The 55,783-nt window shown below is 67.3% G+C and carries 52 protein-coding genes, 1 tRNA gene and 1 pseudogene (2 of these 54 cut by a window edge); 17 read left to right on the forward strand and 37 right to left on the reverse strand.

Annotated features, from left to right (window positions below):
• Nucleotides 1-1,481 carry the 3' portion of a GGDEF domain-containing phosphodiesterase gene (locus CDO44_RS17795; RefSeq protein ID WP_087781619.1) on the forward strand. Its footprint begins 268 nt before the window's first position, so only the last 1,481 of its 1,749 coding nucleotides appear in the window; its start codon lies beyond the left edge, outside the window; the stop codon is at nt 1,479-1,481.
• Here the strand turns inward: CDO44_RS17795 and CDO44_RS17800 are convergent.
• The 4 genes from CDO44_RS17800 to CDO44_RS17815 all read right to left on the reverse strand — a co-directional run bounded on the left by CDO44_RS17800 (nt 1,478) and on the right by CDO44_RS17815 (nt 5,644).
• Nucleotides 1,478-2,347 (reverse strand): proteasome-type protease, encoded by an 870-nt coding sequence (locus CDO44_RS17800; protein ID WP_087781620.1) that lies wholly within the window; start codon nt 2,345-2,347, stop codon nt 1,478-1,480. The two genes, CDO44_RS17795 and CDO44_RS17800, sit on opposite strands and share 4 nt — an antisense overlap.
• Before the next feature lie 83 nt (nt 2,348-2,430).
• The gene (locus tag CDO44_RS17805; RefSeq protein ID WP_087781621.1) at nt 2,431-3,228 is read right to left on the reverse strand and encodes a transglutaminase family protein; all 798 of its coding nucleotides are present in this window, start codon (nt 3,226-3,228) and stop codon (nt 2,431-2,433) included.
• An 11-nt stretch (nt 3,229-3,239) separates the two neighbouring features.
• The gene (locus CDO44_RS17810) at nt 3,240-4,199 is read right to left on the reverse strand and encodes an alpha-E domain-containing protein (RefSeq protein ID WP_087781622.1); all 960 of its coding nucleotides are present in this window, start codon (nt 4,197-4,199) and stop codon (nt 3,240-3,242) included.
• A complete protein-coding gene (locus CDO44_RS17815; protein WP_087781623.1) occupies nt 4,193-5,644 on the reverse strand; it encodes a circularly permuted type 2 ATP-grasp protein in 1,452 nt (483 codons plus the stop codon). The genes CDO44_RS17810 and CDO44_RS17815 overlap by 7 nt, the downstream gene beginning before the upstream one ends.
• 333 nt (nt 5,645-5,977) lie before the next feature.
• On the opposite strand from CDO44_RS17815, the gene gtdA reads away from it, so the two are divergent.
• Genes gtdA through maiA form a run of 3 tightly spaced genes read left to right on the forward strand, consistent with a single transcriptional unit; the run spans nt 5,978 to nt 8,430 of the window.
• Entirely contained in the window at nt 5,978-7,030 is a 1,053-nt protein-coding gene (gene gtdA, locus CDO44_RS17820) for a gentisate 1,2-dioxygenase (protein ID WP_087781624.1), read from the forward strand.
• 34 nt (nt 7,031-7,064) lie between these two features.
• Nucleotides 7,065-7,763 carry a fumarylacetoacetate hydrolase family protein gene (locus CDO44_RS17825; RefSeq protein WP_087781625.1) on the forward strand — a complete coding sequence of 233 codons (699 nt, stop codon included), beginning with the start codon at nt 7,065-7,067 and terminating at the stop codon, nt 7,761-7,763.
• A 16-nt stretch (nt 7,764-7,779) separates the two neighbouring features.
• Nucleotides 7,780-8,430 carry a maleylacetoacetate isomerase gene (maiA, locus tag CDO44_RS17830; protein ID WP_087781626.1) on the forward strand — a complete coding sequence of 217 codons (651 nt, stop codon included), beginning with the start codon at nt 7,780-7,782 and terminating at the stop codon, nt 8,428-8,430.
• 9 nt (nt 8,431-8,439) lie between these two features.
• On the opposite strand, the gene CDO44_RS17835 is transcribed toward maiA, so the two are convergent.
• A complete protein-coding gene (locus tag CDO44_RS17835) occupies nt 8,440-9,768 on the reverse strand; it encodes an aspartate aminotransferase family protein (protein ID WP_087781627.1) in 1,329 nt (442 codons plus the stop codon).
• Nucleotides 9,769-9,934: 166 nt separating this feature from the next.
• On the opposite strand from CDO44_RS17835, the gene CDO44_RS17840 reads away from it, so the two are divergent.
• Together CDO44_RS17840 and CDO44_RS17845 are read left to right on the forward strand one after the other, a co-directional pair.
• Entirely contained in the window at nt 9,935-10,615 is a 681-nt protein-coding gene (locus CDO44_RS17840; RefSeq protein ID WP_087781628.1) for a Fe2+-dependent dioxygenase, read from the forward strand.
• Nucleotides 10,616-10,629: 14 nt separating this feature from the next.
• Entirely contained in the window at nt 10,630-11,751 is a 1,122-nt protein-coding gene (locus CDO44_RS17845; protein WP_087781682.1) for an alpha-hydroxy acid oxidase, read from the forward strand.
• A 39-nt stretch (nt 11,752-11,790) separates the two neighbouring features.
• Here the strand turns inward: CDO44_RS17845 and CDO44_RS17850 are convergent, their stop codons facing one another.
• The 10 genes from CDO44_RS17850 to CDO44_RS17895 form a co-directional block, all read right to left on the reverse strand.
• Nucleotides 11,791-12,771 carry a tripartite tricarboxylate transporter substrate binding protein gene (locus CDO44_RS17850; RefSeq protein ID WP_087781629.1) on the reverse strand — a complete coding sequence of 327 codons (981 nt, stop codon included), beginning with the start codon at nt 12,769-12,771 and terminating at the stop codon, nt 11,791-11,793.
• Nucleotides 12,772-13,111: 340 nt separating this feature from the next.
• Nucleotides 13,112-14,314, reverse strand: coding sequence for a formaldehyde dehydrogenase, glutathione-independent (fdhA, locus tag CDO44_RS17855; RefSeq protein ID WP_087781630.1), 1,203 nt, complete (start codon nt 14,312-14,314; stop codon nt 13,112-13,114).
• Between the two features lie 68 nt (nt 14,315-14,382).
• Nucleotides 14,383-15,114: an alpha/beta fold hydrolase gene (locus CDO44_RS17860; protein WP_087781631.1), complete on the reverse strand. Its 732-nt coding sequence runs from the start codon at nt 15,112-15,114 to the stop codon at nt 14,383-14,385.
• A complete protein-coding gene (locus tag CDO44_RS17865; protein ID WP_087781632.1) occupies nt 15,111-15,824 on the reverse strand; it encodes an ABC transporter ATP-binding protein in 714 nt (237 codons plus the stop codon). Before CDO44_RS17865 ends, CDO44_RS17860 begins: the two co-directional genes overlap by 4 nt.
• Nucleotides 15,817-16,572 (reverse strand): ABC transporter ATP-binding protein, encoded by a 756-nt coding sequence (locus CDO44_RS17870; RefSeq protein WP_087781633.1) that lies wholly within the window; start codon nt 16,570-16,572, stop codon nt 15,817-15,819. The genes CDO44_RS17865 and CDO44_RS17870 overlap by 8 nt, the downstream gene beginning before the upstream one ends.
• Nucleotides 16,569-17,552 (reverse strand): branched-chain amino acid ABC transporter permease, encoded by a 984-nt coding sequence (locus CDO44_RS17875; protein WP_087781634.1) that lies wholly within the window; start codon nt 17,550-17,552, stop codon nt 16,569-16,571. The genes CDO44_RS17870 and CDO44_RS17875 overlap by 4 nt, the downstream gene beginning before the upstream one ends.
• A 2-nt stretch (nt 17,553-17,554) precedes the next feature.
• Nucleotides 17,555-18,424, reverse strand: a complete 870-nt coding sequence (locus CDO44_RS17880; protein ID WP_087781635.1) for a branched-chain amino acid ABC transporter permease — start codon at nt 18,422-18,424, stop codon at nt 17,555-17,557.
• A gap of 66 nt (nt 18,425-18,490) precedes the next feature.
• The gene (locus tag CDO44_RS17885) at nt 18,491-19,672 is read right to left on the reverse strand and encodes an ABC transporter substrate-binding protein (protein ID WP_087781636.1); all 1,182 of its coding nucleotides are present in this window, start codon (nt 19,670-19,672) and stop codon (nt 18,491-18,493) included.
• A gap of 180 nt (nt 19,673-19,852) precedes the next feature.
• Nucleotides 19,853-20,212 (reverse strand): protocatechuate 3,4-dioxygenase, encoded by a 360-nt coding sequence (locus CDO44_RS17890; protein WP_087781637.1) that lies wholly within the window; start codon nt 20,210-20,212, stop codon nt 19,853-19,855.
• A 10-nt stretch (nt 20,213-20,222) separates the two neighbouring features.
• Nucleotides 20,223-21,107 carry a gallate dioxygenase gene (locus CDO44_RS17895; protein WP_087781638.1) on the reverse strand — a complete coding sequence of 295 codons (885 nt, stop codon included), beginning with the start codon at nt 21,105-21,107 and terminating at the stop codon, nt 20,223-20,225.
• 197 nt (nt 21,108-21,304) lie between these two features.
• Between CDO44_RS17895 and CDO44_RS17900 the strand changes: the two genes are divergently transcribed.
• Nucleotides 21,305-22,027: a GntR family transcriptional regulator gene (locus CDO44_RS17900; RefSeq protein WP_087781639.1), complete on the forward strand. Its 723-nt coding sequence runs from the start codon at nt 21,305-21,307 to the stop codon at nt 22,025-22,027.
• Between the two features lie 17 nt (nt 22,028-22,044).
• Here CDO44_RS17900 and CDO44_RS17905 read toward each other — a convergent pair whose 3' ends face one another.
• The 12 genes from CDO44_RS17905 to CDO44_RS17965 all read right to left on the reverse strand — a co-directional run bounded on the left by CDO44_RS17905 (nt 22,045) and on the right by CDO44_RS17965 (nt 34,293).
• On the reverse strand, nt 22,045-23,025 hold the full coding sequence (locus CDO44_RS17905; RefSeq protein ID WP_158213328.1) for a LysR family transcriptional regulator: 981 nt from the start codon (nt 23,023-23,025) through the stop codon (nt 22,045-22,047).
• 52 nt (nt 23,026-23,077) lie between these two features.
• Complete coding sequence (locus CDO44_RS17910) at nt 23,078-24,250, reverse strand: acyl-CoA dehydrogenase family protein (protein WP_087781641.1); 1,173 nt, start codon at nt 24,248-24,250, stop codon at nt 23,078-23,080.
• Nucleotides 24,251-24,361: 111 nt separating this feature from the next.
• Complete coding sequence (locus tag CDO44_RS17915; protein ID WP_087781642.1) at nt 24,362-25,336, reverse strand: tripartite tricarboxylate transporter substrate binding protein; 975 nt, start codon at nt 25,334-25,336, stop codon at nt 24,362-24,364.
• Between the two features lie 23 nt (nt 25,337-25,359).
• Nucleotides 25,360-26,913, reverse strand: a complete 1,554-nt coding sequence (locus tag CDO44_RS17920) for a class I adenylate-forming enzyme family protein (protein WP_158213329.1) — start codon at nt 26,911-26,913, stop codon at nt 25,360-25,362.
• A complete protein-coding gene (locus tag CDO44_RS17925) occupies nt 26,910-27,377 on the reverse strand; it encodes a MaoC/PaaZ C-terminal domain-containing protein (protein WP_087781644.1) in 468 nt (155 codons plus the stop codon). Before CDO44_RS17925 ends, CDO44_RS17920 begins: the two co-directional genes overlap by 4 nt.
• Nucleotides 27,374-28,528: a mandelate racemase/muconate lactonizing enzyme family protein gene (locus CDO44_RS17930; protein ID WP_144389545.1), complete on the reverse strand. Its 1,155-nt coding sequence runs from the start codon at nt 28,526-28,528 to the stop codon at nt 27,374-27,376. The genes CDO44_RS17925 and CDO44_RS17930 overlap by 4 nt, the downstream gene beginning before the upstream one ends.
• On the reverse strand, nt 28,486-29,460 hold the full coding sequence (locus CDO44_RS17935) for a tripartite tricarboxylate transporter substrate binding protein (RefSeq protein WP_087781646.1): 975 nt from the start codon (nt 29,458-29,460) through the stop codon (nt 28,486-28,488). Before CDO44_RS17935 ends, CDO44_RS17930 begins: the two co-directional genes overlap by 43 nt.
• Nucleotides 29,461-29,490: 30 nt before the next feature.
• Complete coding sequence (locus CDO44_RS17940) at nt 29,491-30,657, reverse strand: CaiB/BaiF CoA-transferase family protein (RefSeq protein WP_087781647.1); 1,167 nt, start codon at nt 30,655-30,657, stop codon at nt 29,491-29,493.
• Nucleotides 30,654-31,352 (reverse strand): dienelactone hydrolase family protein, encoded by a 699-nt coding sequence (locus tag CDO44_RS17945; RefSeq protein ID WP_087781648.1) that lies wholly within the window; start codon nt 31,350-31,352, stop codon nt 30,654-30,656. Before CDO44_RS17945 ends, CDO44_RS17940 begins: the two co-directional genes overlap by 4 nt.
• 17 nt (nt 31,353-31,369) lie before the next feature.
• Entirely contained in the window at nt 31,370-32,518 is a 1,149-nt protein-coding gene (locus tag CDO44_RS27485; protein ID WP_158213330.1) for an acyl-CoA dehydrogenase family protein, read from the reverse strand.
• A complete protein-coding gene (locus CDO44_RS17960) occupies nt 32,518-33,492 on the reverse strand; it encodes a tripartite tricarboxylate transporter substrate binding protein (protein ID WP_087781649.1) in 975 nt (324 codons plus the stop codon). Before CDO44_RS17960 ends, CDO44_RS27485 begins: the two co-directional genes overlap by 1 nt.
• A gap of 9 nt (nt 33,493-33,501) precedes the next feature.
• Nucleotides 33,502-34,293, reverse strand: a complete 792-nt coding sequence (locus tag CDO44_RS17965) for a citryl-CoA lyase (protein ID WP_087781650.1) — start codon at nt 34,291-34,293, stop codon at nt 33,502-33,504.
• 208 nt (nt 34,294-34,501) lie between these two features.
• On the opposite strand from CDO44_RS17965, the gene CDO44_RS17970 reads away from it, so the two are divergent.
• Nucleotides 34,502-35,269, forward strand: coding sequence for an SDR family oxidoreductase (locus CDO44_RS17970; RefSeq protein ID WP_087781651.1), 768 nt, complete (start codon nt 34,502-34,504; stop codon nt 35,267-35,269).
• 973 nt (nt 35,270-36,242) lie between these two features.
• Here CDO44_RS17970 and CDO44_RS17975 read toward each other — a convergent pair.
• A tRNA-Lys gene (locus CDO44_RS17975) sits at nt 36,243-36,318 on the reverse strand.
• 118 nt (nt 36,319-36,436) lie between these two features.
• On the opposite strand from CDO44_RS17975, the gene CDO44_RS17980 reads away from it, so the two are divergent.
• The 3 genes from CDO44_RS17980 (at nt 36,437) to CDO44_RS17990 (ending at nt 39,577) form a co-directional block, all read left to right on the forward strand.
• On the forward strand, nt 36,437-38,734 hold the full coding sequence (locus CDO44_RS17980) for a mechanosensitive ion channel family protein (protein WP_087781652.1): 2,298 nt from the start codon (nt 36,437-36,439) through the stop codon (nt 38,732-38,734).
• Nucleotides 38,735-38,818: 84 nt separating this feature from the next.
• Entirely contained in the window at nt 38,819-39,046 is a 228-nt protein-coding gene (locus CDO44_RS17985) for a hypothetical protein (RefSeq protein ID WP_087781653.1), read from the forward strand.
• 81 nt (nt 39,047-39,127) lie between these two features.
• Complete coding sequence (locus CDO44_RS17990; RefSeq protein WP_087781654.1) at nt 39,128-39,577, forward strand: PA2169 family four-helix-bundle protein; 450 nt, start codon at nt 39,128-39,130, stop codon at nt 39,575-39,577.
• Between the two features lie 28 nt (nt 39,578-39,605).
• Here the strand turns inward: CDO44_RS17990 and CDO44_RS17995 are convergent, their stop codons facing one another.
• Nucleotides 39,606-41,597: an ATP-binding protein gene (locus tag CDO44_RS17995; protein ID WP_087781655.1), complete on the reverse strand. Its 1,992-nt coding sequence runs from the start codon at nt 41,595-41,597 to the stop codon at nt 39,606-39,608.
• Nucleotides 41,598-41,644: 47 nt separating this feature from the next.
• A complete protein-coding gene (locus CDO44_RS18000) occupies nt 41,645-41,845 on the reverse strand; it encodes a DUF1328 domain-containing protein (protein WP_087781656.1) in 201 nt (66 codons plus the stop codon).
• 279 nt (nt 41,846-42,124) lie between these two features.
• Here CDO44_RS18000 and CDO44_RS18005 point away from each other — a divergent pair, with 279 nt between their 5' ends.
• On the forward strand, nt 42,125-43,576 hold the full coding sequence (locus CDO44_RS18005; protein WP_087781657.1) for a M20/M25/M40 family metallo-hydrolase: 1,452 nt from the start codon (nt 42,125-42,127) through the stop codon (nt 43,574-43,576).
• A 4-nt stretch (nt 43,577-43,580) separates the two neighbouring features.
• On the opposite strand, the gene CDO44_RS18010 is transcribed toward CDO44_RS18005, so the two are convergent.
• Nucleotides 43,581-44,795 (reverse strand): MFS transporter, encoded by a 1,215-nt coding sequence (locus tag CDO44_RS18010; protein ID WP_087781658.1) that lies wholly within the window; start codon nt 44,793-44,795, stop codon nt 43,581-43,583.
• Nucleotides 44,782-46,248, reverse strand: a complete 1,467-nt coding sequence (pap, locus tag CDO44_RS18015; protein WP_087781659.1) for a polyphosphate:AMP phosphotransferase — start codon at nt 46,246-46,248, stop codon at nt 44,782-44,784. Before pap ends, CDO44_RS18010 begins: the two co-directional genes overlap by 14 nt.
• A gap of 246 nt (nt 46,249-46,494) precedes the next feature.
• Between pap and fumC the strand changes: the two genes are divergently transcribed.
• On the forward strand, nt 46,495-47,874 hold the full coding sequence (gene fumC, locus CDO44_RS18020; RefSeq protein ID WP_087781660.1) for a class II fumarate hydratase: 1,380 nt from the start codon (nt 46,495-46,497) through the stop codon (nt 47,872-47,874).
• A 20-nt stretch (nt 47,875-47,894) separates the two neighbouring features.
• Here the strand turns inward: fumC and CDO44_RS18025 are convergent, their stop codons facing one another.
• The 3 genes from CDO44_RS18025 to CDO44_RS18035 all read right to left on the reverse strand — a co-directional run bounded on the left by CDO44_RS18025 (nt 47,895) and on the right by CDO44_RS18035 (nt 50,687).
• Entirely contained in the window at nt 47,895-49,265 is a 1,371-nt protein-coding gene (locus CDO44_RS18025) for a DHA2 family efflux MFS transporter permease subunit (protein WP_233146250.1), read from the reverse strand.
• Nucleotides 49,266-49,333: 68 nt separating this feature from the next.
• Entirely contained in the window at nt 49,334-49,771 is a 438-nt protein-coding gene (locus CDO44_RS18030; protein WP_087781661.1) for a MarR family winged helix-turn-helix transcriptional regulator, read from the reverse strand.
• Between the two features lie 142 nt (nt 49,772-49,913).
• Nucleotides 49,914-50,687 (reverse strand): SDR family NAD(P)-dependent oxidoreductase, encoded by a 774-nt coding sequence (locus CDO44_RS18035; RefSeq protein WP_087781662.1) that lies wholly within the window; start codon nt 50,685-50,687, stop codon nt 49,914-49,916.
• A 102-nt stretch (nt 50,688-50,789) separates the two neighbouring features.
• On the opposite strand from CDO44_RS18035, the gene CDO44_RS18040 reads away from it, so the two are divergent.
• The gene (locus CDO44_RS18040) at nt 50,790-51,155 is read left to right on the forward strand and encodes a DOPA 4,5-dioxygenase family protein (protein WP_087781663.1); all 366 of its coding nucleotides are present in this window, start codon (nt 50,790-50,792) and stop codon (nt 51,153-51,155) included.
• Between the two features lie 10 nt (nt 51,156-51,165).
• Here CDO44_RS18040 and CDO44_RS18045 read toward each other — a convergent pair whose 3' ends face one another.
• Complete coding sequence (locus tag CDO44_RS18045) at nt 51,166-52,176, reverse strand: LLM class flavin-dependent oxidoreductase (RefSeq protein WP_087781664.1); 1,011 nt, start codon at nt 52,174-52,176, stop codon at nt 51,166-51,168.
• 155 nt (nt 52,177-52,331) lie between these two features.
• Here CDO44_RS18045 and CDO44_RS18050 point away from each other — a divergent pair, with 155 nt between their 5' ends.
• Both CDO44_RS18050 and CDO44_RS18055 read left to right on the forward strand, forming a co-directional pair.
• Nucleotides 52,332-53,306, forward strand: a complete 975-nt coding sequence (locus CDO44_RS18050) for a tripartite tricarboxylate transporter substrate binding protein (protein ID WP_087781665.1) — start codon at nt 52,332-52,334, stop codon at nt 53,304-53,306.
• 1 nt (nt 53,307) lies between these two features.
• Complete coding sequence (locus CDO44_RS18055) at nt 53,308-54,423, forward strand: NAD/NADP octopine/nopaline dehydrogenase family protein (protein WP_158213331.1); 1,116 nt, start codon at nt 53,308-53,310, stop codon at nt 54,421-54,423.
• 20 nt (nt 54,424-54,443) lie between these two features.
• Here CDO44_RS18055 and CDO44_RS28140 read toward each other — a convergent pair.
• Nucleotides 54,444-55,466 (reverse strand): annotated as a pseudogene (locus CDO44_RS28140) (LysR family transcriptional regulator); the annotation flags it as partial.
• Between CDO44_RS28140 and CDO44_RS18070 the strand changes: the two are divergent.
• A protein-coding gene (locus CDO44_RS18070) for an asparaginase (protein WP_087781668.1) crosses the window boundary here: on the forward strand, nt 55,409-55,783 show its 5' portion. Its footprint extends 597 nt past the window's final position; only the first 375 of its 972 coding nucleotides appear in the window; its start codon is at nt 55,409-55,411; its stop codon lies beyond the right edge, outside the window. The pseudogene CDO44_RS28140 and the gene CDO44_RS18070 sit on opposite strands and share 58 nt — an antisense overlap.

Consider the following 55,783-nt stretch of genomic DNA (forward strand, 5'->3'; position numbering starts at 1 on the left):
TCGGCGTGCTGCCGGGCGCGCCGCTGATGGCCAACCAGGGCGCAGAAGCCGACTGGACTTACCTGCGCCGCAACGGCTCGCGCCTGGCGGTCACCCTCGCGCTCACCCGGCTCAGCGATGCCCGCGGACAGACCGCCGGCTATGTGGGCACGGTGTTCGAGAATCCCCGGCGCCATCGCAATGGCCTGCAACTCTGGCATTTGCTGCACCACGATCCCCTCACGGGCCTGCCCAACCAGGAATTGCTGGAAGAGCGCCTGGGCCTGGCTCTTGAACGCGCCAAGGCAAGAAGCGAACCCGTCCTGCTGGTCCTGCTGGAACTCGACAACCTGCGCACGCTGCGCGATACGCTGGGCCAGGGTGCGGCCGACGCCGCGGTCAAGCAAGTCGCCGCACGCCTGAAGCGGCTGTGCGGCGACGATCACGTGCTCGGCCTGATGCGCGGATCGCTGTTCGTCATGATATCGAGCGGCCGCAACACGCTTTCCGCCGAACGCGAAGCGGCCTTGCTGGCCGAGGTGTCGCGGCCCATTCCTTTCACGCCCGCGACGCTGCACGTAACCGCCAGCGTCGGCATCAGCTCCTACCCCACCGCCGGCAACGATCCGCGCGCCCTGCTGCAGCGGGCCCTGCTGGCCCTGAATGCGGCAAGCCGCAGCGGCGGCGGGACTGCCCGCCATTTCGACTTCGGCATGCAGACACAATCTGTCCGCCGCAACCACCTCGAGGCGCTGCTGCGCGAGGCGGTCGAGGCGCGTCAGTTCTCGCTGGCCTACCAGCCGCAGGTCGACCTGCGCACCGGCCGCATCACTCGCGCGGAAACGCTGCTCCGGTGGCGGCATCCGCAGCTCGGGGCGATCGGGCCCGCCGAATTCGTGCCCATGGCGGAAGACCTCGGCCTGATGGACGAACTCGGTGAATGGGTGCTCGACGGCGCATGCCAGCAGGCGGTGCGCCTGCTCGCCAAATTCGGCCAGTCGCCTTGCATGGCGATCAACGTGTCCCCCACGCAGCTGCGCGACCGCAAGCTCTACGGCATCGTGGCCGCGGTCCTGGAACGCTGGCGGCTGCCGCCGGGCAGCATCGAGCTCGAGATCACCGAGGGGCTGTTGCTGGACAATACCCGCCAGGTGGTGGACACCTTGCACAGCCTGCGCAAGCTCGGCGTGGAGATCGCCATCGACGACTTCGGCACCGGGTACTCCAGCTTCGCCTACCTGACGCGCTTCCCGGTCAATCGCATCAAAATCGACCGCTCGCTGGTGCGGGCCATTTCGTCGGTCAAGAACGGCGACGCCATCATCAGCGCGATCATCGGCATGGCGCATGCGCTCGGCATCAAGGTCACGGCCGAAGGCGTCGAGACCGCCGCGCATGCCCGCCGGCTGGGCGAGCTGGGTTGCGACGAAGCCCAGGGCTTCTGGTTCTCGCGGCCGCTGACGGCGCAGGCCCTGGAGAACGCGCTCGCGCCGATCGGCTAGCCGGGCTCGGCGGGCCCCGCCTGGGACTGGGCAAGGGTCTGCGCCAGCGCCGGTTCGTGCACCGATTTGTAGGGTCCGGTCCCGGGCGCCAGCGGCGGCTCGGAACGCATCGGCGACTTGCCCGGCGGCAACGCCGACACCGGCGTCCACTGCGGGTCGGGGATCTCGGCGAACACCTGCCGCAGCCGTTCGCCCCAGGACGTGTGGATCATCCTGAAATAGTCGTTGTCATGGTCGATCAGCGCGAATTTGGTCACGCGCAGGCTGTCCTTCTCGTAGACCAGCAAGTCCAGCGGCAATCCGACCGACACGTTGGACCTGAGCGTGGAATCCATGGAGATCAGCGCGCACTTGGCCGCCTCGTCCAGCGGCATGGCGGGAGTCAGCACCCGGTCCAGGATGGGCTTGCCGTACTTGGCTTCGCCGATCTGGAAATACGGGCTCATGGTGGAGGCCTCGATAAAGTTGCCCGCCGCGTAGATCTGGAACAGCCTCATGCCCTGGCCGCGGATCTGGCCGCCGAGGATAAAGCTGCAATTGAATTCGATGTTGAAATCGTGCAGCGCGCTGCCGTGCATCTGGTAGACCTCGCGCACGGCCTTGCCCACCAGCCGGGCCGCCTCGAACATGTTCGGCACGTTCCATGGCGTGGGCTGCTCCGGGTCGGCCGGCTCGGCCAGCAGCTGCACGACGGACTGGGTCAGCGCCAGATTGCCCGCCGTCAACAGCACCATCACCCGCTCGCCGGGCTGCTCGAACACGGTCATCTTGCGGAAAGTGCTGACGTGGTCCACGCCCGCGTTGGTGCGGGTGTCGGCCAGGAACACCAGGCCCCGGTCCACGCGCATCGCCACACAATAGGTCATACCGGATTCACGCCATCGGAATATCGGACGATTCTAGCGCGTCGGGACAGGGATCGCATGGATGGGTCGCGCGCCAGCGGGGCTCATTGCCCGGTTGCGCCGACCTTCACGTCCACTGTCATGGCCTCGGCGCCGCCGCCTACCCGCATGCCGCGCACTGGAGCCGCCGAACCGTAGTCGGCGCCGACGGCAACGCGACAATAGGGGCCGGAGGCATAGCGGCCATGTGTCACGTCCACCGACACCCAGCCCGCATCGTCCAGCCAGACGTCCACCCAGGCATGGCTGGCCGCGTGAGGCACGTCGCCGGGATCGATGTAGCCGCTGACATAGCGGGCCGGCACCCCCAAAGCCCGGCAGCAGGCGATGAGCAAATGGGAATGATCCTGGCAGACCCCCTGCCCCAGCGCCAGTGCCTCAGCCGCGGTACTCGTCACCTGCGTGATGCCGGAACCATACGCCACCCTTTCCTGAATGTGCCGTGCGAGGTCGACCAGCGCCGCCGGCCGGTTCAGCGGTCCCGTGGCCTGGGCCAGCTCGCGCACGGCATCGTCGGCCTCGGTCAGCCGCGTCGGGCAGGTGAAATGTTCGAGCGGAATGCGGCCCGGACCTTCCTGCAGCCGGCCTTCGCGCAGGAGCGTGGTCTCGACTTCGCCGCGCACGACGAACCGCATTTCCGACAAGGGCCGCGTCATGACCAGCGTCTGGACCGTATTGCCATAGGCGTCCGTGGCGGCGTCGAGCTTGCCGGGGGCGTTCAGGTCCCAATGGACGACGACCTGGGCCGAGCCGGACCCAGGCACCAGTCGCAATTGCTGGATGGAGTAATGCACCGGGACATCGTAGCGATACGTGGTTTCATGATGGATGAACAGACGCATGGCGCACCCCTTCAGGAAGTCAAGGGCAGGAGGAAGGCCGAACTGATCTTGTTGCCCAAGGTGGCGATACGAGCCAGGAATTCGGTCAGGTACGCATGCAACCCGCGCGCCAGGATGGGCCGGATCTCGGCGTACAGCAATTCGGCGCGCAGCTTGCCGGCATAGCGTTCGCATTCGCGGGAGTTGCCGGTCCTCAACATAGCGAGGTTCTCGCACACATGGTCCAGCGATGCAAGCAGCGAGCGCGGCATGGACGGATTAAGTATCAGCAGCTCTGCCACCCTCTCGGGAACCAGCACGTCGCGATAGACCTGGCGGTAGATCTCCAGTCCGGACACCGAGCTCAGGATGGAGGTCCAATAGTAGAAGTCGTCGAGCTGCCCGCCGACGGCCGAACGCGAGCCCGGCGCCCCATCCCCATCGGCGAAACGCACGTCCAGGATCCTCGCCGTGTTGTCGGCCCGCTCCAGAAAGGTGCCCAGCTGGGTGAAATAGAAGGCTTCGTCCTTGAGCGCGGTGCCCAGTGTCACGCCTCGCGACAGATGCGAGCGCAGCTTGACCCACTCGAACACCGAATCGGGATCCTGCGCCAGCATTCCCTCGTCGACCTGGCGATTGAAATCGAGCCAGGTATGGTTGATCGTTTCCCACGATTCGGTCGTCAGCGTGCCGCGCACCGCACGGGCGTTCTCCCGGGCGGCACGCAGGCTGGACAGGATGCTGGACGGATTGTCAGGATCGGCGACCATGAAACGCAGCACATTGTGGGCCGTCACCGCGTCGTATCGGGCGGCGAACGCATCGCTCAGCTCCGAGATCGACAGCACGGCCCGCTGGCTGCGCAGGGCGCTCTCGTCGGTCTGGGGCAGCAGCAGTGCTTTGAGCGTCACGTCCAGCATACGAGCCGTATTCTCCGCACGCTCCATATAGCGCCCCATCCAGAATAGGTGATCGGCCGTGCGGCTCAGCATGTCCCCTCCTCCATGGCAGCGCCACCGGCGGCATCGAGTACCCAGGTGTCTTTCGTTCCCCCGCCCTGCGAGGAATTGACGACCAGCGACCCTTGGCGTAGCGCGACCCGGGTCAGCCCGCCGGCCACCATCGCGATGCTGTGGCCGGACAGCACGAACGGTCGAAGGTCGATGTGGCGCGGTGCAATGCCTTCCTCGACGAAGGTGGGGCAAGTGGACAGCGCCAGCGTGGGTTGGGCGATATAGGCCTGAGGCCTGGCTAGCAGGCGGGCGCGAAAGGCTTCGATCTCGGCACGGCTGGCCGTCGGCCCCACCAGCATCCCGTAGCCGCCCGCGCCGTGCACTTCCTTGACTACCAGTTCGGGCAGGTGCGCCAGCACATGGGACAGCTCGTCCGGCTTGCGGCACTGCCAGGTCGGCACATTCTGCAGAATGGGTTCCTCCGACAGATAGAAGGAAATCATGTCTGGCACGAAGGGATAGATGGATTTGTCGTCGGCCACGCCGGCGCCAATGGCATTGGCCAGCGTGACACGCCCCGCCCGGTACACCGACAGCAGTCCGGGCACCCCCAGCGCCGAGTCGGCGCGAAAGGCCAGCGGGTCGAGGAAGTCGTCGTCGAGCCGCCGATAGATCACGTCCACGCGCTGAGGGCCGCGCGTAGTAAGCATGAATACGGTATTGTCGGAGACGAAGAGGTCGCTGCCCTGCACCAGCTCCACGCCCATCTGCTGAGCCAGGAACGCGTGCTCGAAATAGGCCGAGTTGTAGATGCCCGGAGTGAGCACGACCACCGTGGGTTCGTCCACGCCCACGGGAGCCACCGAGCGCAGATTATCCAGCAGCAGGTCCGGGTAGTGGGCCACGGGCGCGATCCGGTTCTGCACGAACAGTTCGGGGAAGAGCCGCATCATCATCTTGCGGTTCTCCAGCATATAGGAGACGCCGGACGGTACCCGCAGATTATCCTCGAGCACATAGAATGTACCGTCCCGATCTCCCCCGGCCTTGACGATGTCAATCCCGGCGATGTGTGCGTAGATGTCCCGCGGCACGTCCACGTCCTGCATTTCCGGCCGGTACTGGGCATTGGTATAGACTTGCTCGGCCGGCACCACGCCGGCGCGCACGATGCGCCGCTCATGGTAGACGTCGTGGATGAACAGGTTCAGCGCACGCACCCGCTGCGCCATGCCTCGCTGCAACAGTTGCCATTCGTCAGCGGGAATAATGCGCGGGATCAGGTCGAACGGGATCAGCCGTTCCACGTCACCCGCGTCGCCCCCCAAAGCGAAAGTAATGCCCACCCGCCTGAACACCAGGTCCGCCTCGGCGCGCTTCCTGGCCAGGGTCTCGCCACGCTGGCGGTCGAGCCAGGCGCAGAACCGCTTGTAGTGCCGGCGGACGGCGCCGGTCTCGAACTGCATCTCGTCATAGGAAAGCATGGGCACCTTCGTTATGGCTGCATCCGAAGCTGCTCAAGCAAGGGCCATACCGGGCGGCGTGGGCGCATGAAGGACGCCGTCCCCCCGGGCGCCGCACCAGTCCGGAAACCGCATTCCCTTTGCGGGGTCGAGAGCGCACCAACATGATGCCCGTAGGGTGAAGCGCCGCTCGACCATACTCAGCGCGATATGGTTGATAAGATAATTTCATATCTTTTCACATACCTCGCCGAATACAATGGCCGGAGCCGCCGCCGCAGGGATGCCCCGCGCGGCCCCGAGGCAGCATGGCGGGGCATCGCCCCGCGCCGCCCGCCAGACACGGAGACATCCATGCTCGACAAGACCGCTCCCGATGCCGCGCGCCGCGCCTACTACGACCGCATCGCCCAGAAGAACCTGAGCCCCCTCTGGGAGTCCCTGCACACCCTGGTGCCGCCGCAGCCGCAGCCGCGCTGCGTGCCCGCCATCTGGAAATACGAGAAGCTGCGCGCCGACGTGATGGAATCCGGCTCCATCATCAGCGCCGAGGAAGCCGTGCGACGCGTGCTGATCCTGGAGAACCCGGGCCTCGCGGGCCAATCGGCCATCACGCAGACGCTGTACGCCGGACTGCAACTGATCCTGCCCGGAGAGATCGCGCCCAGCCACCGCCACACGCAATCCGCCCTGCGCTTCATCGTCGAAGGCAAGGGTGCCTACACGGCGGTCAACGGCGAGCGCACCACCATGCATCCCGGCGACTTCATCATCACGCCGTCGTGGACCTGGCACGACCACGGCAACCCCACCGAAGCCGAAGGCGGCGAGCCGGTGGTGTGGCTCGACGGCCTCGACATCCCGCTGCTGCGCTCGCTCGACGCCGGCTTCGCCGAGAACTATCCGGAGGCCTCGCAGCCGGTCATGCGTCCCGAAGGCGACAGCTTCGCCCGCTACGGTTACAACATGGCCCCGGTGCGCCATACCTTCAGCGGAACCTCCTCGCCCATCTTCAACTATCCGTACGAACGCTCGCGCGAAGCGCTCGACCAGCTGGGCCGGCGCGGCGAGCTCGATCCCTGGGACGGCGTCAAGCTGCGCTACGTGAACCCGGCCACCGGCGGCTACCCCATGCCCACCATGGCCACCTTCATGCAATGGCTGCCGGCCGGCTTCCAGGGCAAGACCTACCGCACCTCCGATTCCACCGTCTTCAGCGTGGTCGAGGGCCAGGGTAGCGCCCGCATCGGCGACGAAGTCTTCCAGTTCGGTCCGCGCGACGTATTCGTGGTGCCGCCGTGGCAGCCGGTGCAACTGGCCGCGCTCGAAGACGCCGTGCTGTTCAGCTATTCTGATCGTCCGGTGCAAGCCGCGCTGGGGCTGCTGCGCGAAGAGCGCATCGCCTGATCTTCCTTCATCCATCCACCGAGGTTTCCGACCCATGTCGTACGTCTTCCAACCCGAACCGGTCACCACGCTTCCCGTCGCCGGCAGCAACGATCAATTCCCGGTGCGCCGCGTCTATTGCGTCGGCCGCAACTACGCCGCGCACGCCCGCGAGATGGGTTTCGATCCCGACCGCGAACCGCCGTTCTTTTTCTGCAAGCCGGCCGACGCCGTGGTCGCCGTGCCCTACGGCACGACCCTGGACCTGCCCTACCCCGCCGAGACCTCCAACTTCCACTACGAGATCGAACTCGTGGCCGCCATCGGCAAGTCGGGCGCGAACATTCCGGTCGAACAGGCGCTGGACTATGTGTGGGGCTATGCAGTCGGCCTGGACATGACCCGCCGCGACCTGCAGATCAAGATGCGCGAAGTCGGCCGCCCCTGGGAAATCGGCAAGGCCTTCGACCAGAGCGCCCCCACCGCGCCGCTGCACAAGGCGTCCGACGTCGGCCATCTCGACAAGGCCGAGCTCTGGCTGAAGGTGAATGGCCAGGACAAGCAGCGCAGCGACACCTCCAAGCTGATCTGGTCGGTGGCCGAGACCGTGGCCTACCTGTCCAAGTACTTCCGCCTCGAGCCGGGCGACCTGATCTTCACCGGCACGCCCGAAGGCGTCGGCCCGGTGGTCAAGGGCGACGTGATGGAAGGCGGCGTGGAAGGGCTGGGCAAGCTGAACGTGCGCGTGGTCTGAGGCTGGACGAGCTCACATGGAACTCTACAGTTTCTTCAACAGCTCGACCTCGTACCGGGTGCGCATCGCGCTGGCGCTCAAGGGCCTCGCCTACGAGTACCGCGGCGTCAACATCCGCACGCTGGAGCACCGCGCGGCCGACTACGTGGCCAAGAACCCGTCGGCCAACGTGCCGCTGCTGGTGGACGGCGAGGTCCGGCTGGGGCAGTCGTTGGCCATCATCGACTACCTCGACGCCACCTATCCCACCCCGCGCCTGATCCCCGAAGACAAGATGCAGCGCGCGCGGGTGCTCGAGGTCTCGCTGGCCATCTCCTGCGACATCCATCCGATCAACAACCTGCGCATCCTCAAGTACCTGACCGACGTGATCGGCGTTACCGAGGATCAAAAGAAGGCTTGGTACGATCACTGGATACAGGATGGCCTGGCCGCGGTCGAACGCCTGCTGCAGGCCCACGGTTCCGGCCCCTACTGCTTCGGCGACGCCCCCACGCTGGCCGACTGCTGCCTGGTTCCCCAGGTGGGCAACGCCCAGCGCATGGGCTGCGATACGTCGGCGTATGAGCGCGTGATGGCGGTGTACGAGCATTGCCAGAAGCAACCGGCCTTCCAGCAGGCCGCTCCGGGCAGGCAGCCTGACTATAGTCCCCCCCCTACGCGCTGACGGGAAGCGCTAAGGGGTGGGCTTCCCCTCCAGCACTTTCTTCACCGTCGCGAACAACGTCTCGATCTGTTCCTCGTCGATGATCAGCGGCGGCGAGAATGCGAGGATGTCGCCAGTGAACCGCACCAGCACGCCCGCCTTCAGGCAAGCCAGGAAAGCCTCGTAGGCACGTGCCCCAGGCTCTCCGGGACGGGGTTCCAGCTCGACCGCCGCGGCCATCCCGATATTGCGGATGTCCTTCACATGCGGCGCTCCCCGCAACGCATGCACCGCCGACTCGAACACCGGCTCCAGCCGGGCCGCCCGCTCGAACAGTCCTTCCCGTGCATACAAGTCCAAGGTCGCCACGGCCGCCGCCGCGGCGGCCGGATGCCCGGAATAGGTATAGCCATGGAACAGCTCGATGGCGTTGCCCGGTCCCGTTTCGACGATGGCATCGTGAATGGCGCGCGACACGGCCACCGCCCCCATCGGCACAGTGGCGTTGTTGATTCCCTTGGCCATGGTCAGCAGGTCCGGCGTCACGCCGAAGCGCCCGGCCGCAGTGGCCGCCCCGAGCCGCCCGAACGCCGTAATGACTTCGTCGAAGATCAGCAGGATGCCATGGCGGGTGCACAGTTCGCGCAAGCGTTCGAGATAGCCGCGCGGCGGCACGATCACGCCCGCCGAACCCGCCATGGGCTCCACGATCACGCCGGCCACCGTCGACGCGTCGTGCAAGGCCAGCAGGCGTTCGAGCTCGTCGGCCAGGTGCGCGCCCCACGTGGGCTGGCCCTTGGAGAACGCGGCCTCGGCCATATTCAGCGTAGCGGGCAGATGATCCACGCCAGGCATCAGATTGGCTGCGTAGGCCTTGCGGTTGGCGCCGATCCCGCCCACCGACATGCCGCCGAAACCTACCCCGTGGTAGCCGCGCTCGCGGCCGATGAACCGGGTGCGCTGGCCTTCTCCTCGGGCGCGATGGTAGGCGAGCGCGATCTTCAGCGCCGTATCGACCGATTCCGAACCGGAGTTCGTGAAAAAAATGCGGTCCAGGCCGGAAGGCATGATCGCCGCGAGCCGGCTGGCGGCCTCGAAGGCCAGCGGATGCCCCATTTGGAAAGGCGGCGCGTAATCCAGGGTGCGCATCTGCCGGTGCACGGCCTCGACGATCTCGTCGCGACAATGGCCGGCATTGGAACACCACAGGCCCGCCGTGCCGTCCAGGATCTGCCGGCCATCGGCATCGGTGTAGTACATCCCCTTGGCCGACACCAGGAGCCGCGGCGCGGCCTTGAACTGCCGGTTGGCGGTAAAGGGCATCCAGAGGGACTGCAGGTCGGGCGTATCGGCGGACATATCGGGCTCCTTGCCAGGGCGGGCTGCCTGCGGCCCGGGCGGGCCGGCGCGGCGCTCCATCGGCATGCACAGCATCTAGTGTATTGAGATCCGCGTCCGACGGGAAAGACGCGCCCTAGGGCGGCAAGGGTAAACTTGCCGGGATTCCATGCGAGGATGCGTTGCCATGATGTTGACCCTTCCCGACGTCCTGACGGCCGAGCAGCTGGCGCAATGCCGGCAGGCGCTGGCCGGGGCCGACTGGATCGACGGCCGGTCCACGGCCGGGCACATGGCGGTCCATGCCAAGCACAACCTGCAGTTGGCGGCCGACGATCCGCTCGCCGCGCGATTGGGCAATCTCATTCTCGACGTCCTGGGGGCCAACCCGCTGTTCATCTCCGCCACGCTGCCCCTGAAAGTGCTGCCGCCGGCCTTCAACCGCTACGAAGGCGGCGGCAACTACGGCAACCACGTCGACAATGCCATCCGCAGCCTGCCAGGCAGCGCGCACCGGGTACGCACGGACATCTCGGCCACGCTGTTCCTGACACCGCCCGAAGACTACGACGGCGGAGAGCTCGTCGTCGAAGACACCTACGGCATCCATCGCGTCAAGCTCCCCGCGGGCCACATGGTGATCTACCCCGGCACCAGCCTGCACCGGGTCACGCCGGTCACCCGGGGCGCGCGCATCGCCGCGTTCTTCTGGGTGCAAAGCCTCGTGCGCGACGAAACGCAGCGCGAGACGCTCTACCGGATGGACACCGCCATCCAGCAGCTCGCGCGCGAGGTCCCGGCCAGCGAGGCCCTGGTCCAGTTGACCGGCATCTATCACAACCTGCTGCGGCAATGGTCGCAGACCTGACCGGCGGCCCGTCCATGCCCCTGCCTCCGCTCGCCCAAATCCCGCCGCAGATCGCCGCCGTCGCGGACTACGAAGCCTATGCGCGCGAGCGCCTCGACGATGCCGCGTGGGCCTACCTCGCGGGGGGCGCGGCCGACGAGTTGACCTTGCGCGCCAACCGCGAAGCCTTCGACCGCGTGCGGATACAGCCCCGGGTCCTCGGCGACATGACGGGCGGCGGCACCTCGCTCGATCTACTCGGCGTCCGGCTGTCCTATCCCATCCTGCTGGCGCCGGTGGCCTTCCAGAAGCTCGCGCATCCGCAGGGAGAACTTGCCACGGTGCTGGCGGCATCGGCCATGAAGGCGGCGATGGTGGTCAGCACCCAGGCCAGCGTCGCGCTGGAAGACCTGGCGCGGGCAGCCGAGACGCCGCTATGGTTCCAACTCTACTTCCAGGCCGACCGGAACGACACGCTACGGCTCGCCAGGAGAGCGGAAGCGGCCGGCTACCGGGCGCTGGTGGTCACCGTGGACGCCCCGGTCAATGGGGTACGCAATCGCGAGCAGCGCGCGGGATTCGCGCTGCCCGCCGGCATCGAAGCCGTCAACCTGCGAGGCATGCGCCCCATGGCCCAGACCGTTGCGCGCGCCGGCGAGAGCGCCGTCTTCGGCAGCGGCGCGCTGGACGCCGCGCCGTCCTGGGAGGACATCGCATGGCTGCGCACCATGACGGGGCTGCCGGTGGTGCTGAAGGGCATTCTTGCGCCGGCCGACGCGAGGCTGGCGGTGGAAGCCGGCGCGTCTGCCATCATCGTTTCCAACCACGGCGGGCGCACGCTGGATACGGCGCCGGCGACGCTCGAGGCCCTGCCATGGATCGCCGCCGAAGTGCGCGGCCGCATTCCCATCCTGATGGATGGCGGCATACGCCGCGGCACCGACGTTTTCAAGGCGATCGCGCTGGGCGCCGCCGCGGTGTTGATCGGGCGCGGCTACCTGCATGGCCTGGCAGCCGCCGGCACGGTCGGCGTGATCCACGTGCTGCACATGCTGCGCACCGAGTTCGAGATCGCGATGGCGCTGGCCGGCTGCAGGACCCTTGCCGACATCGACAGGGCTGCGCTCTGGACGCATCCCGCGCCCGGCCAGCTCTAGAGCTGTCCCGCCTAGACGCCCGGCCTGCGCCCAGGCTCCTTACATCGGCTCGATGCCCGCCGCCTTCACCAGCTGCGCGTTCGATTCGATCTCGTCCTTGATGTAGGCGTCGAATTTCTCCGGCGTCAGGACGAAAGCATCGGCGCCGACCGCGGCAAAGCGCGTCTTGACGTCTTCCGAGGCGAGCGCCTTGGCCACTTCGGCCTGCAGCTTGTTGACGATGGGCCGCGGCGTCTTGGCCGGCACCATCATCCCTATCCAGAAATTGAATTCCGAGCCCGGAACGCCGGCTTCCGCCGTGGTCGGCACGTTAGGCAGGATGCTGGAGCGCCGTGGCGATCCCACCGCCAGCGGCACCAGGTGGCCTTCCTTGATCTGGCCGATGACCGGCGCCACGGGCGAGAAGTAATAATCGACGCGCCCGCTGATGACTTCGGACACCGCCTCGGGCGACCCCTTGAACGGAATGTGCGTGGCGTCGATCTTGGCCTGCAGCCGGAAGCGCTCGGCATTCAGGTGCGTGGCGCTGCCGGTGCCGGACGAGGCGTAGTTCAGGCTGCCGGGCTTGCTGCGGGCCGTGGCCAGCAGCTCGGACAGGGACTTGATGTTCTTCGATGGCGCGATCACCAGCACGTTGGGCAGCGTGGAGATCGGCGTCACGCCGGCGAAGTCCTTGACCGTGTCGAACGGCAGCCTGGCGAAGGTCGAGGGATTGACGGTATGCGACGAAGAGTGGATCAGCACGGTATAGCCGTCGGGCGCGGCCTGCGCGACTTGCGCCGCGCCTATCGTGCCGCCCGCCCCGGCGCGGTTCTCGACCACCACCGGCTGCCCCAGGCTCGCGGCCAGCTTGTCCGTGATGGCGCGGGCGATGATGTCGGTGGTGCTGCCCGCGGTGAACGGCACGATTACGCGGATGGGCTTGGTGGGATAGGCGGCTTCCTGCGCACCCGCCGGCGCGTGGGCCAGGGCGATCAGGCAGGACACCGGAGCGAATGCAGCGGCGCGAACGAACTTCATGGTTGTCTCCTGGTGCGGATCTCTTTGTACGCGTGCAAGGCGCAGCATAGACGCGGGGATCGCGGCCATGGCGATCTCGCCAGCGGATCGCCCGCCTGCAATTCACCTTTTAGTGAATTGCAGGAATGATGAGATACGGCGGCGGCGGCGTCAATCGCTGCCACGGCTCAGGAGCCTCAGTACATTCCCTAGGATTGCCGCCGGCCGCAGCGGGCCTCGGCATGGTTGAGAGCGCGCGCCCGCGCGACTGGCGGGCGGCGATGCGCCGTAGGTGGAGAGATGGAGGGACGGCACGCGAGTGCCGCCGCGCCCGGCATGAAACCGGGCGCGGGCAAGCCGCTCAGGCCGCCTTGGGCAACTGGCCGTGCGGGTCGATGACGAATTTCTTGGGCGCGCCCGCGTCGAACTCGGCATAGCCCCTGGGAGCGTCGTCGAGCGTAATGACTTCCACGCCAACGACCTCGGCGATCTTGATGCGGTCCCACAAGATGGCCTGCATCAGGGAGCGGTTGTATTTCATCACCGGCGTCTGCCCCGTGAAGAAACTGTGCGACTTGGCCCAGCCCAATCCCAGGCGGATGCTGAGCGAACCGTGCTGCGCTGCCTTGTCGACGCCGCCGGGATCGTCCGTCACGTACAGTCCCGGAATGCCGATCTTGCCGGCGGCCCGCGTGACTTCCATCAAGGAGTTGAGTACCGTGGCCGGCGCCTCCTGGCGGGCACCCTCGTGGCCGTGGCCGCGCGCCTCGAAACCGACGGCGTCGACGGCGCAGTCCACTTCCGGCACGCCGAGGATCTGCGCGATCTGGTCTGCCAGGGATGCATCCTGCGACAGGTCCACGGTCTCGAAGCCCACCTTGCGGGCATGGACCAGGCGCGCCGGGTTCACGTCGCCGACGATCACCACCGCGGCGCCGAGCAGTCGTGCCGACGCGGCGGCGGCAAGGCCCACCGGCCCGGCGCCGGCCACGTAGACCGTACTGCCCGGCCCGACGCCGGCCGTGACCGCGCCGTGATAACCGGTAGGCAGGATGTCCGACAGGCACGTCAGGTCCCGGATCTTCGCCATGGCCTGGGCGCGATCGGGGAACTTGAGCAGGTTGAAGTCGGCGTAGGGCACCATCACATACTCGGCCTGGCCGCCGATCCAGCCGCCCATGTCGACGTAGCCATAGGCGCCTCCGGCACGGGCAGGATTCACGTTCAGGCACACGCCGGTCTGCTGCTCCTTGCACAGCCGGCAGCGGCCGCATGCCACGTTGAACGGCACGGAAACGATGTCGCCCTTCTTCAGCGTCTCGACGTCGCGTCCGGCCTCCAGCACTTCGCCGGTTATCTCGTGCCCCAGCACCAGGCCGGCGGGGGCGGTGGTCCGGCCCCGCACCATGTGCTGGTCCGAACCGCAGATGTTCGTGGAGAGCACCTTGAGAATGACACCGTGCTCGATGGACTTGCCGGCGGGATTCACCAGCTTCGGAAAGGCGATGCTTTGCACCTCGACCTTGCCGGGACCTACGTAGACGACACCGCGGTTGGACGACATGTGAGTCTCCTGTGGAATGACTTCGCGGCGCGCGTGTCTTGCTCCGCGGGACGCGAAGGGTTGCGAAATCAGGGCCGCGCCTCGGCCTGCAGCCATTGCGCGAAGGCGTCGTTGACGGCGCCGGGCTGCTCCATCGTAGTCATGTGTCCGGAATGCTCGATGGCCACCAGCCGCGCGCCGGGTATCTCGGCGGCCATCGCCTCGTGGCGCGACAGCGGACTCCAGGTATCCTCCCGGCCGCACAGCACCAGCGTCGGGCAGGCGATGCGCGGCAATTGCGCGGAGGCGTCGGGCCGCGCCAGCAGCGCGCGGATCTGCGCCGCGAACACCTCCGGGGTGCGGCGTTCGAGCATGGCCAGGACGGCCTCGAACACCGGCCCGTCGATACGGTCGGGATGCACCATGCCCCGGGCCCAGATGCGTCCCATCTCGCGCATGCCTTTCTCCTGGGCGGTCCGCAGCAGGGCCATGCGGCCGGCGCGCTCGGACTCCCCGGCCACGCCCGGTGCAAGCCCCTTGTAGCCCGTGTCCAGCAAGGCCAGGCGCAGGACGCGCTCCGGTGCGAGGCGGATCACTTCGAGCGCGACGCGCCCGCCCATGGAATGGCCGGCAAGATGGAACGTCCCGGCCGGCGCATGCCGCAGTACGTGCTCGGCCATCGCGGTGATCGTGTCCAGCGTACCGTAGTCCGGCACCACGCATTCGAATTGCGCGCCGAAGCGCGCGCATTGCTCATCCCACACGGCGCGGTCGCACAGGAGTCCCGGCAACAGGACCAGGGACGGCTTCGACCGATTCATTGCACTTCCTCCAAACCTATCAATGACGCCAGGCGCTCCGGATCGCCCCGCAGTTCCGGGCTCGCTCCCTGCCAGACGATGCGCCCGCGATCGAGCACGATGGCGCGCTCGGTAAGGTCGAGCGCCAGTTCGGCATGCTGCTCGACCAGCACGATGGAAAGCGCCCCGCCCTCGCGGAGCTTGCCGAAGGCGTCCACCAGCACGTCGACGATGACCGGCGCCAGCCCTTCGAAGGGCTCGTCGAGCAACAATACCTTCGGGTTGCCGATCAGGGCCCGGCCTATGGCGAGCATCTGCTGCTCCCCGCCCGACAACTGGTAGCCCAGGTTGCGGCCGCGCTGCGCCAGCCTGGGAAAGAGATCGTAGACCCGCTCCAGGTTCCACGGCCCCGGAGCCGCAGCCACGGTCAGGTTCTCCTGCACCGTCAGCGAGGGAAATATCTCCCTTTCCTGGGGCACCAGCCCCAGTCCGCGGCGCGCCCGCTGGTGCGCCGGCCAGCCGGAGAAGTCCTGCCCCAGGTAGCGCAAGGCGCCGCCGTGCACGGTGTTCAGGCCCAGCAGCGTGGTCAGCAGCGTGGTCTTGCCGACCCCATTGCGGCCCAGCACCGCCAGCGCCTCGCCCGCGGCCAGGTGCAGCGACACGTTCTCCAGCACGACGGTCTCGCCATAGCCTGCGCTCAGGTCCTGCAATTCCAGCACGCGTTCAGTCATGGTGTCCTCGCTTGCCCAGGTATACGTCGCGCACGCGCGGATCGGTCCGGACTTCGTCCACGCCACCCTCGAGCAGCACCGCGCCTTCGACCAGGACGGTGATGCGCCTGGCGAAGCGAAACACCAGGCTCATGTCGTGCTCGATCACGAGCACGGCCACGTCGACCGGCAGGCGCTCGAGCAGTTCGAAGAGGCGCTTGCCCTCGGTAGAGGGCACGCCGGCCACCGGCTCGTCCAGCAACAGCACCTTGGGCTTGAGCGCCAGCGCCAGCGCGATCTCGATCTGGCGGCGCTGGCCATAGGCCAGTTCGCTCACCTGCCTGCCGGCCAGCTCCAGCAATCCCAGCTCGCGCAGGCAATCCGCCGCCTCGTCGACGAACTCGGCACGTGCCGGCAGCGGCCGCCCGATACGCCCGTCCAGGCCCCCGCGGGCGGACAGCGCCAGGCCGATGTTCTCGGCCACGCTCAGGTGGGTGAACAGGGAATTGATCTGGAAGGTGCGCGCCAGGCCCAGCTTGACCCGCTGCTCGGCGGGCATGTCGGTCACGTCCCGTCCGTCCAGCAGTACCTTGCCGGCGTTGGGCCGGATGACGCCGGTGATCTGGTGCACCAGCGTGCTCTTGCCCGCGCCGTTGGGACCGATCAACGCATGCCTGGCGCCAGGTTCCAGCGCGAGGTTCACGTCGCGCGTCACGGCCAGGGCACCGTACTGCTTGCACAAGCCCACGAGTTGCAGCGGCGCGCTCATCGTGCGCCCTCCTTGCCGATCCAGCGGGCCAGGCATCCCGACAGGCCAGTGGGGGCGAACCGCACCACGATGATCAGCAGCACGCCCAGCGCGGCCAGCCAGTTGGTGGGATCGAGCGCCGCGGCGCGGTCGGCCAGCAGCATGAAGACGATGGCGCCGAGGAAGGCGCCATAGAGGCGCCCGGTTCCGCCCAGCGCCAACATGACGAGCACGTTGGCCGACATGGTGAAGCCCAGGCTGTCGAGACCGACGATGTTGTTGACTTGCGCCGACAGCGCACCGGCGGCGCCGGCCAGCGCCGCCGAGATCGCATACAACGCCAGCAGCCGCCGGCGCACCGGCACGCCGAGCAGCGCCATGCGCGTCGGGTTCTCGCGCACGCCCCGCGCCGTCAGTCCCAGCGGCGAACTGACGAGGAACTTGCAGAAGGCGTATGCCAGGACCAGCACGGCCAGCGCATACCAGTACGCGGTGCGCCCCTCGATGTCGAACTGGAACAAGCCCAGTACCGGCGCGACCGAGTAACCGGTCAACCCGTCGTCGCCCATGGTCAGCGGCTTGGCCACGTTGGCCAGCTCCAGCAACAGCGTCGCGCAAACCAGGGTAAGCATGATCTGCGTCAGGCCGGTGGTGCGCAGCACGGCCAGCCCCGAGACGAGGCCCACCACGGCGGCGGCGACCATGCCCACGACGAGTCCGGACAGGGGCTCGGAAGACACGTGCATGGCGTAGAGTCCGGCGGCATAGGCTCCGGTGCCGAAAAAGGCCGCGTGTCCCAGGGTCTCGACGCCGCCATAACCTTGCGCGATATCCAGCGACAGCGCGAACACGATCATGATGAGCACGGCGGTGGCCAGGGCCAGGTAGAGGTCGGCCAGGAAAAAGGTCGCCACGGCCGCCGCCAGCAGCACCAGGTCGACCACGTTGTAGCGGTGCTGCGCGAACGCGCGCGCGACCGGATCGGTATGGGATGTCTTCATGTTCAACTCGCCACCAGGCCGCGGGGACGGACCAGCAGGATCGCCAGTACGGCCAGGTAGATCACGAACGCGCCAAGCGCCGGCACGTAGTAGCGCCCCCAGGTATCGATGAGACCCAGCAGCAGCGCGGCATACAGCGAACCTCGCAGACTGCCCAGGCCGCCCACCGCTACCACGATCAGCACGATCACCAGGTACTTGAGGCCGTAGTAGGGCTCGAGCGGCAGCATGGGACTGCCCAGCGCGCCGCCCACCGCGGCCAGGCCGCAGCCGATGGCGAACGTGGCCGAGAACACCGCGGGCACGTTGATGCCCACGCAGCGGGCCATGCGCTGGTTGTCGACCGCCGCGCGCAGGCGGGCGCCGAACGCCGTGCGCTCGATCCCCAGCCACAACGCGAAAGCGACCGCCGCGCTCGCTACCACCAGGAAGGCGCGGTAGACCGACAACGTCAGCGTGCCGACGTTGAAATTGCCTTGCAGCGACGCAGGCAGCGGCAGGGATTGCAATTGCGTGCCGGCCAGGTTCTTGACGATGGCGGTGATGACGAAAGTCAGTCCTATGGTCATCAGCAGCTGGCCCAGGCCGTTCGTGCCGTAGACCCAGCGGTACAGCGTGCGTTCGAGCAGCGCGCCAATCGCCATGGTCGCCAGCGCGGCCAGGGGCACGGCGAGATAGAAGTGCACGCCCGCGCCGCGGATGAACCACAGGGCGAGATAGCCGCCGATCATGGCGAAGGCGGAATGCGTGAGGTTGACCACCCGCATCACGCCCAGCGTGATGGTCAGGCCAACGGAAATGAGGAACAGCATCATGCCGTAGGCAATGCCGTCCACGGTGAGACTGAGGAAAGTGGCAAGCGTCGAAGTCATGCGTCAACCGGCGCGAAAAAGGGAAGAAAAAGGGCGGCGAGGCCGGCGGCCTCGCCCGCGCCGACGCTACTTCTTGATTTCGTGCCAGGGATCCTTGACCGCCGGATAGGTATGGAACACCTTGTTGCCCAGCTTGCCGTCGATCTTCTCGACCTTGCGCATGTAGACGTTCTGCACGATCTCCCGGGTGCGCGGGTCGATGCTGACCGGCCCGCGCGGGCTGTCCCACTTGAAGTCCTTGATGGCCGCCATCGCCTTGTCGCCGTCCTTGGTCCCGTTGGTCGCGCGCACCATTTGCTCGATCAGCCTCATTCCGTCGTAGGCCGCCACCGATGCGACGCTCGGCAGTTCGTCCTTGCCGTACTTGGCCTTGTAGGCCGCCACGAATTCCTTGTTGATCGGCGTGTCCAGGTACGGCGAGTAATGCAGCGCCGAGGTCAGTCCGAGCGCGGCATCGCCGATGGGCGCGATGTCCTCTTCCTGCGCCTCGTTCGTCACCAGTAGCGTGATGCCGGCCTTGTCGAGTTCGCGCTCCTTGAAGCTGCGTATCATGCCGGCCGACATCGGCCCCACCGGCATGAACATGAAGACCGCCTGCGGCTTCAGGTCGCGCACGCGCTGCAGATAGCTGGAGAAGTCCGTAGTGCCCATCGGCACCTTGATCTCGCCGACGACCTTGCCGCCCAGCTTGGTGAAGGTCTGGCCGAAGGCTTCCAGCGCATCGTGGCCGGGCGCATAATCGGCCGCCAGGATGACCGCGTTCTTCATGCCCTGGTCATAGGCCCACTGCACCAGCGGAATGCTGACGGTCCACTGGGTGAAGCCGGCACGCACGTAGTACTGCGACTTGTCGGTCACGCTCGAGGTGCCGGAATTCAGAATGACATAGGGCGTCTTGGTCTGGTTGATGACGTCGACCGCGCCCAGGACCGTGGGCGTGAACACGCCGCCGATCAGGTACTGCACCTTGTCGCGCACCACCAGCTCCTGCGACAGCTGCCGGGCCCGCTGGGGATTGGAGCCGGCTTCGTCGCGCGACACCACGGTGACGGTATGCTCGCCGAACTTGCCGCCGCGCTGCGCCAGGTACAGATCGACCCCGCGCTGGTATTCCTTGCCCCACCAGGTGTAGGCGCCGGAAAACTGGCTGAGCAAGCCGACCTTGATCTCCGCCGCGGCGGCCGTTCCCGTCGCCGCCACGGCTGCCGCGGCGCACAGCAGCCCCGCAACGCGCTTCGCGATTCGCATAGTCTCTCTCCTTGGCGCGGTGCGCCTTTGTCAGTGGTATTGCAATGTGATGGCGACGCGACCCGCACCGCATGGAAGAAGTGCCCCCCGCTCCAGGACACAGCGGATCCGGCTCCGCCGGTCCGTAAGTAGAGCCCCCTGGGGGGCACGCGTCAGCGCGTAGGGGGGACCTCTCCTCCCCTACCGGGCCTCGGGCACCTGCCGCGTCTTCATGAACTCCTCGAAGGTCTCGCCGCGCATGATGGCGTAGATCTCGAGGTTGGTCTTCTTCACGACCCGGCCGAACTTCTCGAGCACGAAGAAGTTGACGCCGTACTTCACCAGGCCCAGCCAGTCGCGGGCGCGAACCAGGGCCTTCTCTTCCTCGGTGAGCCCGGCGGCTTCCATCGTGCCTTCCTCGTCGGCCACGAACCGCGCGCGCCAGTCGGCGCCGATCATGTTCCAGAAGAAGCGGTTGATCTTGAGCGTGCGGTTGCTGGTACGGAGGTCGAAGGCGTAGGTGCCCGCGATCTCCTCGATACCTTCCAGTTGCGGATTCATGGCGTCCCCCTCATGCCGCCGCCGTGGCGGCCTGGCCGGGCTGCGCCGCGACCGGCGCGCCTTCCTCGTACAGCACCACCGTCATTGCGGTGGTCGTGGCCAGGTAGTAGTTCTGGTGCAGCTTGCGCACCGGCCCGCTACCCAGCGCGCCGCGCATGGCCAGCCACATGATCTGCTCCACGCTCTCGGCCCCGCCCAGGCGGACATAGTCGGCATGCGTCATCCGCATCAACGCCTCGGGGTCTTCTTCCAGCAGCCGGAGGAATTCCAGGTCCCACTCGGTATTGTTGAAGCCGGTGCGTTCGCCATGGATCTGGTGGGACAGGCCGCCGGTGCCCACCACCACCACTTTCAGGTCCTCGGGATAGGACTCCACCGCGCGGCGGACGGCCTGGCCCAATCGATAGCAGCGGCGCGCCGTGGGCAGCGGATACTGCAGCACGTTGATGGCGATGGGCACCACGCTGCCCGGCCAGTCGGGCTGGTGCGGCCACAGCAGCGGCAGGGGCGAGGCGCAGCCGTGGTCGATGGGCTTGTCCTGGAAGACGGTAATGTCGAACTCGTCATTGACCAGGCATTCGGCCATGTGCGCCTGGAAGTCGACGTTGCCGCGGATGGCCGGCAGATTGCGCAGGCCCGCGCCCTCGTCCGCGATGGGAAAACGCTCTCCCACGCCCAGTGCGAAGGTGGGATACATGTCGAAGAAAAAGGTCGTGCAGTGGTCGTTGTAGAAGAACACCAGCACATCGGCCTGCTTCTCGGCCAGCCAGGCGGCAACCGGCTTGTAGCCGTCGAACAGCGGCGCCCAGGCCGGGTCGTTCTGCTTGCCCTTGTCATAGGCGACGGCGATGGTCGGCACGTGCGAGCTGCCTATGCCGCCGATGATTCTTGCCATGATGCGAATACTCCGTAGAGGGGACGGACGGCGATGTGGAGCGAAGATTATATGGGATCCCAAAATAAAGCAATAACGGGTCTTTCTGGGGTCGTATCGGCCGTTTGGGATCCAATACAGGATCCCAAACGCTCTATACTGGCGCCACTCCGCCCCAAGCGAACAAGCGGGCGTCGAACCACCAAGGGAGCTCCAGCATGCAGCAGACCACGACCATGCTGCATATCCGTGAAATGATCCTGCGCGGCGAACTGGCGCCCGGCGAACGGGTACGCGAGGCCGACCTGGCCGCCCGCCTGGGCATTTCACGCACGCCCGTGCGCCAGGCCCTGCCCGCGCTGGCCCAGGAAGGGCTCCTGGTGCCGTCGGGCGCCCGGGGGTTTGCGGTCCGCGCCTTCTCCGCCCGGGAAAGCATGGAAGCGCTGCACCTTCGCGCCGCGCTCGAGGGACTGGCGGCGCGCGCACTGGCCACCAACGGCGCCAGCAACGAGCTGCTGGCCGAGCTCAAGGACTGCCTGGCCGAAGGCGATCGGATCTTCAAGGACCACACCCTCTCGGACGACGATGAAATCCGTTATGCGGAAATGAACGCACGCTTCCATGCGCTCATCCTGGAGGGCGCCGACATGCCGCTCCTGTCCAGCCTGGTCAGCCGCTGCAACGTCGTGCCCTTCACCGCCCCGCTCACGCTGGCTTTCGATACGCAGAGCCGGGAGGTGATGTTCAATTTCCTGTTTTACGCCCATCGGCAACACCACGCCATCGTCACGGCCATCGAAAGCGGCCAGGCCGACCGGGCCGAAAACCTGTTCCGCGAACATGCCTACACCCAGGTGCAAAGCCAGGGGGCGGACTTCGAGAAGGAAGCCGGGCTGGTTCCCCCGAAGAAGCGGCGGCGGCTGGTGCCCGGAATAATCTGACGGCGGCGGACAGGGCCCTAGGCCCGCAGGTCCGGCGCAACCCGCAGCGCGCCGCAAGGCGGGTGCCGCTCCATGAACAGGTCGGCCATCACACCGCGCAACCAGCGCGTTCCGCCGTCCTGATGGCTACGCTCGTGCCAGAACTGCTTGACTTCGAATTCCGGCACCTCGAACGGAAGCGGCAGCATCTTGACGTGCCGGAGAGGCATCATGAACCGCGCCACGGTACTCGGGATGACGACCAGGAGCTCGGTGGCCTGGAGAATGTCCGGCACCACCGTGAAATGGGGAACCCTCAGCGCGATGTGGCGGCGCAATCCTTTTTTCTCGAGGTACTGCTCGATCAGCGTCGTGGTCGACGAATGCAGCGATACGCGGCTATAACGCGAACCCGCGGGCTCGATCATGATGTGCGACTCTTCGCCGAACTCCTGCAGGCTCAGCGTCCGGCCGATGCGGGGATGGTCGGCACGAAGCAGGCAGACGTGGCGGTCGCTGAACAGCCGCTGCTGGTAGAAGCCAGCCGCCAACCCCGGAAGGAAACCGACCGCCAGGTCGGCGTCTCCGGATTCGAGCGCCTCGCGATAGCTTTCGCGCGGCAACTGCAGTATGCGCAGACCGACTCCCGGAGCGACCTCCTTGAGGTGCCGCATCAGGCGAGGCAGGTACACCACCTCGCCCAGGTCGCTCAACAGTACTTGGAAGATCCGCTCGGATCGCGTGGGATCGAAGGCGACCGCTCCCTCCAGGCCGGTTCGCATGATCGACAGCCCGGCCCGCACGCTGGGCGCGATACGCAGCGCGAACGGCGTGGGCTCCATGCCGGTCTTCACCCTGACGAACAGCGGGTCGCCGCACACGGCACGCAGCCGGGTCAAGGCGTGGCTCATCGAGGGCTGGGAAAGCCCCACCCGCAGCCCCGCCCGGGTCACGTTCCGTTCCTGCATCATCGCGTCGAACGCCACCAGCAAATTGAGATCGATGCTCTCGATATTCATCGCCGCCCTCTGTAGAACGCGACAGATCGCCGGCGGCATCCGCATCGCCGGCTCAGATATCGAAGCGATCGGCTCCGTACCGGCCGGACAGCACGCCCGCCGAAATGATCATCCGCTGCATTTCCGACGACCCCTCGGTGATCGTCCGGCTGCGCGCGTCGCGGTACATCAGTTCCAGCGGCAGCTCGCGCGACAGCCCCAGGCCGCCGTGGATCTGGATCGCCCGGTCGACGACCCGCACCAGCATTTCGTCCGCATACAGCTTCACCGCGGAGGCTTCCAGATGATAGTCCAGCCCGCGGTCGACCTTCCACGCCGCGTGATACACCATGGACCGCGCCGCATGCAGCTCCACCAGAGAATCGGCGATCATCCACTGGATAGCCTGGCGCTTGGCCAGCGGCAGGCCGAAGGTATGGCGGGCGTTGGCATGGGCGACGGCCAGGTCCAGGGCGCGCTGGGCGCGGCCGACGGATTTCGGCCCGTGGATGAGGCGACCCATATCCAGGAACTCGCGCGCCAGCTCCCAGCCTTGCCCCACCTTGCCGATCAGCTGGGTCGCAGGCACCCGGACGTTGTCGAACAGCAGCTCCCAAGGCCGGTCCGGCGACATCAATTCGAAGCTCTGCCCCAGACTCATGCCCGGCGTGCCCTTGTCGACCAGGAAGCAGCTAACGCCCGATTCTTCCCCGTTCTTCACCGTCTTCGCGAACACCTGCACGAAATCGGCCTTGTCGGCGCCGGTGATGAATATCTTGGTTCCGTTGATGACGAAGTGATCGCCGTCGGCCACCGCGGTCGTCCGCATACCGGCAGGATCGGATCCCGCGCCCGGTTCGGTCAGGGCGAAGCAGGTGCGCTTCTCGCCCCTGGCGACAGGCAGCAGGTACTTTTCCTTCTGCCGGGCATCGCAATGGAACAGCACCGGCCCCAGATAAGGCGTCAGTACCGTGGGCGCCCGGAAGGAGGGAACATTGCATTTGGCCAGTTCCTCGAACACGACGCACATGCCGACCGCCCCCACCCCCCCTCCTCCGGCCTCCGGGGGCAGATCGAACGCCCAGAACCCCAATTCCTTGGCCTTGTCCTGCAGCGCGCGCCGGACTTGGTCCGGGATGTCGGGTTCGTTCGCGTAGCGGCTTTCCAGCGGCATCAGCTCGCGCTCGACGAAGCGGCGGACCGCGTCGCGAAGCATGCGCAGCTCCGGGGCTAATTCGAAATCCATCTTTGTTCTCCCGCCAAGGCGTCATCCATTACATCGGGTTGAGTTCTTAAACCCGACCTGCGATCGTCACTCATCACCGCCGTAGTCCTTGGCCGGATCAAGCACCGACCCCTAGTCCAATTTCACATTCGCATTCCGTATGCTTGCTTCGTACTCCGCGCGATCCTGCGCAAGAAAGCGTGCGAACTCCGAGGGCCCCTGATTCAACGGCTCCAACCCCACGCCCGTCACATACTTTTCCTGGAAAGCCGGCTGGGAAGCCACCTCCGACACGTCGGCGGCAATCTTGCGCACCACCTCATCCGGCGTCCCCCTCGGCGCGACCAGCCCGAACCACGCCTGCGAGACCATCTTCGGAAAACCCAGCTCGGCAAAAGTCGGCGCTTCGGGAAAGGCGGCAATGCGCTGCGGCGCCGCCACCGCCAGCAGTTTCACCTTGCCGCCCCTGACCATGGGTATGGAAGGCGGCACGCCGACCCAGGCCATGTCGATCTGGCCGCCCACCAGTGCCGCCATGACGTCGGCCACGCCTTTATACGGAACATGGTTTAGCCGTATGCCCGCCATGGACGAGAAAGCCTCGGCGTCGAGCTGGGCCTTGCTGCCCACGCCGTACGAGCCGTAGGTCACCTCGCCCGGGCGGGCCTTCGCGCGGGCAACGAGCTCCTCCACGCTGCGGACGGCAAAATCGTTGCTCGCCAGCAGGATCTCCCGCGTCTGCACCAGGTTGACCACAGGCATGAAGTCCTTGACGGGATCGTAGGACAGCTTGCGGTAGAGATACTGGTTGGAAGAAAGCGTCGGATCGTTCGCCATCAGCAGCGTATGGCCGTCCGGCGCAGCGCGGGCCACATACTCCGCGGCGATGATGGTATTGGCCCCCGGCCGGTTCTCGACAATGACCGGCCGCGACCAGCGGGTGGTCAGCTCCTGGGCAAGGCCGCGCGCCACCACGTCCGCCAGCCCTCCGGCGGTGAAAGGCACGACGATGCGCACCATCCTGGCGGGAAAGTCTTCACCATGCGCCGTGCCGGCGGCGCACAAGGCAAGCACCGCGATGCGCGTAAAAATCCTGCGTACGTTCATGTCCGTCTCCTCCGTTCATCGCGTCAGGCGACCTGCCTGGCATTGTTTGCCCAGTACGGCGCCCGCAATGCCTTCTTGTCGATCTTGTTGGTGCTTGGCAGGCGCGGCAGCGCAGCCATGAATCCGATGCTGCGGGGCTTCTTGTAGCTGGCGATCAGTTGCCGGCAATGCGCGATCAACGTTTCTTCATCGACCGCTGCGCCGGGCTTGAGGGCGACGAAGGCTTTCACCGATTCGCCCCATTTCTCGTCGGGTATGCCGATCACGGCCGCTTCCAGGACGGCGGGATGGAGCAGGAGCGCCTCCTCCACTTCGCGCGAATAGATGTTCTCGCCGCCGGAGATGATCATGTCCTTCTTGCGGTCGACGATGAACAGATAGTGATCCTCGTCGAAATAGCCGAGGTCTCCTGTCTTCATCCATCCGCCTTCGAGCGCCGCCGCCGTTTCCGCCGGCTTGCCCCAATAGCCTTGCATGATGGCGGCCGAGCGCATGGCGATCTCGCCGATCTGTCCCGTTTCCAGCTCCCGGCCGTCATCGCCCACGATCTTCATCTCCACGCCGAGTATGGGCTGGCCGGCCGACGCCATGCGCGCCGCTTGCACCGGGTTTCCCTCCGGTTCGTGCTGGTGCTTGAGGAGTGCGCTTCCCGGTCCGTGCTCGGTCATCCCATAGACCTGCATGAAGATAGGGCCCAGCGCGCGGTGCGCTCGCCGGGACAGCGCCACCGACATCGGCGCCGATGCGTAGCAGACGGTCTGCAGGCTGGAGAGATCCGCGGCCCGCTTCTCCTGCTCGTCGAGCAAGGCCTGGATCATGATGGGCGCGAAATGCGCGGCCGTTACCTGGTGGCGTTCGATGCTCTCCAGGATCTCGCGTGGATCGAACCGGCGATGCAGCACGATGGTCGCGCCACAGACGAGATAGCTGAGCAACTCGGTCGTGCCGCCTATATGGTAAGCCGGCATGACGATGAGCATCCGGTCGGTGGGTTGCGCCCCGTGCGACAGTGCCAGCATGCGCGCCTGCTCCACCTGGCCGGCGTTGCCGAGCATGACACCCTTGGCCGCGCCGGTGGTCCCGCTCGTATAGATCAGGAAAATGGTGTCGTCGTCTCGCGCCCGCAGCGGCGGCATCGAGGCGTCCGCTCGCGAGACGGCCGCCTCGTAGCCCGCTTCGCCGGCATCGGGCCCCAGCTTCAGGGTCCGCGCCTGCGCGGGCAGCGCGCCGAGCAGTTCCTGGACCCGCTCTTCGTATTCGGGGTCGTAAACCAGCAGGGCGGGCGTGCAATCGCGCAGGATGGCGGCCTGGTCCGCCGCCGAAAGGCGGTAGTTCATCCCGACCGCGATGAATCCGCACATGCCTGCCGCGCCATAGACCTCCATGTACTCGGGGCAGTTCTGGGCAAGGATCACGATACGGTCGCCGCGCGCCAGCCCCAGGGCCAGGAGCGCGTTGCCGAGCCGCCTCACCCGCTCCGCGAACTGGTCGTGCGTCACGCGCCGGCCCTCGAAGACGAAGGCCGGCTGATCGCGACAGCAGCGTGCGTTGCGCTCGATGACATCGCCAAGAATCATGATTGCTCCCCCTCGGATGCGAGCTGCAGCATGGTTCCTCCAACTCCTTCCTGAAAGATTTCCCCGTCCGGTCCAAGGAGCTCGAACCGCCGGTCGACAATGGCTCGCACCCCGTCCGACGTCATTCGCTTGCCGCTGATCGTCGCCCTGACTCGAACCGTATGTCCCACCAGCAATGGACGCCGGTACCGCCATTCGGCCAGTCCGGTCGCGCCCACCACCCGGTCGGCAAACGCGGGCAGACTCGTCGCCATTCCCATCGCCAGCAGGATGCCGTAGGGGCCGTGGAACATCGGGCCCGGCATCCCCGCCGCCCTGCAGAATTCGGCGTCGGCATGGATGGGATGCCAGTCGCCGCTCAACATGCAAGCCAGGGAAAGATCGGTCTGGGTCAGCGTGCGGGCAGTCCCTTCATAGCTGGCGCCTATGGCGAGTTCCCGATAAGGCAAGGCAATTGTGTTCATGCGGTGACCTCGTACTCCCGCATGGCATCCCAGTCCACCAGCTCGGCGACGGAAGGCGTCTCGGGCAGGGCCACGGTGCCGTCGACGATCTGCGGCACCTGCTGGACGTACTGTTCCCGCATGGAGAGGAACCAGCTCAATTCGGCAGGAAACGAATGGGAATGGAGCGTGGCGGCGAACTGCAGGCCGCACCAGGTTCCCATCGCGCTCTCGCCCATGAGGCCGGCCACCGTGCCGGCCTTCGCCCGCCCGGCCTGATCCCGCATCGCCAGCGCATCGGAAAGACCGAACCGGCCCGGCTTGGCGCTCAGCATGCGGGCACCGCGCTCGAGGAAAAGTCCTGCGTCGCGCAAGGAAGCCATCCCGAAATCCACGAGCAACGGCACGGGAGCGTCGCGTTGCAGGCGCTCGAATCCGCGATCGGGCGCCAGCGCAGAGGGATCCTCGACGGCCTGGGCCCCTTCCTGCGCCATGACGTGCACGTAACGGTCCGCTTCCGCGAACGGATAGGCGCCATTGGCGTCCACATACAGCCGCACGCCATCGCCCAATACGCGCTGAACCGCCGCCAGGCTCGCGCGGTCGGCGTCCAGCCCCTGTCCGCCCTTGATCTTCAAGGTCCGGAAACCGTGGGCCTGCACCATATCTGCCGCCTCCCTGGCCATGGCGGGCGGAGCCTGGCGCGTGACCGCCCAGGACAGCTCCACCACCGGACGGCCGCCCCAAAGGCGCCACAACGGCCGCCGCTGCCGCGCGGCCTCCCAGTCCCAAGCGGCATTGTCGATCAGCGCCTTGGCGACGGTATTTCCGGGGATGACCTCCAGCGCGTCCCGCAGCTGTCGCGGGTGCGACAATCCCGCCTTTCTCGCGACAGGCTCGAACACCTCGCGCAACGTGGAAACGAGACTGGCGGCCGTGGCGCCAACCCAGGTCGGCTTGACGGCGACCTCGGCAGCTCCCGCGACGCCGGACTCGGTTTGCATGCGCAGGATCACGAACTGCGCCGCCGATTCGACCATGTCGCTCCAGCGCACCTCCCTGCCGTAAGGAAGACTGCGGAGGAACACGTCCCAGCGCTCGATGCGCTCGTGGTTGCCGGCCCCGTCCATCAGTCCACCCGCGCGCCCGATTCGCTGATCAGTTCCTTCCACTTCGGCGACTCCACGGCCACGAAGGCAGTCAGGTCGCGGGCGTTGAGATAATGCGGCTCAGCGCCGAGCTGCGCCAGTTTTTCGCGCACATCCGGTTGACCCAGGATCCGCGCCACCTCGTTGCTCACCCGGTCCACGATGGCGGGCGGCGTATCTTTCGGAGCGAACAGCGCGTACCAGGCCAGTACGTCGAATCCCGGGTAGCCGGCCTCGGCCACGGTGGGTATGTCGGGAGCGAGCGAAGTCCGCGTACCCGACGTCACGGCCAGTGCCCGCAACCGGCCGGCCTGCACCTGCTTCAACACCGCAGGCAGGGTGAAAAACGTCATGGAGACGTCGCCCCCGATGACGCTCGTCACCGCTTCGGGGCCGGTCTTGTACGGCACGTGCTTGATGCGCACCTTGGCCATGTTCTGCAACAGCGCGCCCGCCAGATGGCCGGACGTACCGTTCCCCGCCGACGAATAGGTCAGCGCATCGGGTTTTTCGCGGGCCAGTGCAACCAGCTCCGCAACCGACCGAGCCGGCAGCTCGCGATTGACCACCAGCAGGTTCGGCGCGATCGCGACCATGGCGGCCGGGGGTACGTCCCGCATCGGGTCATACGGAAGATTTTTGTAAAGATGCGGCCCTACCGAGTGCGTCGGGCTGCCGCTCATCAGCCAGACGTAGCCGTCCGCGGGCGACCGGGCGACCTGGGCCGCGCCGACGTGCCCACCGGCCCCTGGCTTGTTCTCGACGATGAACGGCTGGCCGAAGGCTGCCTCGAGCCGCTGCGCGAGCATGCGCGCGAGGATGTCCGCGGTCCCGCCGGCGCCTGACGAGACGACGATGCGAACCGGACGGTCCGGCCAATCTGCCGCGCATACCTCCCCGGCGGCAACCGCCACGGTGAATGCAGCTATCGCGCCTGTTATGCGTGCCAACCCCATGACCGTCTCCTCGTGCAGATGGATCTGCGTCTAGATGATGCGAGCCTGTCTGAGCGCGTCCATGGCGGAATCGGAAAAACCCGCCTCGCGCAGAATCTCTTCCGTATGCTCGCCAAGATCGGGTGGCGGCAGGAAATTGCTGTGATGATCGCCGTCGTAGCGTATGGCCCGATGGGTGGCACGCAAGGCGCCGTGGCGCGGGTGCTGCTGCGTGTAGAAGACGTCGAGATGGCGCACCTGGGGATCCGCTTCGAGCTCGTCCAGTTCGCGCTCCGGGGTGAACGGCACGTCGTGCTCCTCCAGGCGAGGCAGCCAGTGGTCGCGGTCCCGGGTGGCGAATATCTCCGCCAGTATCCGCGCCAGCTCGTCATAGCCCTCTACCCTGTCGCGGCGCGTCGGATACGCCGCGAGCAGATCCGGGCGCCCGATGGCCTGCGCCAGACCTCGCCAGAACTTGTCGGGCGAAGAAAGGTGCAGCCCGATGCGGCGCCCGTCCCGGCAAGTCACGATGTACGACTGCGACATGGCCGCCCGCCCATACAGGCCGGGAACCTGCCCCGTCGCCAGCATCGAGCCGAGGGGTTCGCAAGCCATGGAAATCATGGATTCCAGCATGCTGACCTCGACCGTGCGCCCCTTCCCGGTCGAAGCACGCTCCACCAGCGCTCCCAGGATGCCCAGGCACGCATGGATGCCCGTCACGGCGTCGGAAACCGCGGGACCGGCCACCCTGGCATCATGGCTGCGATGGAACATGGACAGCCAACCCGAGGCGGCCTGTCCAACGTTGTCGTAGGCCGCCCGCCCGGCGTACGGACCGCTGGAACCGAATCCCGTGATCGCGCAGTACACGAGGCCGGGATTCAATTGCCGCAGCCGGACGGCGCCCAGCCCCAGCCGCTCCGCCACGCCGGGGCGCATGTTCAGGACCAGCACGTCGGCGCCGGCGACCAGTTCGTCCAGCGCGCCCAGTCCCTCGGGCCGGGTGTAGTCCAGGGCCAGGCTGCGCTTGTTCCGGTTGTGGGCCTGGAACTGGGGGCTGTAGAGGCCGCCCTTGAACGCGCGGAAAGGGTCGCCGCCGCCCGGCCGCTCGACCTTGACGACGTCAGCCCCCAGCTCGCCCAGCAACATGCCCGCCAACGGCGCGGTGATGAAGTTTCCCAGGTCAAGCACCCGGATGCCTTGCAGGACTTTCATCGATTTCCAGCCCTCAATGCGGAATGAAGGAACGCCGTGGTCCGCCCATGGGCCAGCGCTGCCGCTTCCGGCTCGCCGCGCGTGTAGAAGCCGTGCCCGGCGCCGGGATAGCGGTAGAACGCTGCGCCGGGCCTAGGCCGCAGCGCCGACTCGATCTTCGCCTGCGCGTCGGGGGAGGCATAGCGGTCCTGGTCGCCGTAATGGAGCACGATCGGACAGCGCAAGGCCGCTGCCTCGTCCAGATGGTCTTCCACGCCGACGCCATAGAAGACGGCCGCGGCATCGATTTCCAACCTGGCCGCGCAGCGGAAAGCCAGTTTCCCGCCCAGGCAAAGCCCCACTACCGCGACGCCGCCGCGAAATCCCTCCAAGGCGCGGATGTGCGCGGCGGTCCTGCCGATGTCGGCCAGGCCCGCTTCCTCGTCGAACCGCTCCAAATACTGGAACGCGCGCTCGATGTCGGCCTTGGAATGGCTCAGTTCGACCCCGGGCTCGATCCGCCAGTAGAGATCGGGGGCGAGCGCGAGGTAGCCCTCGGCCGCGTAGCGATCGGCGAGCTCCCGTATGGTCCTGGTCACGCCGAATATCTCCTGCAGGATGATCGCGGCATGGCCATTGGGCTGGGCGGGCATGCTGGCATAGGCGGCGAAACGCCGTCCATCGCCGGCATCGATGGTCATACTTCCGGTTTGCATGACGCTCCTCGTTGGTGTCAGACGGGATAGTTGCCCTTGAGCAGTTCCCGAGCGATGGAATTCCGATGGATTTCCGTCGTGCCGTAGCCGATGGACATGCCGCGCGCGTCGCGGAAATGACGCTCGAAGGGATATTCCTCGGAGAGCCCGTACGCGCCGGCGAGCTGCATGGCCTGGTTGGTCACCCTGACCGCCATCTCGTTGGCATAGGTCTTGGCGATGGAAACCTCCGCCACCGATTGCCGTCCCTGGTCGATCGATTGCGCCGCCCCGTATACGAGCGCCCGCGCAGCCTCGATGTCCATCGCCATGTCGGCCAGCTTCCATTGCAACCCCTGGTTGTCCGCCAGCGGACGGCCGAACTGGACCCGGTCCTTCAGGTGCTGGACCGCCTGGCCCAGCGCCGCCTGGGCCAGGCCCAGGCAGATGGGCGGGTTGCCGGTGATGCGGTCGGCGTCGAGGACGTGCAGCAAATCCTTCATCCTTCCCGCCGGCAGGAGCAGGTTTTCCGCCGGCACGCTGCAATCCTGGAAAACCAGTTCCGCCATGCCGGTGCCGCGCAGCCCCAGCAGGTCCAGATGCTTGCCTACCGAAAACCCCGGGGTACCGCGTTCGACCAGCATCGCGCCCACGCCTTTCATGCCGGGATCGTCCGTCAGCCGCACCAGCACCAGGAACACGTCCGCCACCTGGGCGGCGGTACACCATAGTTTGCTGCCGTTGATCACATAGCCCGAGCCTTGGCGGACGGCCCGGGTCTGCACATTGCCGACGTCCGAGCCGGCATTCGCCTCCGACATGCTCCATGCGGCATACCGCTCCGCCCTGGCGAACGAGGGCAGGTAGCGCTGCTTGACCGGCTCGCCGCCGATCTGCAGGATGGCGCGCGGCGTCGCTCCGTCCGTGCAGGAATAGAGCATCGCGGTATTGGCGCACGAACGCGCCAATTGCTCCACCACCAATACCGTCTCGAGCAGGCCCAGCCCCGTGCCACCATAGCGCTCGGGCAGGAAGATGCCGGTATAGCCGTGTTCGGCCAGCACCTTCAGATTGTCCACCGGAGGCCGGTACTGGCGGTCGGCCGCCGCGGCCCCCGGAGCGAACCGTTCGCGCGCCAGTGCGTGCACCGTGTCCCGGATCAGCCGTTGTTCCTGTGTCAGTTCCACTATTCGCCCTTCGCCCCGGTCAACTTGATGATGTGCTGGTAATGCGCCGACTCGCGTCCGAGGAAGCGCCCGAAATCCTCGGGCGTCGAGGGCGCTCCCTCCACGCCCAGCTTCACGAACTGGTCCTTCACCTCGGGGCTCTCCAACGCCTTGCGGATCTCTTTGCTCAAGCGATCGACGATGTCGGGTGGCGTCGCCGCCGGCGCCAGGACTCCATACCAGGTCATGAAGGAAAACTCCTTCAGGCCCGATTCGGCGACCGTCGGGATCTCCGGCGCGATCGCCGAGCGCTGGTCGCCGGAAACGGCCAGTCCCTTGAGCCGGCCCGAACGCACGTGCGGCACACCCGACGACATCCCGGTGAACATCACGTCCACCTGGCCTCCCACCACGTCCGCCAGGGCCGGCGCGACGCCCTTGTAGGGGACGTGGGTCAGGTCGATGTCGGCCAGGGCCTTGACCCATTCCATCGCCAGATAGTGCGGGGTGCCGTTGCCGATTGAGGCATAGGTGATCTTTCCCGGCCTGGCCTTGGCGGCCGCGATCAGTTCCGGCACGGTGGACACGCGGGCCTTGGGATTCACCACCAGGATGAACGGCACAAAGACGAGTTGGCTGACCGGCGCGAAATCCTTGTTCGAGTCGTAGGGCAGCTTCTGCCCGAAGAAAATCGGATTCAACGCGTGGGAGTCCGTCACCAGTCCGATGGTGTAGCCATCTCCTTCGGCCCGCGCCACAGCCTCCGTACCGATGATGGTGCTCGCTCCCGGGCGATTCTCGATGATCACGGGTTGCCCCAGGCTTTCCGCCATTTTCTTGGCGACCGCGCGCGCCACGATGTCGGTACCGCCTCCCGCCGGATAGGGGACGACGAAGCGGATCGGCTTGTCAGGCCAGTCCGCGAGCGCGGGATGCGCGGCCAGGAGCAGGCCTGTCGCAGCAAGAGCCACTAGACGTACGGGTAGTCGCTGCATGTCGCCTCCTCATCGTCCGCCACCAGGCGGCATGTCTTGTTCGCTCGCCTCTTCTTCCGTGCGCAGCCAGATCTCGGAGGCGATGGGACGCGCCTGCTCCTCGGCCAGGTGGCCGACCAGGCCCACGGCCCGGCCCATGACCGCGATGCCGCGGGCCGCGCGCCACGAGATACCCAGTTCGCAGCACAGCGCCCCGATCGCGCCGGTGGCATTGACGGGCAGGCTCTTGCCGTACGCCGTCTCCGCCTCCCGGCCGATGGCGCGCATCAAGTCGACGTAGCGCCCCGCGTAGCCCTCTTCGCCGGCGATCTCGAACAGGCGGAGCGCGCGCGGATCCACCGGCTTGTGGAGGTTGTGGCCGATGCCCGGGATGGGCTGCCTGCGACGCTGGAAATCGGCGACGATCGTCCGCGCCAGGTCCTGCGGGTGTCCATCAGGCGCCTCCGCCCACGCGGACTCCAGCAGCCTGGCGGCCCCTTCCGCCGTTCCCGCGAAGGTGGTTCCCATGCCACAGAGCCCGGCCGCCACCGCAGCCTGCAGGGATTCCGGCGCGCCCAGGTAGACCAGCCTGGCGGCAATCGCCATGGGCGTCATGCCGTGCTCCACGAGGGTGACGAGGATGGCGTTGAATATCCGGGACTGCCGCGCATCGGGCAGGCGTCCCGTCATCTCCAGGTATGCCATGTCGCCGAAGTTGAGAGTGCCGATGATGTCCCGCGTCAGGTCCAGGCCCTGGACGAAAATGCGATCGGGCGTACTGCGCCCCATGCCGCTACGGATCGGCCGCCGGTTCCGGCTCATGCTGTCTCCCGCTCCACTTTGGTGGACTTGTTCTGAGGCGGCATCCACCGCCTGTCGGAGACGAAAGATAGGCGCTCCCCTTCGCCCGTGTCCAATAGACAAGGGTCATTCGCTTTATGCGCCAGACGAATAGTGGTGCGTCCTCGGCCGTCACCCCGGCACGCGTCTTGCGTAGCGCCGGGCTCTCCGTACCGATTCGGGAGCCGTCATGAAACTCCAGGACAAGATCGCGTGGGTAACCGGCGCAGACAGCGGAATCGGCCAGGCCGTGGCCGTCACGTTCGCCAGGGAAGGGGCCGACGTGCTGGTGCACTACCACAGCGACGAAGAAGGTGCGCGCGCCACCGCGTCCCAGGTGCGGGCTGCCGGCCGCCGGGCCGAGATCCTGCAGGCGGATTTCGGCAACCCGGCCCATACCCAGGCGTTCTTCGAGCAGGCCTTCAAGAAGATCGGCGGCCTCGACATACTCGTGAACAACGCCGGCGCGGGCGCGTCGCGCCAGAACTCGCTGGAGATTCCTCCCGACGAGTTCTCGTGGATGATCAACGTCAATCTGGTGTCGCCCTGGCTGCTATGCCAGGCCGCCGCCCGCCACATGCTGTCCGCCGGCCGCGGCGCCATCATAAATATTACGTCGGTACATGAAGAAATTTCCCTGCCCGGCAGCGCTTCCTACGATGCGGCCAAGGCGGGATTGCGCTCAGTGACGCGGACGCTGGCGCTCGAACTCGCGCCGCGCGGCATACGCATCAACAATGTCGCGCCGGGCATGATCGCCACGCCCATGACGGAGGATCGCCTGGAGGATCCGGAACAGGCCCGCAAGTCGGCCGCGCAGATTCCGCTGCGGCGGCCGGGCAAGCCCCAGGAAGTCGCCAACGTGGTCCTTTTCCTTGCTTCCGACGACGCGAGCTATGTCACGGGCAGCAGCTATTTCGTCGACGGCGGGCTGATGCGCAACATCGGCGGGACCTGACCGGTCCCGCCGGAGCGCGGAACGCGCACCCCGCCATCCGGGAGGGCGCGCGTTCCATCGTCGGCCGGGCTTCAGGCCGGCACGGCATTCTTCTTCGCGGCCTGGACGTTGGTTTCGCTCTCGGCAAGCTCGGTGAGCTTTTCGTCGGTGGCCTTCTCCTCGTCCAGCCATTCTCCACGCAGACCGGCTTGGGATCGGGATCATCGACGGCCCAGGGCGTGTGTCCCTCCACCGCCCGCCTGTAGCCCGCCGACAGCCCCTCCCACGCGACGAATCGCATGACCTGCCGCTCGTCATGAAGCAGGATAGACGCGCGCTCGCAGACCAGGCCGCTGCAGATCGCCTGCAAGGCGGCGCGATAGACGTCGTCGAGCGAGTGCGCGGCGTACAGCCGGTCCGTCAGCCGATAGAGGGTGTTGGTCTTGCGCACGGCCTCGATCAGGGCGCGTTCGGTTCGCTCGCGTCCGGACCGGCGGGCGGGAGCGGTTTTCTGCGGCGAGAGGCTGATGAAGGCGGGCGCCGCCGGCAAGCCGCCGCCCGTGTACTCCCCATCGTACGATTCGGAGTCAGCAGCCTTGGCGGCTCGGTCTGTACTGTCTGATGACATGGATCCCGTCACCGGTTATGGCCCGACTCAAGGAGCCTGTTCAGGATATGGAAGCAAATTCCTTCCCTGGATGAATAGCGGCGTAGAGCAGGAATTGCAACACAAGATTACCCGCCCCGGCGGATACATTGGTTTCAGCGGCGTCGCAGGCGTATCGCTCTATACGGGGTCGGTCGGGTTGGCGGCGTGCCGGCCGCCGGGACACTGGATGGATATCCAGGCGGGCTCTTGGCGGCCTTCTTCGCAACCGGCTCAGGCCGATAGGGTCGGCCCCCTCTGCCGCGGATGCAGGCCGCGGACCTTGGACCGCCGCCATGAGCCGCGTAAAACAAAAAGCCCCCGCTATTGCGGAGGCTTTATGAATTCTGGTGGGCTGTGAGTGGCTCGAACACTCGACCTACGGATTAAGAGTCCGCTGCTCTACCAACTGAGCTAACAGCCCGAAGAAGCGAGAGTATAGCGTTTTTTTCTTCTTGCGCGAGGCGCCGGCCGAACCAGGCGTCTTTCCCTGAGATGGCGCATGGGTAGAATCGCGCTATCCCCCCACTTCGCCCGCTCCCATGCCGACACGACGCCCGCTTCTCTGGATCGCCCCGGCCCTGCTCTGCGCCGCGGCCTGGCTGCAACCGCTGCACGCCGCCGAGGCGCAAGCCGAATCCGCCATCACGCCCGCCCAGGCCAACCAGGTCCTCGACATCCTGCGCGATGACGCCCGGCGCGCGGAGCTGGAACGGACGCTGAGCGTGATTTCCCAGGCAGCCGCCCAGGCGGAGGCCCCGGCCGCCCCGGAAGAACCGGCCAAGCCGGTGGCCATCGAGAAGGACAGCGTGATCGCCCAGGCTTTCGCGCAGGCCGGCCGATGGATGGACTCGGTCTACGACGAATTGCGGCTGACCACCTCGACGGTGCTGGAATTGCGCTCGGCGGGCGCCTGGTGGCGCGAATACCTCGGCACCCCGGAGGCCCGGGCGGCCACGTTCCAGGCGATCGGCATCCTCCTCTTCGTCCTCGCGCTGGCCCTGGGCGCGGAAGCGCTCGTGGCCCGCCTGCTGCGGCGTCCGCGCACGATGCTCATCGCCCACGCGGCGCGTCGCCACGCCGAGACGCCTGTCAGGCCAGACTCCCCGGCCGGCACCGGGCCGGTCCCGGCCGCGGGCGAAGCCGCCCCGCCCGACGGGGACCGGCATCTGCGCGTCCTGCGGCGCCTGCCCTATGCATTGGCGCATGCCGTCCTGGCGCTCCTGCCGCTGGCCGGGTTCCTGGCCGCCACCTCGATACTGACCGCCCTGTTCGGCGGCCCGGGCGCCGGCTTCTATCCCTTCATCCTGCCGCTCATCGGCGCCTATGTCGCGACGCGCCTGACGATGGCCGCGCTGCGGCTGCTGGTGTTCCCGGCGAGCGCCGGCCTGCGGCTGTCCGGCCTGGGCGACGAAGCGGCAGGCTACCTCGACAAATGGCTGCGGCGCATTGTGATCGTTGCCGCTTTCGGCGTCGCGGCCACCGAGATCGCCTATGAATTGGGCGCCAGCGCCGACGGGCGCAATGCCCTGTCCAAGCTGGTTGGCCTGGCCGTGCACGCGATGCTCATCATCATGGTCGTCCAGCGGCGCCACGCCGTCGCCCGCTGGATACGCGGCAGGCAGGACACAGGCCTGCGCGCGGTACTGGCCGACGCCTGGGCTCCCACCGCCATCGCGATCATCGCCGGCCTCTGGGTGGTCTGGGCCCTCGGGGCGGCCAGCGGTTTCCTGCAATTGCTGCACTACGTCTGGCGCACGGCGCTGGTCATGCTCATCGCCGTCGTCGTGTCCATGGTGCTGCTCGGCGCGCTCGACCGGGTCTTCCGCGGCAGCGGGTCCGCCAACGGCGACGGCCAGGCGGGGCCGCGCCCTTATCAGACGCTGGCGCAACGCGTGGTGCTCGCCCTGGTGTTTCTCGCCGCGGCGGTCGCCCTGCTCGAGGTCTGGGGCGTGCGCGCGCTGGACTGGTTCGATCCCGGCACCGTGGGCCGCCGGCTGGCATCGGCCACCGCCACGATCGCCGTGGCCTGCGTATTGGCCTTCATCGCCTGGGAGGCCGCCAATCTGTCGATCAACCGCCGCATGGAACGCTGGACGCAGGCGGGGGACGTCGTACGCGCCACGCGCCTGCGCACGCTGGTGCCGATCCTGCGCACCACGCTGTTCATCGCCATCGCGATGGTCGTGCTTTTCACCGCCCTCAACGAGCTCGGCATCAACATCGCGCCGCTGCTGGCCGGCGCAAGCATCATCGGCGTGGCGATCGGCTTCGGCTCGCAGAAGCTGGTGCAGGATTTCATTACCGGCATCTTCCTGCTGATGGAAAACGCCATGCAGGTGGGCGATTCCGTCACCCTGGCCGGCGTCTCCGGAACAGTCGAATACCTGTCCATACGCACGGTGCGCTTGCGTGCCGGCGACGGCTCCCTGCACGTCGTGCCGTTCAGTTCCGTCGGCACGGTGACGAACACCAATCGCGGCATCGGCAACGCCTCCGTGCGCGTCAGCGTCAGCGCCGATTCCAACCTGGACGAGGTCACGGCCGCGATCCGCAACGTCGGCGAGGAGATGCGCAACGATCCGCAGCTCGGCCCCTTGATGCTGGGCGACCTGGAACTGTGGGGAGTGGACCAGGTGGATGGCGCGTCGATCACCCTGGCGGGGCAGATCCGTTCCATCGACCGTGGTCGATGGGCCGTGCAGCGCGGTTTCAACGAGCGCATCTATCGCCGTTTCCGCCAGATGGGGATACAGTTGGCGAATCCCCAGGCGCGTTTCATTCCCGACAGGGAAACCGCCGAATCGCGTACGCGACAGGAGGACGCCCCGGCGCCGTGACCGTCGGCAGACGGCGCCGGCCGGCTCGCTGCCCGGGCACGACACTTGCCGACTCGACCACGTCAGAACTTGCGGGAGCATGGCATGAAGACGGAATCGAAGAACCGCTCGGACAAGGATCCGAAGGACAAGGCCAAGCAGGCCGACGAAGGGCTACCCACATACCAGGAACTGCTGGACGATTCGCTGGAAGGCACCTTTCCGGCGAGCGATCCGATTTCTCCGGGCGCGGCAGCGGATGCCGATCGGGAAGTCAAGACCGGCAAAGATGACAAGGATTGGGAACTCAAACCCGAGCATCCCAAGAAGTGACGGCCGGGCCCGTTTCCTGCTAAGTCAAGACGCCGGGCCGCACATCTGGCCCGGCGCCTACGTACTACCCAGGAGATGACGATGGCCCGAGATGTCACGACGGTACTGAACGATCTGATCGAGACTTGCAAGGACGGGGAATACGGCTTCAGGCAAGCCGCCCAGGACGCGCACGATCCCGAGTTGAAGACCTTGTTCTCCCGCCGTGCCGCGGATTGCGCGGCAGGCGCGGCCCAGCTGCAGGAGCAGGTGGCCAGCCTGGGGGACGAACCGGAGGAAAGCGGCACCGCGGCCGGCGTGCTGCATCGCGGCTGGATAGGCCTGAAGACCGCGGTAGCCGGCCGAACCGACCTTGCCATACTGGAGGAATGCGAGCGCGGCGAGGACGTGGCCAAGAGCCGGTACCAGGCTGCCCTGCAGGAAGACCTCCCGCCGCAGCTCCTTGCGCTCGTACAACTGCAGTACGAAGGGGTGATACGCAATCACGACCAGGTGCGGGAACTGCGCGACAGGATGCGCGCGCACGCGTAGCGGCTCCCGCCGCCCGTGGCCGCCCCCTTCAGCGACGCTCGACGGAGGCGGTACGGGCCAGGCTTTGTATCAATCCCGCGAGCTGGACGAACTCCACGGGCTTGGCCAGATAGACCTGGAATCCGCTCGCCAGCGCGCGGATGCGGTCTTCCCGCTGGGTCGCGGAAGTCAGTGCGATGGCCGGAATAGGCGCGGGAAAGCGGTCGGGCGCACCTCGTTCGAGCTCGCGGATGCGAGCCAGCGTATCGCAGCCATCCATGCCGGGCATCGCGATGTCGCTGACGACGACGTGCGGAAGCGCGCATGCGTCCGTGTCGCGCAGGTGCTCGATGGCTTGCGCTCCCGAGTCGCAGGCCGTCACCGCGGCGCCGGCCAGCCGCAGGGATTCGGTCAGCGCGGCCCTTGCCTCGGCATGATCCTCGATCAGGAGAATACGCACGTCCGACAGGGATTCGGCCGGCTCGGCCGCCGAGGGCGCGGATTCTATCGCGGCCTCTTCGCTCGCCACCGGCAGGTAAATCGAAAACACCGCGCCGTGCCCTTCTCCTCGGCTCTGCGCCGCGACGCGGCCGCCATGCAGCTCGGCCAGGTGCCGCACCAGCGTCAGCCCCAGCCCCAGGCCTTCCGAGCGGCGCGCGCGCAGCCCGTCCAGATGGCGGAACGGATCGAACAGATAGGGCATGACGTCGCTGGAAATGCCTCTGCCGGTGTCTCCTACCGCGATGCATACCTCGCTGCCGATGGCCTCTATGCGCACGGATACTTCGCTGCCCGGCGCGCTGAACTTGATGGCATTGGCCAGCAGGTGGCCCACCATCTGCTCGAGCCGCTCGGCGCTCCCCCAGACCTGGATCTCGGTGTCGGGCATTTCCGCCCGCAGGGCGATGCTGCGTTCGGCCGCCTGCTTCTCGGCCTTGGCGATCGCCCCCCGCACGGAGGGCGACAAGGGCAGCAACGCCATGGAAAACTGCAGGCGCCCCGTCATCGCATGGGTCACGTCCAGCAGTTCGTCGATCAGCCGGACCTGCTGCTGCACGCCGGTCTTGATGCCGGCCAGTGCCCGGGCCACCCCCGACACGCCGGTGTCGACCCGGCTTTCCAGGACATGTGCCCAGCTCTGGATACCGTTGAGAGGCGAACGCAACTCATGCGATACCACCGACAGGAACTGGTCGCGGACATTGGCGGCGGTTTCGGCCTGTGTGCGGGCCGCCTGCTCGCGCAGCAGCAAGGTGTCGAGCTCCACCTGCGACCGCACCCATGACGTGACGTCGGCGGTCACGGCCACGGCGCGGGCACCTCCTTGTTCGGGCGCGACGCGCACCCGGAAGTGGCGCGTATCGGCGCCCGTATCGATACGGTAATCGAACGTCTGGACGGTCCCGGAGGCCAGCGCCTCGGCAACGGACTGCTCGTAGGCCGCCGCAATGTATGGCGCCACGCCAAGTTCGCGGGCCGTCTTCCCGGCAAAGGCCTGCGGCTCGATGCCGAACAGTTCGCCAGCCGCCCGGTTCGCGTAGAGATGCCGCAAGGCCGGATCGTAGGCCATGACGGCATAGGAAACCAGCTCGAGCATCTGCGGGGCGAGAGCATCGCCGGCGCCGGCGCTCGTATCAGCTTCCAGGTCGGCGGCGGCCTCCTGGTATTGCAGGCAAGTGCCGCTGAAACCGACGAATTGATGATTGGTTTCGAAGCTCGGGTGGGCCTGCGTGTGTACGTTCAGCAGCGTGCCGTCCGCGGCCAGCAGGCCGTGGACCACGTCGAACGCCGCCGCCGCGGCTGCCCCCTTGGCGAAAGCCGCCTTTACGCGTTCGCGCTGGCCCTCGGGTATGCGGTCCGTCCAGCCCCAATTCAGCGCCTGCTCCACCGGCTGGCCCGTCAAGCGGGTCCATGCGGGATTGACATAGCTCCACGCGCCATCGACGGCGGCCGACCACAGTACGCAGGGCGCATGGTCGGCCAGGCGGCGGAACGGGGAATCGGAAGCCGAGGCGGCCGGTGAAGGTCGTCGTGCAGCCATAGCTCAGCGAGGAACGAGGTACGGCATGGTCATGGGCTCCTCTGGGTTCAGGGCTGACTGGACCATTCATGCTCGTAGGCATCTTCCGGGTCCTTGGGCGGATCGAGGAAGAACGTGGCGAGGAAAGCGCCCAGCGAGAGCACGAACAGGATAAGGGCGATATTGGCCGCGCTCGCCGCAAAGTCGGTCAGACCTGCGACGGCAGCCAGTAAGGGAATCACGAAAAAGATAGTAGCCCAACGCAACATGGTTCATCTCCTTGGCTTTCCCGTAAACTCCGCGTCCGCTCGTGGCGGGATCTTTTCCGGGACACGGTGAACGTCCCGCCAGTAACGAGCAGATTCCGTACCATGTCGGCATGCCTCGTTGAAAAGCCTGTTACGCCTGGGAAAGCGAAGAAATATCCCGCTGTCTTTATAAGATTTGCATACCCCCCCTGCCACGGTTCAGGTAAGAATTACATGTAATTTTTGCAAGCAAAACGGGCGCCGCCTCCCATCCGTACAAGATCTACACTGGAAGCCTGAATGGAGACCGTCATGGACCTGTCCGACCTCGCCGCCCTCGTTGCGCGGCGCTACGACGAAGAGCTCATCCCGCTGCTGACCGACTACGTGCGCGTTCCGGCGAAATCCCCGATGTTCGACGCGAGCTGGGCCGAACACGGCCATCTGGCCGCCGTGGTGGACGCCGCCGCCGCATGGGCGCGCGCCCAGCCGGTCGCCGGCCTGAAGGTGGAAATCGTGTCCATCGACGGCCGCACGCCCTGCCTCTACTTCGAGGCACCCGCCACCCAGGGCCTGGGCGGCGACAGGACCATCCTGTTCTACGGGCACCTGGACAAGCAGCCGGAAATGACCGGCTGGCGCGAAGGCCTCGGGCCTTGGACACCCAGGATCGAGGACGGCAAGCTCTACGGGCGGGGCAGCGCCGACGATGGCTACGCCGTCTACGCCGCGCTGACCGCCCTGGCGGCGCTGGACAGCCAGGACGTGCCGCGTCCCCGCTGCGTGGGATTGATCGAGACCTGCGAGGAAAGCGGAAGCTACGACCTGCCCGCCTATCTCGACCTGCTCGCCCCGCGCATCGGTGTGCCCACACTGGTGGTCGGGCTGGACTCCGGCTGCGGCAACTACGATCAGCTCTGGGTGACGACCTCGCTACGCGGGCTTGCCGGGGGCGTGCTTACCGTCGAGGTGCTCAGCGAAGGCGTGCATTCGGGCATGGCCAGCGGCCTGGTGCCCTCGTCCTTCCGGATCGCCCGCCAATTGCTCAACCGGCTGGACGACCCGGCCACGGGGCGGGTCGTGCTGCCAGAGCTGCACGCCGACATTCCGGCCGAACGCCTGGCCCAGGCGCGCACGGCGGGCGACATTCTCGGCGACCAGGTCTGGAAACAGTTCCCCTGGGTAGGGTGCTCGCACGGCCCGGAGGGCCATGCTCATGCCCAGCCCACCACCACCGATCCCGCCGAAGGCATCCTGAACCGCACCTGGCGACCGGCCCTGTCGGTCACGGGCGCCGCGGGCCTGCCCGCCATCGATGCCGCGGGCAACGTGCTGCGACCCAAGACTTCCCTGAAACTCAGCATGCGCCTGCCGCCCACCGTGGATGCCGATCGGGCCGTACGAGCCATGAAGGTCGCTCTGGAAAGCTCCCCGCCCTATCACGCCAAGGTCAGCTTCGAAGCCGAGGGCGCCGCCAGCGGCTGGAACGCGCCGCCAACGGCGCCATGGCTGGAACGCGCCCTCGATGCCGCATCGCGAGCGGCATTCGGGCAGGGCGCGGCATGGATAGGCGAAGGCGGCACCATCCCTTTCATGGGCATGCTGGGCGCGAAATTCCCGGAGGCCCAGTTCCTGATCACCGGCGTGCTGGGCCCCCAGTCCAATGCCCACGGCCCCAACGAGTTCCTGCACATTCCATACGTCAAGAAGCTGACCGCCGCCGTAGCCCAGGTGGTGGCCCAGGTCCGGTAGGCCGCTACCCCCGCGCCCGCAACAGCCACGCGGCGCAGGCAAGCGCCGGGATCGCCAGCAGCCCGTACGCCAGTGCATAGGCTGGGCCCCCGGGGCCGCCTCCCGCCGACGCGACATAGCTGAACAAAGGCTGTCCCGCCAGCACGCCGAAGTAAGTGAACAGCAAGGTGCCGCCCGTGGCCGCGCCCGCCTGCCCGGCCGGCGCGCGCCGCGCCACCTCGGCGAGGAACACGCCGTTCCAGCCTATGGCCGAGGCGCCGTACAGCACCGAAATCGCGGCCACTACCATCCAGGGCGTGGCGGGCTGCAGCAGGGCGGTGGCGATGCAGGACGCCGCCATGGTCAGCGCCAGCCCGCCCAGGACCTTGCGCGGCGGCGCCCAGCGGTCGGCCACGACGCCCCAGAGTATGCGGCCCGCGACGCCCGCCGCCTGCGACAGCGAGAGGATGACGCCGGCGGCGATCAGGGTCCATCCGAGCGACAGATTGAGGTAGGTGACCAGATAGGCCGTGACCGCCAGCTGGATGAAGGAGAACAGCAGCGAACACACCGCCATGATGCGCAAGGCCGGCGTGCGCCACACCAGCCGCACAGGCCGCGCCAGGTCCAGCCAGCGCCACGGCGCCGTCGCCGGGTCGCGCTGCGCGTCCAGGTTCGCACGCACGGTCTGCGCCACCAGCGCGCACGCCAGGCAGGCGATGGCGCATGCAACCAGCGCGGCGCGCCAGCCCAGGCCGTGCTCGATCTGCGGGCTCACCAGCGCGGCCAGCACGCCTCCCAGCGGCACGCCGGTCTGCTTGATGGAGAAAACCAGCGACATCCGGTGCGGCGGCGTGCTGCGCATCAACAAGTAGGAGCTGGACGGCGTGATGGGCCCGTATCCCGCCCCGATCACCAGTGCCCCGACGACCGCGAGCGCCACGTTGCCGCTGCACAGCAAGCCCATGCCCAGCCCGCACGACAACAGCGCCGCCTGGCTGCAGCGGACGGCGCCCAGGCGATTGACCAGGGTGCCGCCGACCACGCTCGTGAACATCGCGGCCAGATAGACCAGCGCCATGTAGAAACCGACGGCGCCGGACGGCAGGCCCAGTTCGCGCGTCGCCACGGGCCCGACGACCGCCGGCGCAATAGTGGCGGCCGAGGCCAGGGACTGGATGGCCAGGGTCACGGCCAGCACCCAGGCCGTGCTTGGCTGCCGCGCGCTACCTGGCGTCATCCAGCGCCTTCACGATGTGTTCGAGCACCTTGATTCGCGCGGTGCGCTTGTCGTCGGTGGCGACGACGACCCAAGGCGCGTGGGCGGTGTCGGTGCGGGCCAGCATCTCGCGCGCGGCCAGCATGTAGTCGTCCCATTTGCGGCGATTGCGCCAATCGTCCGCCGTGAGCTTGAAGCTCTTGAACGGCGAATCGCGGCGCTCCCGGAAGCGGCGCAGCTGCTCGTCGCGCGAGATGGAAAGCCAGAACTTGAGCACCACCGCGCCGCTGCGCCGCAGTTGTTCCTCGAAGTCGTTGATCTCGCCATAGGCGCGAAGCCAGGTGGCGGAGGGAATGAGCGACTCGACGCGCTCCACCAGGACCCTGCCGTACCACGAGCGGTCGAATATGCTGACGCGGCCATGCAGCGGCAGGCGGCGCCAGAACCGCCACAGATAGGGATGGGCGAGCTCCTCGTCGCTCGGCGCCGATATCGGGACGATCTCGAAGTCGCGCACGTCCAGGGCATGCGACACGCGGCGGATCGCGCCGCCCTTGCCGGCCGCGTCCACGCCTTCGAACACCAGTACCAGCGAACGCTCCCCGAAACGCTTGCGGCGCACGTGGGCCGACAATTGCGCCTGCAAGGACGCGAGCCGCTTCTCGTAATCGTCCTCGTCGAGCTTTCCGCCGCCGGGGGGCGGTTCCAGTCTCGTGCCGCCATGGCCGACGCGCCGCGCCGGACGGGCCGCCGGCCTGGCCGGTGCGGGAAGAGGCCCGGCCAAAGCCTCCAGCGTGGCCGATGCGGTTTCCACGGCGCGCAGTCGTGGATCGGCGCTCGGCACCACGTGCCACGGCGCGTGCCCGGCGTGCGTGGCCTCGAGCACGATCTGGCCCGCGGCCCGCAGGCGATCGAACTTCTTGCGAACCTTCAGGTCGGCCTCGGAGACCCGCCAGGCGGTGCCCGGATCGGCAAGCTGCGCGTCGATGCGCGCGACCTGCGCCGCACGCGACAAGTGGTACCAGAGCTTCACGATGCGCACGCGCTCGCTGGCCAGCATGGCCTCGAAACGGCGGATCTCGGCCGCCATGGCTTCGATGTGGTCCATGTCTGGCCGCTTGCGCGCCGCCTCCTTGAAAAGCGGGGCGTACCACGATCCGAAGACGATGCCGGCCTGGCCCAGCGCAGGCAGCGCGTTCCAGTAGCGCCACATGGCCGGCCGCTGGGCCTCGTCGGCCGTGGGCTCGCCGAAGGCCAGCGTCCGTATGTGGCGCGGGTCCATCCACTCGTTGAGCAGATTGATGGCGGAGCCCTTGCCCGCTCCATCCACGCCGGCCACCACGATCAGCACCGCGCGATCGCGCTTCTTCAGCAATTCGTATTGCCGCTGCACGAGCGCCGTCCTGAGGGCCGGTTCGCGCCGTTCGTACTCCTCCTCGTCCATGAAGGGATCGAGTTCGGCTCGCTGGAACACCTGGGGGCTCTCCAAGAATGGGCACCGCCCATGCTTTACCACAGTCGCTCGCAGGGGCACAAGCTGGGTGGCAAGCGTCTTCTGCTAACCTGAAGTGGAAGGTGAGGCCCTATGACGCCCCCCTGCGCGCTTACGCGCGTCCCCGTGGGGGGCGGCACTGGCGGACCGGCGAAGCCTCCGCGGTGCCCTGGGTCAAATGGAATGAGCCGCTTGCGCGACGGGCGCGGGCCGGGCAAGGAGATAGACATGAGCAGCCGTGTTGAAAAAGACACTTTCGGTCCCATCGACGTTCCCGCCGAGCACCTCTGGGGCGCCCAGACCCAGCGCTCGCTGCAGTTCTTCTCGATCTCGAACGAGAAGATGCCCGAACCGCTGATCGTCGCCCTGGCGCAGGTCAAGCGTGCCGCCGCGCGGGTCAATGCGGAACTGGGACTGCTCGAACCCAGGCTCGCCAAGGCCATCGAATCCGCCGCCGACGAAGTGATCGCCGGCCGCTGGGCCGACGAGTTCCCGCTCAGCGTCTGGCAGACGGGATCGGGCACGCAGACCAACATGAACGTCAACGAAGTGCTGGCCAACCGCGCCTCCGAGCTGCTGGGAGGCGAACGGGGCCAAGGCCGCCTGGTACACCCGAACGACCATGTCAACCGGGGCCAGTCGTCCAACGACGTCTTCCCCACCGCCATGCACGTGGCCGCCGCGCTACAGGTCCATACCCGGCTGTTGCCCGCGCTTGCGCGCCTGCGCAAGACGCTCGGCGACAAGGCGCGGGCCTATGCCGACATCGTGAAGATCGGCCGCACCCACCTGCAGGATGCCACGCCGCTGACCCTGGGCCAGGAGCTCTCGGGCCACGAAGCCCAGCTCGTGCTGGCGGAAGAACAAGTCCGCTACGCGCAGCGAGGCCTGCTGCTCCTGGCCATAGGCGGAACGGCGGTGGGCACGGGCTTGAACACCCATCCGGAATTCGGCGCGCGAGTGGCCGCCGAACTGGCCAAGGAAACCGGCCTGCCGTTCGAATCCGCGCCCAACAAGTTTCAGGCGCTCGCCTCGCACGAAGGCCTGCTGTTCGCGCATGGCGCCCTCAAAACGCTGGCCGCCGGCCTGATCAAGCTGGCCAACGACGTTCGCTGGCTGGCCAGCGGCCCGCGTTCGGGGCTGGGCGAGATCCGCATTCCGGAAAACGAGCCGGGCAGTTCCATCATGCCGGGCAAGGTCAACCCCACCCAATCCGAAGCGCTGACCATGCTGGGCGCGCAAGTCCTGGGCAACGACGTGGCGGTCAACATCGGCGGCGCCAGCGGCAACTTCGAGCTGAACGTCTTCAAGCCGCTGCTGATCCACAATTTCCTGCAATCGGTACGGCTGCTGGCCGACGGCATGGAAAGCTTCGACAAGAACTGCGTGGCAGGCCTGGAGCCCAACCGCGAACGCATCGCCGAACTGGTGGAACGCTCGCTGATGCTGGTGACCGCGCTCAATCCCCACATCGGCTACGACAAGGCCGCGCAGATCGCCAAGAAGGCGCACAAGGAAAACCTCTCGCTCAGGGAAGCGGCGCTGGCGCTGGGCTACCTGACCGCGGAACAGTTCGACCAGTGGGTCGTGCCAGGCGACATGACCTGAGGCGCGGGCCGGAAGAGGGCCTACTTCTTACCGCTCACTTCGGCGCCGGCGTTGGGGGCGAGGCGCCGGAAAAAGAGAACGGACAAGGCCATGGCGCCGCCTATGACGAGATAGCCGGGAATGACATCGAAGGAATCCAGCACGGTGGTTCCGCGCGCCGCCATGCTGAGCTTGAGCGCAAAAGCCGCTATGGCCACGCCGAGGCTGATGGCCAGTTGCTGGACCGCGCTCGCCATGCCGGTGGCTCTCCCCATCTGGTCCGGGCCGATGTCGGCGTAGGCCAGGGAATTCACGCCGGTCAGTTGCAGCGAGCGGAAGAAGCCGCCGAGCAGCAGCACGACGATGATGACCAGGTGCGGGGTCAACGGCGTGAACAGGACGCATCCCACGATGGAGGCGCCGGTCAGGAAGGCGTTCGCCACCAGGGTGCGGCGGAATCCGAACCGCTTGATGATGGGGCTGGCGCTCATCTTCATCAACAGCGCGCCCAGCGCCCCCGCAAAAGTCAGCATCCCGGCGGCGAAAGGGCCCATGCCGAATGCGACCTGCAGTTGCATGGCGAGCAGGAACGGCACCGCTCCCACGGCCAGGCGGCACAGGTTGCCGCCCAGCAGCGAAATGGAGAAAGTCGGGATCTTCAGCAGGCGGAAATCGAGAATGGGATGAGGCGAACGTTCGGCATGCCTGACGTACAGCACACCACACAGGCATCCGACCGCCAGCAGCGCCCCCACGATCGCCGGCGACAACACGCCGTGCCCCACGGCCTCGAAGCAGAAAACGAGCGTGCCCAGGCAGACCGCCGTGAGCAGGAAACCGACGAGATCCAGGGGCTGGGGCTTGCCGCCCTCGGTATCCTTGATGTAGCGCAGCGCGAGGACCACGCCCAGGATGCCGATGGGCAGGTTCATGAAGAAGATCCAGCGCCACGAACCGTACTCGACCAGGAAGCCCCCCACGGCCGGCCCGAATATGGGGCCGAGCAGAGCGGGCATGCTCAGGAAGGACATCGCCCGCACCAGGTCCGACTTCTGTACCGTGCGCAGCAGCACGATGCGGCCCACCGGGACCATCATCGCGCCCGCGAATCCCTGCAACATGCGGCCGGCGACCATCTGGCCGAGCGTCTGCGACAGGCCGCACAGGGTGGAACTGAGCGTGAACAGGACAATGGCAGAGGCGAACACCTGGCGCGCGCCGAACCGGTCGGCGGCCCATCCGCAGATGGGCACGAACACGGCGGCGCTGAGCAGGTAGGCCGTGATGGCCACGTTGAGCTTCACCGGGTCCTCGCCGAACGAGTGCGCCATGGCGGGCAGCGCCGTGGCGATGACCGTGGAATCCAGCATCTGCATGAAGAGCGCGCAACCGACGATGAGCGGCACCACCATGGGCGAAAGGCGCTGGGCGATGCGGGCGAAGAAGGGAAGCCGGTTGCCGGTGGACACGGACATGTCGTTCACTCCCCCAGGCGCCGCAAGGCTTCCACCGCGGCGCCGAGCGCGGCGCGCGAGTCGGGCTCGAGCTTGGCGATGCGGCCGGCCAGCCAATCGGTACGGCGCTTGCGCACATCGGCCACCAGCTTGCGGCCCTGCGGCGTCACGGCCAATCCGACGCGGCGCCTGTCGGCATGCAGCGTCTGGTCGCGCTGGATGTAGCCGGCGGCCTCCAGTTGCTTGACGTGATTGCTCATGGTGGCTGCGCGCATGTTCTCGCGGTTGGCCAGGTCGTTGACGCCGATGCCGGGTTCCTTGTCGATGGCTGACAGCAGCATGACCATTAGCGGCGACACGTCGAACGCCTGGGTCTCCCGCCGCAGCAGCCGGTTCAGCCGCAGGATGGCGGGGCGCAGTTGCGCGGCCAGTTCGATGGCGTCGTTGCTTGAAAGATCCTGCATGGCAATGGCGGAAGGCGACCGAGGATGCCGGATCGCCCGATAAACAGTTAGTTAGTTGAACTAACTATATAGCCGCAGTCCGGAAATTGCAAGGACGCGGTTCGCCGGCAAGCCGCGCGGATGCGCGGCTTTTGCCTCATTCCTACATCACCCCGGAGGCGCCGCCGTCCAGGTTGATGCTCGAACCGGTCACATAGCTCGCGGCCTTCGACGCCAGGAACACGATGACATTGGCCGCCTCCTCGGCCTCGCCTACCCTGCCGAGCGGGATGTCGCGGGCGAACTCCCGGTACAGGTCATCCGGTTCCCGTCCCTTGGAGGCCGCCGCGCGCTCGTGCTGGCCTGCCTTGATCTTGCCGATGCAGACGGCGTTCACGAGGATGTTGTCGGCGGCGAACTCGCGGGACAGCGCCTTCGTCAGGGCCAGGCCCGCCGCGCGCGACACCGAGGTCGGCATGGAAGTCGCCGCCGGCTGCTTGCCCCCTATGGTGGAGATGTTAACGATGCGGCCGCCGCCTTGCCGCTTCATGTGTTCGACCGCGAGTCGCGAACAGCGGATGGCCCCGTACAGCTTGAGCTCCAGGTCGGCGTCCCAGTCGGCGTCCTTGACCTGCAGGAACGGGCCGCGCATGGAGGTGCCGGCATTGTTGACGAGGATATCGATGCGGCCGAAGTGGCCGGCCACGGTCGAGAAGAAACGCTCGACCTGTTCCGGCCTGGCGATGTCGGCCGGCACGCCCAGGACGTCGCCGCCCTTGCCGCGCAGGAGTTCCACCGTGGCCGCGAGCTTGTCGGCGTTGCGGGCGCAGATCGCCACCTTGGCCCCTTCCTCGACGAACTTCAACGCCGTCGCCAGCCCGATGCCCGCGGTCGCGCCCGTCACCACCGCCACTTTTCCTTCGAGTCCCAGATCCACTTATCGCTCCGTCATAGAATCAAATGTTCCCGCGGCGATCGCCGCGCCCTTCGACTTGCGCGCCGCAGCCCTGCCGCGACCGCGTTTTCAGCGCCTACCGCCATGCAAGCAGACCTTCACGACATCGGCATCATTCGCGTCTTCCATGCCCATGTCTACTACGATCCCGCGGCGACCCGCGACACCGCGGCCGCCGTGCGGGACGAAGTCACCGCGCGCTTTCCCGTGCGTGCCGGCCGCTGGCACGACGTGCCCGTCGGCCCGCATACACAGGCCATGTACCAACTGCTGTTCGCGCCCGACACCTTCGCCACCCTCGTTCCCTGGCTCATGCTGAACCGGCGCGGCCTGGACGTGCTGGTGCACCCCGACACAGGTTTCCCCCGCCGCGATCATCTGGTTCACGGCTTCTGGCTGGGCCGCGCGCTGCCACTGAACGCCGACCGGCTTCCCGAACGGGACGACTGAGGCCGTCCCTTCACGCCGCGTTCTCGAGCCAGCCCAGTTGCGCGCCGGCGGCGGCGGTGATCTCGAACGAGCGCAGCCGCGCGGCATGGTCGTAGATCTGCGCCGTTACCATCAGTTCGTCCGCCCCATGGCGCCGGGCGAATGCCGCCAGGCCCGCCTCGACGTCGGGCTGCGCGCCGACGATGGAACAGGACAGCGACCGCTCGACATGCGCGCGTTCGGCGCCGCTCCAGATATCGTCGATGTCATCGACCGGTTCGCTCAGCTTGCCAGGCGTGCCGCGAATGAGACTGACGAACTGCAATTGCAGCGATGTGAACAGGCGCCGGGCCTCGTCCGCCGTGTCGGCCGCGAATACGTTGATGCCCAGCATGACGTACGGACGCTGCAAGGCCTCGGACGGCTGGAAGCGCGTCCGGTACAGGTCCAGCGCGGCCGTCAGGTAACCGGGCGCGAAATGCGACGCGAAGGCGAACGGCAATCCCATCTGGGCTGCCAGTTGCGCGCTGAACAGGCTGGATCCCAGCAGCCACAACGGCACGTCGAGTCCTCCGCCCGGCACCGCCTGGACGGCCTGGCCCGGATGCGGCGGCCGGAAGTAGTTCTGCAGTTCGAGGACGTCCTGCGGAAACCGGTCGGCGGTATCGCCCTGGCTGCGGCGCAGGGCGCGCGCGGTGGCCTGGTCCGACCCGGGTGCGCGCCCCAGGCCGAGGTCGATGCGGCCCGGATACAGCGACGCCAGCGTGCCGAACTGTTCGGCGATGACGAGCGGCGAATGATTGGGCAGCATGATGCCGCCCGCGCCCACGCGTATGCGCCGGGTACCGGCGGCCACGTGGGAAATCACCAGCGAGGTGGCCGCGCTGGCGATGCCCGGCATGTTGTGATGCTCGGCCAGCCAGTAGCGCCGATAGCCCCAGCGCTCGGCATGCTGGGCCAGGTCGCGGGTGTGGCGGAACGCCTCGGCGGCGTCGCCGCCCGCTCGGATGGGGGAAAGATCCAGTACGGACAACGCGGTCATTGCGGCTCTCGAAGAAGGAAGCACCCACGCGGGCACGCGGCGGCGGATCGCCGCGCTGCGTTAACTGCCGGTTGACGAGACTTGAAAAGACGTCGCTCGTCCAGCAAGGGCATGCTCAATACACTCATCGTACCCTTCACCCTGGACCACGCCCGATGAAAACCTTACAAGCGATATGTCTATGGATAGCGCTCGCCGCCGTCGCCGCCCCCGCCCAAGCCCAGACCGGTGGCTACCCGGCGCGTCCCGTCAGGCTGGTGGTCGGATGGTCGCCCGGGGGGGCAACCGACATCCTTGCGCGCATGGTTTCCGCCGAACTGGGCAACCAGCTCGGCCAGCAAGTCGTGGTGGACAACCGGCCCGGCGCCAATGGCACCATCGGCCATGCGCAGGTGGCCGCCGCGCCTGCCGACGGCTATACCCTCATCCTGGCCACCAACAGCACCTACGCGATCGCCGAGCACTTGTACAAATCATTGCCCTACAGGCACGAGCGCGACTTGGCGCCGATCTCGCTGCTTGCCTCCAGCCCCCTCATCCTGGCGGTACGGCCCACGCTGGAGGCGCGCAGCGCGAATGACCTCGTCGACCTCGCACGCAAGCAACCCGGGCGCCTGAACATCGCATCCGGCGGGAACGGCTCCACCAGCCACCTGGCCGCCGAACTGTTCATGAGCCTCACCGGCACCGCCATGACGCATGTCCCCTACAAGGGAGGCGGACCGGCCAACAACGCCGTGGCTGCGGGCGAAGTGGACGCGGCCTTCCTGGACCTCGGCGTGGCGGCCCCGTTCGCGGCCGCCGGTCGGCTGAAAGCCATCGCGGTAACCGGCGCGGCGCGCTCGCCTCTGCTGCCCGACGTGCCCACGGTGGGCGCATCCGGCGTGCCCAGTTTCGAATCGACCACCACCTTTGCGCTGTTCGCGCCGGCCGGCACGCCGCGCCCCATCGTCGACCGGCTGCACGAGGCCGTGCTCGCCGCGCTGTCCGGCGGCGGCATGCGGGAGAAACTGCGCAAGCAAGGCGTCGAGATCGTAGGCAGCACGCCTGATGAACTGCGCCGGGCGGCAGCGGCGGAAAGCGCGAAATGGGCCCGCATCATCCGCGAACGCCGTATCGCCCTGGATTGACATGCCTGCTTCCGGAATTTCCATGGGCGCGGCCATGAACGTCGCCGTCGTCGGCGCCGGCCCGATCGGCTGCGCGACAGCGGCCTACCTGCTCAAGCAAGGTCATCGCCCCGCCCTCTGGTCGCCCACCGCGGCCCGGCTGCGGCGGCACGGCGCCGCGGTCCGCTATGCCTGCACGGGGTCGCTGGACGGCTGGATCGAGCTGGAGTGGCTCGGCGCGCCCGGCGAGCTGGCCCGCTTCGACGTCGTCATCGTATGCCTCCCCGGCAATGCCTACGCCAGCGTACTGAAACCGCTCTCGGCGGTCTGGCGCAACGGCCAGACCATGGTCGTCAGCGGCGCGCTCAGCCTGTGCCCCCTGTGGCTGCGCGACAGCGCCGCGCGGCGTGGCCGGGAGGTGCACGCCGTGGGCTGGGCCACCACCCCGACCACCGCCCACTTCCTGGCGGACGGGAGGCTGCATGCGAATCCGCTGCGCGATCGCATCGACATGGCCGGCACCGAGCGCGGCGCAGGGGCCTTGGCACTATGCGCCGCGCTGCTCGGCCCGCGCTTCGTCGATGCCGGCGACCTGCTCGCGCCCACGCTTGCCAACATCAATCCCATCGCCCATGCCGCCGAAGTGATTCCCAACCTGACGCGCATGGACAAGGGCGAAGACTGGCCGCTCTTCGGTTGCTTCACGCCGGTCGTCGCGCGCCTGGCGGCAGAGCTGGACAGGGAACGGCTCGCCCTTGCCGCCGCGCTGGGTTTTGCCCTACCCACGCTGGCCGAGCATTACAGCCGTTCCTACCATATCCGGCAGGGACCGCTGCATGACATGGCGGCGGAAATCCAGGCCCGCGGCATGGGGCCTGCCGGCCCGGCAAGCCTTGCCCACCGCTACGTCCTTGAAGACGCGCCCTTCGGGCTGGTGTTCCAGGAAGCGCTGGCGCGTGCCGCGGACGTCCCGTCCCCGCTCCTGTCCGCCTGCATCGATCTCTTGCAGGCGGCCTACGGGCGGGATTTCCGCACCGAGAATTTCCTGGTGGACGAGCTTGGCCTGGCCACGGGCGGCATCGCCGCGCTCCGCAACCGCTGCGCGGCCTCGCACAACGCCGACACGCTGCCTCGATGAGCACGGCTGAACCGGTACACCATGGCGATCGGCACCGGCGGAGGCAGATCCTCCACGGCGATCTGCACCAGCGTGCCTCGCTCGAGCCGGTCTTCGATCACGCAGCGCGCCGCCAGCGTCAGGCCCAGCGATTGCTCCGCCAGCTGGAGGTTGGTAATGGCGTTGGTAGACTCGATCTGCGGCACGATGGGCGCCAGGCCATGCTGCAGCAGCACCTGTTCCACCATCATCCGCGCGTTGGTCGGCCGAGGCGGCAGTATCCATGCCTCGTCGCGCAGCGTCCGCCAGTCTTGCGGGATAGCGCGGGACGCGGCCAGGCGGTGCGTGGGCGCGCAGACCACGGACCACTGCTCGGCGCCTATCTGGTCGATCACGAAGCCATCGGGCCTGAGCCCGCCGAGCTCGGACGGCGTGTTCATCGTCACCAGCACGTCGATGTCGCCGGCCTCGAGCTTCTGGCACATGTCGGCCAGCCGGCCCTCCACGAGCCGCACGGGCGGCAGTCCACCATGGGTGGCCATATCGCGCAGCAGGCGCGGCACCAACGTCCAGGCAATGAAAGGCGGCGCCCCGATGCGGATGGCATCGTCGGCCGGCACGCCCCGCGCCGCCAGCTCGTCGGCAAGCTGGGCCACTTCCGCCAGCAGGACGCGCGCACGCTGAACGATGAGATCGCCGGCAGCGGTCGTGACCACACCGCGCGGCAGGCGGTGGAACACGGGCATGCCGAACAGGGCCTCGACCTCCCGCAGCCCCTTGCTGACCGCCGCCGTGCTCATGTGCAGCCGCTCGCCCGCGGCTCGCATGTTGCCGGCATCGGCCAGCGTACTGATCAGTTCCAGCTGGCGCATCCTGAGCGCGGCCAGCAGCCGGTGTGTCGCGTCGTGCATTCGGGTCGTCCTGACTGCGGCGCGCGATCGCGCGCCCAACGGGGAGCATACCTCGCAGCCGGCCGCGGAATCGGCCTGACCTCGCCGGGGGCGCCATGAAGCGGCGGCGGATCCTCGTCCTTGCAACGGGCGGCACCATCGCCGGCGCCGCATCCTCGCCGCACGACACCAGCGGCTATCGCGCCGGCGCCTTGCCGGTCGAAGCGCTGATGGCGGCGCTGCCGGAGCAGGAGGACATCCGGATCGATGCGCGTCAGGCTTTTTCCCTGGACAGCAAGGACGCGCTGCCGGAGTTCTGGCAGGCGCTGGCGCGGGAGATCGCCCGCGTCCAGGCCGATCCCGGCATAGACGGCGTGGTGGTCACGCACGGCACGGACACGCTGGAAGAGACCGCGTGGTTCCTGCACCTGACGCTGCCGCTCGCCAAGCCCGTGATATTGACGGGAGCGATGCGCCCGGCCACGGCGGCG

Origin of the sequence: Pigmentiphaga sp. NML080357 (assembly GCF_002188465.1) — a bacterium.
Classification (GTDB): domain Bacteria; phylum Pseudomonadota; class Gammaproteobacteria; order Burkholderiales; family Burkholderiaceae_B; genus Pigmentiphaga.

What these genes read in the sequence shown, in the direction of transcription:
- CDO44_RS17825 (WP_087781625.1), top strand. Translation starts at nt 7,065, where the DNA reads ATGTCGTACGTCTTCCAACCCGAACCGGTCACCACGCTTCCCGTCGCC.
- CDO44_RS17850 (WP_087781629.1), bottom strand. Translation starts at nt 12,771, where the DNA reads ATGAAGTTCGTTCGCGCCGCTGCATTCGCTCCGGTGTCCTGCCTGATC.
- CDO44_RS17920 (WP_158213329.1), bottom strand. Translation starts at nt 26,913, where the DNA reads ATGATTCTTGGCGATGTCATCGAGCGCAACGCACGCTGCTGTCGCGAT.
- CDO44_RS18050 (WP_087781665.1), top strand. Translation starts at nt 52,332, where the DNA reads ATGAAAACCTTACAAGCGATATGTCTATGGATAGCGCTCGCCGCCGTC.
- CDO44_RS17915 (WP_087781642.1), bottom strand. Translation starts at nt 25,336, where the DNA reads ATGAACGTACGCAGGATTTTTACGCGCATCGCGGTGCTTGCCTTGTGC.
- fdhA (WP_087781630.1), bottom strand. Translation starts at nt 14,314, where the DNA reads ATGTCGTCCAACCGCGGTGTCGTCTACGTAGGTCCCGGCAAGGTCGAG.
- CDO44_RS17995 (WP_087781655.1), bottom strand. Translation starts at nt 41,597, where the DNA reads ATGGCTGCACGACGACCTTCACCGGCCGCCTCGGCTTCCGATTCCCCG.
- CDO44_RS17925 (WP_087781644.1), bottom strand. Translation starts at nt 27,377, where the DNA reads ATGAACACAATTGCCTTGCCTTATCGGGAACTCGCCATAGGCGCCAGC.
- CDO44_RS17990 (WP_087781654.1), top strand. Translation starts at nt 39,128, where the DNA reads ATGGCCCGAGATGTCACGACGGTACTGAACGATCTGATCGAGACTTGC.
- CDO44_RS17875 (WP_087781634.1), bottom strand. Translation starts at nt 17,552, where the DNA reads ATGAAGACATCCCATACCGATCCGGTCGCGCGCGCGTTCGCGCAGCAC.
- CDO44_RS17815 (WP_087781623.1), bottom strand. Translation starts at nt 5,644, where the DNA reads ATGCTTTCCTATGACGAGATGCAGTTCGAGACCGGCGCCGTCCGCCGG.
- CDO44_RS18030 (WP_087781661.1), bottom strand. Translation starts at nt 49,771, where the DNA reads ATGCAGGATCTTTCAAGCAACGACGCCATCGAACTGGCCGCGCAACTG.
- CDO44_RS17895 (WP_087781638.1), bottom strand. Translation starts at nt 21,107, where the DNA reads ATGGCAAGAATCATCGGCGGCATAGGCAGCTCGCACGTGCCGACCATC.
- CDO44_RS17970 (WP_087781651.1), top strand. Translation starts at nt 34,502, where the DNA reads ATGAAACTCCAGGACAAGATCGCGTGGGTAACCGGCGCAGACAGCGGA.
- CDO44_RS17860 (WP_087781631.1), bottom strand. Translation starts at nt 15,114, where the DNA reads ATGAATCGGTCGAAGCCGTCCCTGGTCCTGTTGCCGGGACTCCTGTGC.
- CDO44_RS17960 (WP_087781649.1), bottom strand. Translation starts at nt 33,492, where the DNA reads ATGCAGCGACTACCCGTACGTCTAGTGGCTCTTGCTGCGACAGGCCTG.
- CDO44_RS18040 (WP_087781663.1), top strand. Translation starts at nt 50,790, where the DNA reads ATGCAAGCAGACCTTCACGACATCGGCATCATTCGCGTCTTCCATGCC.
- CDO44_RS18045 (WP_087781664.1), bottom strand. Translation starts at nt 52,176, where the DNA reads ATGACCGCGTTGTCCGTACTGGATCTTTCCCCCATCCGAGCGGGCGGC.
- CDO44_RS17800 (WP_087781620.1), bottom strand. Translation starts at nt 2,347, where the DNA reads ATGACCTATTGTGTGGCGATGCGCGTGGACCGGGGCCTGGTGTTCCTG.
- CDO44_RS18005 (WP_087781657.1), top strand. Translation starts at nt 42,125, where the DNA reads ATGGAGACCGTCATGGACCTGTCCGACCTCGCCGCCCTCGTTGCGCGG.
- CDO44_RS17885 (WP_087781636.1), bottom strand. Translation starts at nt 19,672, where the DNA reads ATGCGAATCGCGAAGCGCGTTGCGGGGCTGCTGTGCGCCGCGGCAGCC.
- CDO44_RS18000 (WP_087781656.1), bottom strand. Translation starts at nt 41,845, where the DNA reads ATGTTGCGTTGGGCTACTATCTTTTTCGTGATTCCCTTACTGGCTGCC.
- CDO44_RS17905 (WP_158213328.1), bottom strand. Translation starts at nt 23,025, where the DNA reads ATGAATATCGAGAGCATCGATCTCAATTTGCTGGTGGCGTTCGACGCG.
- CDO44_RS17935 (WP_087781646.1), bottom strand. Translation starts at nt 29,460, where the DNA reads ATGGGGTTGGCACGCATAACAGGCGCGATAGCTGCATTCACCGTGGCG.
- CDO44_RS17865 (WP_087781632.1), bottom strand. Translation starts at nt 15,824, where the DNA reads ATGACTGAACGCGTGCTGGAATTGCAGGACCTGAGCGCAGGCTATGGC.
- CDO44_RS18010 (WP_087781658.1), bottom strand. Translation starts at nt 44,795, where the DNA reads ATGACGCCAGGTAGCGCGCGGCAGCCAAGCACGGCCTGGGTGCTGGCC.
- CDO44_RS17845 (WP_087781682.1), top strand. Translation starts at nt 10,630, where the DNA reads ATGCCCCTGCCTCCGCTCGCCCAAATCCCGCCGCAGATCGCCGCCGTC.
- fumC (WP_087781660.1), top strand. Translation starts at nt 46,495, where the DNA reads ATGAGCAGCCGTGTTGAAAAAGACACTTTCGGTCCCATCGACGTTCCC.
- maiA (WP_087781626.1), top strand. Translation starts at nt 7,780, where the DNA reads ATGGAACTCTACAGTTTCTTCAACAGCTCGACCTCGTACCGGGTGCGC.
- CDO44_RS17945 (WP_087781648.1), bottom strand. Translation starts at nt 31,352, where the DNA reads ATGCAAACCGGAAGTATGACCATCGATGCCGGCGATGGACGGCGTTTC.
- CDO44_RS17900 (WP_087781639.1), top strand. Translation starts at nt 21,305, where the DNA reads ATGCAGCAGACCACGACCATGCTGCATATCCGTGAAATGATCCTGCGC.
- CDO44_RS17805 (WP_087781621.1), bottom strand. Translation starts at nt 3,228, where the DNA reads ATGCGTCTGTTCATCCATCATGAAACCACGTATCGCTACGATGTCCCG.
- CDO44_RS17965 (WP_087781650.1), bottom strand. Translation starts at nt 34,293, where the DNA reads ATGAGCCGGAACCGGCGGCCGATCCGTAGCGGCATGGGGCGCAGTACG.
- CDO44_RS17910 (WP_087781641.1), bottom strand. Translation starts at nt 24,250, where the DNA reads ATGGATTTCGAATTAGCCCCGGAGCTGCGCATGCTTCGCGACGCGGTC.
- CDO44_RS17840 (WP_087781628.1), top strand. Translation starts at nt 9,935, where the DNA reads ATGATGTTGACCCTTCCCGACGTCCTGACGGCCGAGCAGCTGGCGCAA.
- CDO44_RS17985 (WP_087781653.1), top strand. Translation starts at nt 38,819, where the DNA reads ATGAAGACGGAATCGAAGAACCGCTCGGACAAGGATCCGAAGGACAAG.
- CDO44_RS18025 (WP_233146250.1), bottom strand. Translation starts at nt 49,265, where the DNA reads ATGGTGGTGCCGCTCATCGTCGGTTGCGCGCTCTTCATGCAGATGCTG.
- CDO44_RS17980 (WP_087781652.1), top strand. Translation starts at nt 36,437, where the DNA reads ATGCCGACACGACGCCCGCTTCTCTGGATCGCCCCGGCCCTGCTCTGC.
- CDO44_RS17835 (WP_087781627.1), bottom strand. Translation starts at nt 9,768, where the DNA reads ATGTCCGCCGATACGCCCGACCTGCAGTCCCTCTGGATGCCCTTTACC.
- CDO44_RS17890 (WP_087781637.1), bottom strand. Translation starts at nt 20,212, where the DNA reads ATGAATCCGCAACTGGAAGGTATCGAGGAGATCGCGGGCACCTACGCC.
- CDO44_RS17940 (WP_087781647.1), bottom strand. Translation starts at nt 30,657, where the DNA reads ATGAAAGTCCTGCAAGGCATCCGGGTGCTTGACCTGGGAAACTTCATC.
- CDO44_RS17810 (WP_087781622.1), bottom strand. Translation starts at nt 4,199, where the DNA reads ATGCTGAGCCGCACGGCCGATCACCTATTCTGGATGGGGCGCTATATG.
- gtdA (WP_087781624.1), top strand. Translation starts at nt 5,978, where the DNA reads ATGCTCGACAAGACCGCTCCCGATGCCGCGCGCCGCGCCTACTACGAC.
- CDO44_RS17870 (WP_087781633.1), bottom strand. Translation starts at nt 16,572, where the DNA reads ATGAGCGCGCCGCTGCAACTCGTGGGCTTGTGCAAGCAGTACGGTGCC.
- CDO44_RS18055 (WP_158213331.1), top strand. Translation starts at nt 53,308, where the DNA reads ATGCCTGCTTCCGGAATTTCCATGGGCGCGGCCATGAACGTCGCCGTC.
- CDO44_RS17880 (WP_087781635.1), bottom strand. Translation starts at nt 18,424, where the DNA reads ATGACTTCGACGCTTGCCACTTTCCTCAGTCTCACCGTGGACGGCATT.